The following is a 57,671-nucleotide window of genomic DNA, read 5'->3' on the forward strand; positions in this document are numbered from 1 at the left end:
GTTTTGCTTGTTTTCTTTTTGCAACACTAAGATAAGTGAAAATTCTGACATGGCAAAATCCTGGGCAACTTTTTGTTGCTCAGGAACTTATAAATAAAGTTAAATTATAGTGTTGCGGAATTAAGGTATATCTTATCAGAGATAAAGATATAATCAGCGAGAATGCTGGTAAAAGTGGTGCAGAGCAAATCTTATCTAATCTTACTGAACTTATCCGTAACAGCCTAAAGATGAGAGCACGGGTATTTACCCAAGAAGAATTGGATTTGAAATCTCATAGATTATCCTATCATCAAACGATTTGAAGAGATAGCTGGTATTGAGTTCGATTGGAATAGGTTTCACAATCGCAGAGAATTTAGCCTGCATAATTCATGCCGTCTTAAGACAGAACCTCGTTTCCATAAAAACGAAGTTGTTGGATAAGAATCTGTAGATTTGTCGAACCTATGCCGTCATTTTGATGTCCCAAGCATTGGCTCATGGGTGTCTCCTGTTTCTAAAATACATCCGAATTTTGCCTATGGACATGCATAGTCTCATGCCTTGTTCAGGCATGTTTAAGAAATCGTATTGTCTGGGGCGTAAGCAGTCAGCCTTTCAAGGTCAACAGTCAGTTCTTCGAGATGCCGATGATGTGGTGAGAAACTAACATGTATGGAAGTCTTCTTTTCCACAATATATACAGCACTGAGCATAATGCGTTTTATAAAGATGTCCATTGTGAAGTTCTCTATGGCAGTGCCATTGAAGAGCTTATGCTTCATCATGTGGGCAACGACGAAAGCCGCGGCATAAAGGAAAAGACGGAAATAGTTGGGCCGATATGAGTTGCATGACAAACGATCAGCTTTGAAATACTTGACGTCTTATCCATAGCTCCATCTCACCGCGTTTGCAATATCTTTTGTAGATGGTTTCAGGTGAATTGTTCTTGTTCTTCGTGACAACGAGCCGTATATTGGTCCCTTTGGCGCTAACCTCGATTTTGGCAATGACGCGCTGCTCATATTTCCAACTCTGTATCTTGTAGTTCAGCCTGAAATACCGGCGTATCACAACATTGTCTTTACTCTCAGAGCCATGTACCCTCTCCAGAGCTTTCTTGAAATCATTCTCAGCACGTCTTCTTGGCTAGTCTACCATATCCAAAAGCTTTGCGTTACCGATCAGTCCTGTAAGATAGCGTACATACCATTTGCTCCATGCCCAGTCCGTGAACTCATGGGAGCAGAAATGGCTGTCTCTACGAAGCTCAATGACAGTGTTTGGCCAGCACTCATGAAGGTATTCGACGACCCGGCGGAGAATACGCAACACATTAAATGTTGAAGGAAGAAGGCATGGCCTATTCCTCGGCATGCTTTCTTGAAGGTTAACTTATCCCGGCAGACCTATCTATTACAAATTAGACCCGACTTCGGATTTGGATTCGAATTGGGGTGATTGATCTCATTGATCTCGTTTATCGTATCCATGAGCATGCCGAGCGCTTTGTCTAAGTTACCATGAAATTGGGCATCCACCAAAACTTCCTGTACAGCCAACAATGGAAAGTTGGATAAGGCATCCAATTTACCATCTTTGTTTAAGCCCTCGACAACATTCGTCAGCAAGTATGCGTCCAGCCCTTCCTTGACATTGTAAAACAGACCGTACTTCTCAAGCAACAGCTTGAACTTCTCATCTGACACATAGGAGCGTGGAATCATCGTAATATAAGGATAAAGCCCCATGGATCGTGCCAAAAATTCCAAAGACTTTAAATTCATGTTCGTATCCCCTCTCAGCATCTTAAGCAAGTTGCTGTAATCTTTTCCACACGCACCCAGGAATGCTTTAGCATCCTCATATCCTCTTTCTTTCATGAGTCTCAACAGAGTCTTTGCAAAAATGATGTTCATGTATGCAAAATTGGGGATAAATTACGAATATGCATAATATCAGAACACCACCAATAGTATTACAACGCCACTCGTAAAAGAATAATTTGTAAAAAGTCTAAAAACACGTAAATCCTCCAACATCAGTCGGACTAGAGTACGATGATGGTGTTGTGAAGAGGCGACTTGAATAATCAAATCTTGCAAAAAAAAGAAGCCCCGTACCCGTGGAACGAGTACCAGGCTTCTTAATGTGCTTTAGTATAACAGTAACATCGTCTGTACATTACTCTCCTTCTATGAGCTTCTCTATCTGAAGTCTTGGAAAGAGCAACCTCCCATTGAGCTTCTTAGCGGGAATCTTGCCCGAGCAGACCCAGTTGTATATGGTTTTTTGCTCCACGCGGAAGAGCCTTGCCGTTTCCACAATGTCAAGATAGCCATCTTTCTCCCTCATGGTCTTGATCTCCCTGAGAAGCTCAGAGTGTCGGTTCAATTTGTCCTCCATTACTTTCAGCTTATCCATGATAGCATGGAATGATTCTGTCTGATTCTCCTGTATCATAACTTCCCCATATTATAATTAGAATCGCCGAATTGCGTAATGATACCTCTTTCCTTCATGATGGAGACGTACTTCTTGGCCGTCCGTTCCTTCACGTCCATATTCTCCATCACTAAAGAGACCAACCGCGTGTAGGGCATGGCACCCTCATGTTTGAAGATGCCCTTTGCCACATCCTTCAGCTCCGTTTCCTTCCACTTCTCTTTCTCATCCTTCGATTTCTCACCCAGATAGACGAACATATCCTTCTCTTTGTCCCATCCGAATTTCATCAAAGGCACATCGAGCGGACTCCCATCCCGGACCTTCATCGCCTTTACCATCGAGAAGTTACCGATCTCATCCTTTTCTATAGACAGGATGCCCGATGACTTCCGCTGCAGTTCTGAGCCAAGATGTCCCCGAAGTTTGAAACCGTTCGGCACGAAGTGCAGCACACAGACAATACAGGTATTGTAGATGTCCGCCAACTTATAGAGATCATCCACTATACTGATGCTCTCCTGCTCATCGTTAGCCGATCTTACAAGGTCGGCGACACCGTCTATCACCACAATCTGTATGCCCTTGTGACGATAATACAACATGTCAAGCGCATCCCTGATCAGCGTCAGTCGCTCATTCCTGGCCATGGCTGTCATGTATACCGGGTGAAAATAATCCGGCTTGGCATCAAAGCCGCTTCTTTTCAATATCGTGGAGACGTTCTTGTACAGCTGAGCCTCAGACTGTTCCGTATCGAACAGCAGCACAGCCTTCTGATTTTTGTTCCTTGCAATATCCAGTCCCAGCGTCATATCTTTGTCCAGCTCTTCCTCCGACAATGCTCCGGCGACGATAGAAGAGATGTAGTGGCTTTTTCCTACCCCCTCTCCGCCTGTGACACAAAGTAAATTACCGCAGCTTCCTATCGGCACGCCATTGACCCCCACCACCATCCTGGACAGTTCCGGCGGATTGTCGTAGTCCAGCTCACAGCACTTGAGCAGACTGGCCGTCTGTTCGTGTTTTTCCTTGATGATGGACAAGAAGAGATTGTTGATTTCCTCTGCTGTCCCTCCACCGGCAAAGAAGTCCGACACATCTTTGTGTTCCTTTGTGCCGTCCAGCGGAAGTTCCATCCTCAGAAGCCCTAGTTCCGCATTGGCCATCTGTATTTCCCGGGAGCACTTCACTCCCGTCTCATCCATGTCGTAGAGAAGCACGATGTGCTTGAACCGTCTTTTGAGTCTCTCGAGTATGGTCTTCGGCACATTTGCCGTCTCGCTGTTGAAGGTGATGGCATTGAAGCCGTGTGCTGACAGGCTCATGACATCCTTTTCTCCACCTGTGATGAACACAATATTGTCTCTTGTGGGCAGCTGCTCCATTCCGAAGATATAATCAGAGCCGGAGGAACTGGCGTACAGGAACCGGGGCTTGCTGAACGGCCGGTACACCTTTAAGTTACTGCCCACGTGGTAGGCGAACATCGGCTCGCTTTCAGAAGACATGAAAGAGTAAGGCTTCCCCTCATCATTGACATTGGAGTACCGGTGAGCGCTCGTGACATTGAAACGGCAAAGCGTTTCTTTGTCGATGCCGTATTTTGCCCAATAGCGCAGTTCCGTCTCGCTAAAACTCTTTTCCGTCACCTTAGCCTTCTTGGTAACATTCTTGCTTGTAGTAGAAATCTTTGCCGTTTCTGTGCCGGATGGTTGTGGCTTTCTGAAGGGCACCGCTTTCACTTCACTCTTGAAGTTTGGGTCAGCCATTGAAATGTGCAGTCCGAGGTCTCGGTCTATCTTGGAGAGGATGAGCCTGAAGTCCCGCTTCATGTCATAGTTGAACATGGTGGCAACGAACCAGAAGCAGTCGCCGGAGTACTGAGATTCACCAAAATCCTTATAACGGTAGTAGCCCGTCTTGGTATCCAGATATATGTGACAGGAAGGTTTGGTGTCATGATAAAAGGGACTCTTGAATTTCTTCTTCGGTATAACCTTGAAGGGCATGTAGTAGTTGAACACATCCAATCCCCTCTGGGTGCTCATCAGTATGCAGTCTCTGTAATTCATACACAATCATCCATTTATCGGTATTCGACTTGGTTCCCAGGGTTATTGGGAGTGATGCAATGCAAAGGAATCGTCTCCCGGAAGGCCTGCAATCGCTGCAGAGCGTCCATTTTTGAGAGTCCCTTGAAAGTGATGCGACCCATCATGATTTCTCTGACAAGATCTCTGTAAGGATAAACCACTTGATTGGCCGAGATGTATCGGAAGGGAATTGTCCTTCTCTGACGCAGACGGTTCAGCGTTGCCTTGGATACGCCCAACACATCAATCAAGTCATTAGTCGACAAGGTTGCATCATCAGCCTCATGCAGCAGCTCTCCTCTCTTCTTAAACTCTCTCAGCATTTCAGAGAACTGAGCTGACAGGTTAGAGATCGCATTCATGATCTCTTCATGTCTTTCTTCGTCCATTTCAGTTTTTTAATTAGTTAATTTATTAAAGTTATACATCGTTAGTCAATCGCCTTTAGTTGTAAGATTACCTTCGATTTCATTAAGAACCAAAGTCAGACAAACCACGGTGGTCTTCACTGAAACGTAGCGAAATCATAACATTAACCTAGCTCAGATCTGGGTGCAAAGTAAATATAAATTCTTGAATCATCAAAATTCTATAACTCTATCAATAGGTTTTTAACGCCATTATCATAAACTAAATTTATAAAAAATATAAAAATCGAAAGAATATGCGAATTGTATGCAACGATATGTTACTAAACAGCGCGATTTGCTTTCTATTATTTACCAAGAATGGTGTACGAAGTACTATGCCTTTTCCAGTATGGTAGCATTAACTTTATGATACTGTCCAATTAAATTGTAGGTCTCATAACGAGGAAGCTTCAATGTCAAAGTTTGGAAAGCTTCAATCTCACCCGGCGTATCATCAGCGAAATCGCCAGTTATACATCCACACTGACACTGATTCGTGAAGTCCCCGAGGAGACCATTGTCGTGATGCCAGGAACCAGTTTTATAAGGTACGCCCAAACCTATGCCCGGATAATGAACAGAAAGGAGCCGGAGAACATGAGAGCGTATTCCGTGCCCCAGAAGCTTAAACTGTGATAATGGCAACCTGCCCAAAAAGAGAGCGGGAATATGCTGTAATCACCCCAAAATTTATGAAAACCTTATAGTGCAGTTCATGTACTTGGAGGCTGGCTACACGATAGTTTTATCCTTACCGGCTTAAGGAAGAACTTTAGAAATTTAGCAGCGACGCTATATTCCAGGGTACAGGCCAGGCCGGTTAAAACCTCAGGATATATCCGTCTCCCTCCTTGAATGCATTGCATCTGTCAAGATACTGACACGTTTCTTCAAAATTGTCGCCCGTGATGTTGGCACTGAATTTCCTTACACGGGACATGGCACGCAGCAACACGCTGGGGTCATTTCTGCGGGTCAGCCTCCTCAAGGCATTGAGATAATCCTCCCGGAATACAGTGGGTATTATGATCTTTGACTGGTCAGCCGCTACAAGTTCAGCGTTCATCATGATTCGGGAGATGCGTCCGTTGCCGTCCGTGAATGGATGCACCTCACTTATCATGAAAAGCATGAACAAAGCTTTCGCAAAAGGATGCTCCAATGCCTGATAATACTCAAATCCCTTACGCAGCGTTCCTCTGACCAATCTGCAGTCTACAAAATGAGTATCTCCTGCATGGTTGTTCTGCATCTTGAACATTCCCGGATTCCTGTCCGGCCGTGCTGCCATCATCACGCGGTGTCGGTCTTGCAGAATATCTATCAGATCGTCGGCAGATGAGGGCGTACGGCGCATCTCCCTGCGGCTCGCAACAATCTGAAAGGTACCCAGCACATCATGGGAGTCAGCGTTACGGGCAGGCATAGGCTGTCCCGTCTCAACAATTCGTCGGGCTTCCTCAATCTCAAACTCCGTACCTTCAATATAGTTGGAAAAATAGCTTTCAAAAAAAGCAAAATTACGAAAGGCAGAGGTTTCCACGTTGGGCTCATCAATCCATGGGAAAGTCTCGTTGTGCAGGGCATCGAACAGAATGTCAAACAGTTTTATTCTGTTGGCATCGTACGGCTCTCCGTGAGCTCTTGCCAAAGCAGCCTCTGAGGTGAGGACCTTAGACGGTTTTGTGCTCAACAAAGCACTTATGATAGTATTGAGTGTTTCGAACTCAGCCTCCATTCCCAAACACCCGGCAACCTCACGTGCCTTGTCACGAAAAGAGTTCAGGCCATTCTCGCCGTTCACTTGCAGAATACGCTCCAGGTAGTCCTCAATACTGGTGCGGGGAAGGCATTTGGAAGAGCCTCCTCTCGTCCGTCCTTTCTGAAGGTTTTCCAGTGTCCTGCGTTCCGCACTTGATATATAGAGATTCTCTATAAAAGGCATGTCGTATTCCGTTCCCTCTGGTCCTTCCAACAAGTGCACCTTAATGCCCGGCAAAGAAACATTCTTCGTGTACGTGTAAGTCAGATAGATATTCCCTTCAGATGTCGGCTTAAGTTCAAAAGCTGACCTGTGGCTAATAACTGCCTGAGGATAGAGCTGGCCGAGAATGAAAAAGATGTTGCGCCTTATGATGTCCTCCGGTGTGTCCTCCATGTTAGTGGTGTAGACCTTGGGCGCAATCTTTCTCAGCAATCCAACCTTCATCATGGACCGCATTTCTGCTGACTTGCCTTTGTCCTGAGTAGCCATCACTATCTCAGAGATATTGTTTATCATCGGTTTCTTGGTCATGGACTTCTATTTTTCTGCAAAGTTAGGCAATTTCGTCGGATAACAAAAAGATTTTTGAAGTTTTGTCGGATAAGAGATGATTTTTCTGAAGTTTTGTCGAATAAGGAAAGTCATCACATAATTTTTTCTGTCAATAAGAGATGTAAGAATGCCCATGTGACAGAAGTTTTGTCGGATAAGAGCCGTTTTTTCTGAAGTTTTGTCGAATAAGACATAAAAAGATTGTGCTCCTACATTACCTCTGCTAATTTTTATTTAAGTTATGTATAGTTGTACGGCGATTGAGATTGCACATCATGCATCAGATATAACGAAGGAAATTGTATCAGTGAAGACAATCACTTACTGTCAGGAGGAAATACATGGCAGAAATATCATTTCTGTGACTAAGCCTTATGTTATCGTCAAGTCTGTAATTTTGGATCCTATTGTCAGATTCCTGGATAGTGCTGTGAAAAGCGTAAAATATCGGGGAAGTAAGATTAACCAAGATGCATTTGCTGTAGCCACTGATGATGCAGCATAATTGGATAGAACAAAATGGAAAATCAAATAAAGTATAGATTCCGTAGAATGGAACTCGAGCAGTTTGCCATGTTCGAGGAAAATTACAACAAAGACGTCAAAGAAGCTCAATTCCAAACGGAGGCACAATTTTCGTTTGATAAGGGTACTTCGGTGTTGTGCTTCCGTATCTCTGTCGACATGTCTGCTATGGATAAGCCGTTAGCCAAAATAGTACTAAAGAGCTTCTTTGAGATACATCCTGATTCACTAAAGCTCTTGCTCAAGGAAGACAAGATTGTTTTCCCTCCTGTTCCGTTAGTATAGTTTGCCTCTCTTTGCTATGGTGCTATCAGAGGTGTGCTGTTTGCGAAAACCCAAGATACGCCATTGGCAGGTTACGTCCTACCTCCAGTTTATTTCGGTAACATGATTGACAAAGGATTTGAAGTTGAATAGACGATCCTCTACAATGTCTTGACAATCGTCTTAGGTCCATTAGACTTTTTCAATAACGCTTGGCTGGCATACCCTTTGGTGCACGGTGCAAGTCATATATAAATATACGCTTGCACCGTGCACCAAAAGATGTAGCCAGAAGCGTTATTTTCCTAAGAAATGCTAAAAGATTTGGATAAGGTTCAGAAAAAGTGTATCTTTGAACCCGAAATCAGAGTATGATGGTAATCATTGCATAATCACGAAGTACTCATAGTTAAGCTTTACGCTGGCTACACGAAGAAAAGTCGAGATTTGCAAGCAACTGAATATCAGAGAGTTATACCGATTAAGTTCGGGGACCTCTCTCTCCGCCAGAAATGCGTAACTCGTTGTTTATCAGCAAGTTGCGCATTTTGCGTTAAAAAGGCCGGACGATTGACGGACGGCTTCTGTTAAGCATTGTTGGACGTGCATCTTTTATAGCTGGGAACGCAGCGACAAAAGATGTTAAAAAAATGTGCTCTAAAATTCAAGGAAGTAATGTTTCCAAGCTCGTAGGCTACACCTACCCCAAACTCCACAAAGGCAAAGAGTGGTATGTCGACTTCTATGCACTCGACCCTGCCACCGACACGATGCGGCGTAAGAAGTACAGCATCAGTACAGAATTTCGTGTTGCAGAACGCAACCGGCGCGCTACGGAGATTATCAATGTAGTGAGCAGCAAGCTCATGAAAGGATGGAATCCGTGGGTTCAGACCGACAATTCACGCGCTTATGTGCTCTTCGAGGATTGCCTGGAAAGGTATCTCGATTATGTCGACCGCATGGATCGCAAGAAGACACGGCAGAGTTATCACTCGCGGGTCAATGTGCTCAAAGAGTATATTGCCACCCGTACTACCCCATTCAAGTATGCTTATCAGTTTGATGAGTCCTTCTGCAACGACTTCATCGATTGGATCTTTCTCGACCGTGAGAGTTCTCCACGAACGCGTAACAATTATCGTGGCTGGCTCTACGGCTTCTCTGAGTTCATGGTTGCCCGCAAGTACATCGCTAACAATCCTGTTGAGAAGATCAAGGTGATGCCAGAGAACGGGGAGAAGTTCCGCAAGGACCTCACTCCGGAGATGCTCAAGACGATGACCAAGTATCTCACGGAGCATGACAAGTCCTTCCTCCTGGCTTGTCTCATGCAATATTACACGCTCATCCGTCCCGGCGAGCTTAGTAATCTGAAGATTGGAGACATCAGCCTGAAGAATCAGACTATCTTCGTTTCCAAGACTTTCAGCAAGAACCATCGTGATGCTGATGTGGGTCTGAACAAAATCATCATCAAACTGATGCTCGACCTCGATATCTTCAAGAGCACGAGCGACTGCTATATCTTCAGCCACGACTTTAAGCCGGGCAAAGAGCATGTAGGCAGCGACCAGTTCAACAAGCGTTGGAAGACGATGCGCAACGCACTGAAATGGAGCGACTGCTATCAGTTCTATTCTCTGAAGGATTCCGGCATCCGTGACCTTGCCAATTCCGAGGGCGTTGTCGTTGCCCGTGACCAGGCACGCCACAGGGACATCTCCACAACCAACCGTTATATCCAGAAGCATGATGTGCAGCCGGGAACGCTCAACTTTGAGGGTAACATGGTCTATGAAAAGCCCAAGGCGAAGGATGACGCTAAAGACAAATAGACAATAATAGAAATCAGCCACCCGTGGGATTAACCTCACAGGTGGCTGATTTATTATATGTGTATGGTATGAGAGTGCGATTTTTCCTTGTATCGTTGTAGCACTTATGGCTGTTGTGATAAATTTACTTGATTATCAATCATTTATGAAACGATACACCTTGTAGCATCCTCTCCTTGCGCTACAAAAACTACTCTACAGAGAACGTATAACAGATACTGGAGAGCGTCGGGGAGATCATATTACCGAGGTAGAACACCCCATAATCGCCCGGTGTCAGCCGTGCTGCAGGGATCGTGATGATGGAGCTGTGGTCTCCGAAGTTCTGATACCCGAACGACAGATAGCCAGCCTTGTCAGCCTTCTCCGAGTCTGCGGTGTTGATGAGTGCCGCCTTTGTCTGAAACCACTGCAGCCGGCGGTCTTTCTTCGACGAGGCGAATCTCACGACCTTGAACAGTGCCATGCCGTCCTCCCGTTTCTCTGCCCTGAGATTAATCAGCACCTTCACGTCCTTACCCTCATGCCTGCACTTCAAGGCAGATGAAGAACCGCTGAAGGTGAAGTCCATGCCCTCAGCTCCAGCTAACGTGTTGGCGGCATCGGCGAGACTGCCCACATTGGCAGCCGTTCCCATCACCTGGGCACCAGCCACTACGGCTCCCAAGGAAGAGCTCCCTGCTCCCGCAATCATCCCGATACCTCCCAAGGCCCCGGCGGCACTGGCAGCAGTACTCACGATGGAGGCAAGCTTGCCGAACTTGTTCTTGTGCTTCTCCATCTTGCCGTCTTCCATAGGCAGTGCCTTCAGGCTGTTGTCAGCAGCCACTAAATACATCAGGTCAGCAGCCGTTGTGTCAGGTTCAACGATTTCGGCAGCTTGTGCCTTGGCGATTGAGCATAATCCTCCGGCCATCAGCATGAGGACGAATGTGAAAACACGAATCTTGTTCAAATGTTTCATAACGTGAAAATGTTGTTGGTGAATAATATGAATTGTTTTATGTTCTTTGGGCTATACTTTCGCTTTTTATCGGTGCAAAAATAATCAATTTCCTTGAAACGACCAATACATTACTTAATAAATATGTGCTTATCCACATTTTGTTGTACCTTTGCATCTATGAAACATTCATATCTGCGTCTACATGCCTCCATTCTGCTGGCAGGAGCCACGGGCTTGTTTGGCAAGATCATCACCATCAGCGAACTGCCGCTGGTGTTCTATCGCGTATTGTTCTCTGCCCTGCTCCTCGCCTTTGTCATGGGTGTGCAGCACCGGCTCCACCGTCTTCCGTGGCGTCAGGTAGCCATGATGATGGGCTGCGGCGTACTGTTGGCCGTTCACTGGGTGTGCTACTACGGCAGCATCAAGATGGCCAACGTGTCCATCGGTGCAGTGTGCTTTGCTCTCGTGGGATTCTTCACTGCCATCATTGAACCCATCATCGGACGGCACCGCCCTTCGTGGCGTGAGCTGCTGCTCAGTCTGCTGACCGTCTGTGGCATCATGCTCATCTTCGGATTCGACGTCCGCTATCGTGCCGGCATCGCCGTGGGTTGTCTCTCATCCCTGCTCTATTCGTTCTTCTCCGTACTCAGCAAACGGGTACAGGCCACTACGGGACGCGCCAGCAGTACGATGCTGCTCTATGAGCTTACGGGTGGTGGCATCATACTTGCTATAGCCATCCTCGCCTATAGTGTGGCAGTACCCCAGGTTGTAGTCGTACCACAAAGTCACGACCTGATAGCCCTGCTCGTCTTTGCATCACTGTTCACCATCGGGCCGTTCCTGCTCCAGTTGCAGTCGCTCCGTTCCATCTCAGCCTTCACCGTCAACCTGAGTTATAACCTCGAGCCCATCTACACCATCACGCTCGCCATGCTGCTCTTTGGCGAGGCGGGTGAAGTCTCTTTAGCCTTCTGGGGCGGCATCGCACTCATCCTCTTGTCGGTAGCCGTACAGACGATTCTTGCCGTGCATTCAAGGAACAAAGGCAACAGATAACTTCGTCCCACGCCAGGCTTTTTCCCACCCTTCCCTACTTTTTCCTGCCATGCCGTGTCCTGCCATTCCGTTGCGCATGGAGTCGCAAGTCTTCGCCGTTGCGCCGTCATGCTTCACTCCATTTTCAGGCACCGCATGGCAAACGCTTGCTGCGGGACGGCTCTGCGATACCGTCCTTCCTTGATGCCGGTCCATGACTGGAGTGAAGACTGCACAAGTTCCGTTTCCTCTCCAGTCATCAACCGCATCCGCAAAAGTTCCGGCTTATTGCTTTGCCCCACCGTTGCGAGGCACCACGAAGAAGGCACTTGCAGGGTGCCTCACGCCCCCTACCCGATTAACGGGTCACAGCCGTTGCCCGATGCCTAAGTGTTTTCTTAGCCCATGCCCACACCACAAAACGGACGACGGCTATTCTGCTTTTCCGACCGTCCAGCCATTGCCGTCCGCACACTCCCGGCAAAGGCTGGCCGCTCAGCAGAACGTGCCGGCGAATTGACTTCCCTGCCAAGGCGCCACCGAAGCCCGACGTTGCCGGTCTCCACTTGCGCTTTTCTGGCAGTGAATACAATTCTGTGCCGTCACTGTAGCCGCCGTCCGCTTTGTTCCCACCCTTTCTGAACCGTTTCCGACCACTTCGGGAAACCTAAAGAAAGGGAAATTGACTCCTTGTCTATACACGTGCTACCGCCACAGCATTGGCAGCCCTCGACATCGACGGATATTCCATCTGGACATCATACATGTGGAGTATCCTGTAGAGGTTGCTCTTGCTGCGGTAACCGGTACGTTCCATAATCTCCTTGATGCAGTACCCGGCCTTATACATGTTGATGACCAGCTTATAGCGTTTCAGTTTGCGGTCGTTGTAGTTGGTGGAATAGAGTTCCGCCTCCAGGTCATCGTGCGTGTTGCGGTCGCGCTTGCTGAACACCTTGCAGATAAGGTCCAGCGTGTTGACCGTCTTCGACTCCGGGAACAGTTCGTCCTGCGTGTCCAGTCCGTCAGCGATGGAGACAATCCTTATGCCCGTCTTCCGGCAGAACTTCACAAAGAATATCATATCGTGGAAGTTGTAGAAGGCGTTGTCGAACGAAAGCAGCACCGCGCAGTCACCCTCCTGGAGCTCGTTGATGAACGCCTCCCATTGAGGCCGTTTCCTGCCCTTGCCGTTTTCCTTATAAAGCGTCTCACACCCGTGCACCCGCATCTGCTGGAGTGCATCCTCACCGTGCTCATTAATATGAGCATTACCGATATATCCGATATGTTTCATATTTCTCTGTGATTTATTTACAAAGATACTAAAAATATTCCATTTCTCGGCAAGTTAACCGTTATAATATCAAAAGATTACGAAATTAGTACCAAATTCGGCGTATTTGGTTCTATTTTCGAGTTTTACAGAACCAATAAGTTGCAAAACGGGTAAAAGACATACTATTTTGAGGAAGAATTGTTATCTTTGTTGTAGTATCTCACCAAAACCATCACAACAATGACAACAACCGGAAAAAACGGATTGCAACACCATCATTATCAGTCGGAACGGAGACTTGTCCGGCAAACCATACATACCATATTCACCATATTACCCATATTATCCATATTGACGTTTTCCGTCCTTTTGTCATCTTGTAATAAAGACGACAAATACCAGTTCACCACCAGTCGCAGTGCGGTCGAAACCTACCGTGCATTTCTCTGTAAAATCAAATCTGTCAGGACCAGCAATACCAAGGAATATGTCGCCTCATTGAAGGAATGGAAGGAAGTAAACGATACCGTTTACAAGTTCCTCGTTGCTGACTCTGCTTTTGTGAAGTACCATAATGAGGCGAACGACTATTTCCTTATCCGTGACTCCATCCGCAAAGAGATGCTCCGTCTCACCGAGACTTGGCGCTATGGCTACGACGATGTACTGTCCATCAAGGAGCAGACCAGCGCCTACAAAGATGACGGGGACCTGGCGGAAGCCGTCAGCCTTGCCACGCCTTTCTTTGCCTCCCTCGACAGTACCGCCATCAGTGTCTGCGACAAGGCCTCCATCCTGAAACGGTACCGCTACTTCCTGACCACCACCCTCAGCAAGGGCATCAACAACCGTGAGGACATGCTGCGCTTCATCCGTGACGAAGACTATATGTTCCGCACCTTCCTCCATCACCTCTATGAGATGGACGATGAGCCCCTGGCAGACATCAGCCGGAACACCGAGGCCATCTGCCGCAACATCTTCATCGCCGCCCGTGAAGGGCGCATCCCCTCCAAGGATGCCATCGTCTATATGTCCATGCGTACCGTACGTCGGCTGTTGCAGAACTCCGCCGAGTGTGTCGAGAACATCAACCGCCTGGAGATGAAAGGCAAGGCACAGGGCAATGCCTACCTCTGGATGATTATCCAGCCCTTTGTCAGCATCGACCCGTTCCTGCTGGCCACCATGACCCCACAGGAGCGCAGCCGGTTCGAGTATATCGTCACCCAACTGCCCAAGTCGCGGCGGTTTGCCGATACCTTCGACATCAACCTGAGCGCATTGAACTATCTGCTGCCACAGCAGTTGCTCAAAATATATGTCTTATCCATTTAATCCTAATTATTATGATTGTAAAAGAAGTAAACAAGTTTATGGCCCTGATGCCATTGATGCTGCCCAAACTCATTGACAGCAAGCAGTGTGTAGAACCCGACATCGCCGAGGACTCGGCGGTACTGTACTTCAATCTTGAAGAGCGTTTCCCCATTGGCATGGTGATGGACATGATCGACGACGACCTCGACCTTCAGCTGCTCTACCACGGCTCGAAAAAGTCAGAGCCGCGCATCCTCCACTGCTGCTTCTTCGCCAGTCCCAAGCTCGGCAAGAGTATGTTCAAGATCAACCTGCTCACCGGCACCGACGGTTTTGTGGACAGTGTTGCCGTCACCGTCTATGACACCGTGGATGTCTTTGCCGAAGAACTCGACAGCGATCTTCTCTCCCACACCCTGTCCTTCGACTTCACCGAGGCGATGACCAGCCAGGAACTGTTGTCTGTTTTTTGCAAGATGAGCTATGAGACCTGAGCTGCTTTATTCCATTGCCGATGTCATCAACGCCCATGGTGACACCTATCATGCCGTAGTTCCTTTTGCCAAGCACGACTATATGGTGCAGGAAGGCAGCCGCCTCGTTCGTTCCTCCTGTTACGTGCTTCGTGTCATGCTTTCCGGCAAGGCAAAGAATCATGTGCGCCGGACGGTGTGGAACGTCTATGAGGGCGACATGGACAAGATCATCCAGAAGATCAGTCGCCGTGACAAAGCCTTTGCTGAGCGGATGAAGACCTGCAATCCTTCCCCCAGGGATGTGGAGTGGATCATTCGCCGGGCAACGCTGAAATCGCTGACGCTGAAGATCTCCAACTCGTCTTACCATCTCTATGTAGATTGCATCAAAAACTAATCACTATCTTCATGTATTACCCATATTACCATTAAAAAATCATGACTGCAAAATTACTCTTCATATTACTCGTATCGCTGCTGCCGCTGGCCGTCTCCATCGCACTCGCCCGCAAGGGCCGCCTCACGGTGGTCCGCCGCTGTCTGTCACGTTCCGAGAAGCGCGCCAACTTTGCCGCAAGTCTGCTTGCCATTGTCATTCTCCTCTTCCATTTGGCTTACTCGTTGGCTTTCCCGGTGACGATCGGTCTGGCCTTCTCATCGCTCTATGCGTTCTTTGCCATAGCCGTCAAGCGCAACACCCTTCTGCTATTGTTCATCCGTTCTTCCATGCCCATCTATCTTGGTATTTTCGCCATCGCGGTTCCCATCGGCTTTATCCCCGGCATGTTCCCCATCGCCTACACGTTGTCTGCAGTCCTGATTACAGCTGCCTGCCTGCCGGACATACCCCAGCAGAACATTACGGAATCTAATACCACTAAAGATTGTATCAACGAATAAGCTATGAAGCAAAAGAAGAAATCGACTGTCAACTGGATGGCCATCGGCCACGAACTCATCAATTGTCTTCGAACCAAAGACCGTCACCGTCTGTCACGTTACGATGCTTTCGTATGGCTCATGGAGTCTATCGGCAAGGGCATTCCCGTGTGTAATGAACAGGGCGAACAGATCCATGTCCTCCCGTTCACTGCCTCTTACATGCGCCTGGCTGAAGAATGGAACTGGGAACGGCACACCGTACAGCAGTTTCTTGATGAGCTTGCCGCGCTCTCGGTGATCTCACGCCAGCGCAAGGGCAACACCTTCGTGTTCTCCTTGGCCAGGAAGTCCCACAAACATTTACTCCTTTAACCTCATGTCGCGATGCTTCAAATCCTTCCTCTTTTCCATTCAAGCCTCTCAGGAACTCGGGCTCTCCGTGTCAATAATTTTCTAAGCCGAGCGAGCTTGCTTGCCTTTCTTCACCGGTTTAGTGCAAACTACGGTTTAGGCACGATTTTCCAAATCGCTAAGCCTAATTAGCGTTAACTTACATTAACGCCCTGAGAGCCCCTCCAAGGGAGTTCCTGCGGGGAGCAAGCTCGGGCTGAATAGGTAATAACATTGTCAATAAAAACGAATATGGCAGGAAGAAAACAAGTCATGGACATGCGCTCTGAGACGGGTGGTGTCAGTCAAAAAGAGAGCGATGAGCAGCAACGCAACTGGACTGCCCAGCAGTGGAAAAAGAAAGCCGCGGACAGTCTCGCCAACTACGACCCTACCCGTGCAAAGCTCAACTTTGAGGTTGTCCGGGGAGGTGTCGTGCAGCCCATCGATACATCCAAGAGCATCGCTCAGAAGATGGCTGAGAACCTGGCAGCTCGCGGCATCAGGGATCCGAACAGTAACGCTGACGGTAAACGGAAGTACCGCACCCTTGCCAAGTTCATCTTTGGTGGCAACCGTGAGCGGATGCACGAGCTCGCCTTTGGCACTCAGAAAGTAGATTTGACGAAAGGGGCGGACAACAGTGGCATCACCCGTTGTCAAGAGATCGAGGACTGGGCACGTGACGTATATAACTTCATGGCTAAGCGTTATGGCGAGGATAACATCATCAGCTTCTATGTTCACCTCGACGAGAAGAATCCCCACATTCATTGTACCATGGTGCCGGTCGATATAGCCCGTAACCGTATCTCATGGAGAACAGTCTTTGGCAGTACCATTGAGGCTGAATCGGCAAATATGACCGCCTTGCACTCCGAACTTGTCGAACAGGTCAACAAGAAGTGGGGACTGGAGCGTGGCAGCAATATGGAGGAGACAAAAGCCCGGCACCGCTCCACTGAGGAATACAAACGTGAGCTGGTATCGGAGGTGTGCGACCTGGAGACCACCCGTCAGGGACTGCTCAGGCAGATCCGTCGGGCAGAGATAAAATTGAAGGGCATCTCGACGATGATCGCCAACCTCCGGGAGCGCAAGCAGGCCATTCAGGACGAGATTGACGAGATCGCCCGTCAGTTTGGCCAGGACGGTTGTGACCATGCTGCCTTGGCCAGTCGGATGGCGGCTTTGCGGAGTGAGCTCGAAGACGTCAAGAGCAAGCTGTCTCTCCGTCAGCAGATGTTGGAGGATGCCGAGCGCACCATCCTCGCTGCCCGTGCGCGTCTCGCTGCGTTGAAACAGGAACATGCCGAGATACGAGAGCATCTGGGTACAGACTTCAACTATAAGACCACGGAGCTGCAGAAGAACCTCTTGGCAACCTACAACGACATGGTGGCTTCGTCCTGGGAACCCGTCCGTCCGACGCTCTCTGAGCACCAGCAGCATCTTCTCGACGAGTCAGGCTTCACCCATCTCACCGACAATGCCGCCGGTGTCATCAACTGTGCCCTGCTCCTATCCCTTAACTGCATCCGCGAGGCCACTGCCTATGCCGAGTCCAACGGCGGCAGCACCGTCAACAATGCCGGCTGGGGACGTGACAAGGATGAGGATGACGAGCAGTGGTGGCGACGTTGTATCGCCCGCTCAGCCGCCATGATGCGGCCGGGTGGGAAGAAGCGGCAGAGAGGGCGGTAAGATGGGTAATATCAGTAATACGGTGATGAACTTTCCTGTATTACCTGCTCAGAACCTTACCGCCATTTTATCCAACAGACGCTTGTCGAGCGCGTGCTTGTTCAGGAAGATATAGGTGGTGTACATCGCCACGAAGCTCTTGCTAAGATACCAGATGCCATGGTAGTTGCCATAGTCGCCCCACGAGTTCTTCACCATATAGTATTCCTTGCCGTTCTTGTCCTTCGCCGTACCGAAGATCAGCATCACATGGTCGTAGGTCGCCTCCCACGTATCGAAATATTTCTGTCGCAAAGCCTGTGTCGGCGTCACCTCCGGTGCATCCACACCGAGACTGTCGAGTTTGCTCTTCTGCTGTGCCTTCGGCAGTTTGAGCCACCGCTCCGCGTCGCTCCCAGCCAACGAGTACGCTTTCTGCTTGTCCAGGGCAAGGCCGATGCCACTGCGGGAGAAGTTGTCACCACTCACGTCCCCACCCCATGCCACGCAGTAGCCGTGAGCAAGGGCGTTGTCGATGACCGACATCATCTGATCCAAGGGGATGTTGAAACTCGGACGTGGGCGCCATTTGTAAGGAGCCTCAATCACCATCCACTCATTGAAGGGATGATGGGTGAAGCTCGTCAGACTGACATAGTCGTCCCAGTTGAGACCGAGACTCGCTGCAAAGGTCTGAGGCGTGTACCGCTTGCCTTGATAGGTAAACTCCTTCTGATAGGTGCCGAGATAGGCGTCGAGGATACCCTTCATGCCCTGCCGCCACTGCGTCGTGATCGAAGTCTGCGTGCTGTTCGCATAGTTGTTGATATAAGACTCCAAGGCTGGGAAGAACTCGTTGAAGTTGGCGAGACTGTCCCCGACCATTGCTCCCGGTCTTGTCATCGCCTCCTCCGGCACGATGCCGAAGCGCTTGATGACACTCACCACGTCGTCGCACGATCCGCCTTCTGAGAACCGGCTGTTACCGTGCATACGGATATGATAGTCGGCACAGTCGAGATAGTCCTGGTACGCCACGTACATCTCCGCGAGGTCCACCGTCTTCCCCGTCTTCCGCAGAATCTCACTCTCCAGGAATCCGCAGGTGGCATAGTCCCAACACGTCCCGCTCCTGTTCTGATCCTTCACAGACGTTATCGGGTTGGCCTTGATGGTTGTGAATACCGGTGCCTTGCTCTGGGCAAAGGCCGTCATCGCTGTCGTTGCAAAAACGACTGACAATAGCATTTTCAATGGCGTCCTCATAACTGTAAATTTTATGTTGTTCAAATATGATTTTATTAAAATGTGCACTATTGGCCGTTGTGTGATACTCTATATATGTTTACCTTTGCATCCGGAAACCTGCCTGTAGGCGGTCAACTGTTCTGCACGAACTTCGTCCCTCGGATGCGCGCATCTCTGAGGTGTCCTTACGAAAGCTAACAGCCCGCCTGCTTGAATCAGCAAGTGTGAGTATGCTGCACGAATCTGGCTCTACGACGTGCCTGCACGAACGAATGCCCCTGTACGATCACTCATCCTCCACTTGCTGAAGGTTTCCATTTCGTTATTTTTTTTCCAGAGGCTCAGCGGCTATCTGTAAGTCATCTTCTTCCGGCAACTTATATTTTATGGAGCGGTCTTCGATGAATATGTGATTGAGTGTATAGGCAAGTGACTCAAGCGTCTTATCTCGAACTTTTGGTTTCAGCTCGCACTCCCACACCGTGATACAGTGCCATCCCATCTTTGCCAGTTCCCGCTGCTCTTCCTTGTCCCGTTCTTTGTTCCGCTTGATTTTCTTCTCCCAAAATTCAGTATTCGTCTTCGGCATCCGGAAGTACTTGCAACCGTCATGCCCATGCCAAAAGCAGCCGTTAACAAACACACACGTACGGTATTTGCGCAACACAATATCTGGATGGCCAGGCAACCTTGGATTGTTCAACCTAAATCGGAATCCTTGCTTCCACAGATACTTGCGCACAAGTATCTCTGGCTTCGTGTTCGTGGAACGAATAGAAGCCATATTTTTGTGTCGTTGCTGTGGTGTGAGCTTATCCATAATGCAAAATTACTAAAAAATTGGTTTGCTTATATTCTATTGAATATTTTTCTTCAACTTTTATGGTTGCAATCGAATAAAAAGTTGTAAATTTGCAAACCAAATATCAAAAGACTCAATATGACTGTCAGTGATAAAAAACAGATGTTACCAAGTTTACTTAAGTCGTTGAGGGAAGAAAAAAAGTTTCCTCAACGAGAAGTCGCATCTGCTTTGGGCATTGACACCACCACTTATTGTAAAATAGAAAAAGGGAAATATCCAGCAAACAAAGAGCAAGTAGAAAAACTAGCAGAATTGTTTCATGCTGACAGAAATGAATTAGTCAAAGTATGGCTTGCAGATAAGATCGTAAACATAGCCAATAAAGATGAGGAAGTTGCTGCCGAAGCAATAAAACTTGCAGACAGCAAATTCAATGATTTGAGTAAGGAACCGTAAAATGAGAAAGAAATATACTTTTATCGATTTATTCGCAGGTTGTGGGGGACTCTCAGAAGGCTTCTACAGACAAGGGTTCCATGCTTTGGCTCATGTAGAAATTAACCACTTCGCTTGCGAATCTTTACGTGAGCGGATGAAATATTATGGTTACAAAGACATAGACAAAGCCGTAATAGAGACAGATATCACAAGAGAAGATATAGTGGATGAGATTAGGAAAAGGTGTAATACCGATAATGTTGACTTAATTATCGGAGGACCACCATGTCAAAGCTTTTCGTCCGCCGGACGTGCTAGAGATGAGCACGGTATGAAAAATGACCCACGAAATTATCTGTTCGAAAGCTATGTCAAAATACTTAACGCAATACGTCCAAAATTCTTCGTATTTGAGAATGTAACTGGACTTTTAACAGCTCGCTTGAAAGGTAAAAGACATATCTTTACGGTATTAGGTGAACTCGGGAAAGAATATAAAGTCTACAATGGAAATCCATCAGACATGGTGTTTAACACCGTTAACTATGGAGTGCCACAAATTCGCAAGCGTGTTATAATCTTAGGTGTAAGAAAAGACATTGACTTAGAGCCTGCGGATTTGTATAAAGGTATTGTCAAGACGAATTGGGACAGTGACATGTCAGAATCCGAAAGGAAAGGATTGCAACCTCCTGTAACAGTTCGTGACGCGATTGGAGATTTGCCTCCAGTTCCTAATGGAGGAGGATCCAATATGATGGAGTTTAAACCTAAAGCAATGAATTCTTTCGTCCAAAAGATCCGTTCCAAGGACGATGAGACATTGTTATATCACGTTACAAGAAAGAACAATGACAAGGACAAAGAGCGGTATAAAGTGATGGCACAAAACCATTGGACTTTTTTGGAAATGTTAGAAAAGCGCCCTGACCTAAGACATGAGAAGGCAAGGGTCTTTCCAAATAGTTATACGGTTCAGTGGTGGGACCAACCGTCAAAGACAATAATAGCACATCTCTATAAGGATGGAAACTTGTTCATACACCCCGACTGGAAGCAAGACAGGTCTATAACTGTTAGAGAAGCTGCAAGACTGATGTCTTTCCCTGATGATTTTGTCATATGTGGGTCAAGGACTGAACAGTTTAAGCAAATTGGAAATGCAGTACCTCCGCTTTTTGCAGAGGCAATAGCAAAATGCATGAAAAAAGAATTAAACAAAGTAGATAAACTATGATATTCAAGCCAGTATCAAGCCTGACAAAGGAAGAAAAGGCTTTTTTTATCGAGAAAGTCGGCGTATATACCCGGCTACTTGAACTCCATGCCAATAGTAAGGGGGATAGCTTTACTATGGATGGAACTATAGATAAAAGTGTTCTGACCGAATTGATGAATATCGGAGTTATATCTACCGAAGAAGAAGTTCATGCTTTAAGAAAAGTTCTTGGAGAAGACAAGTACGATGGTTTCATCTCTGCTGTAGTATATTTCCTAAATCATAAGGAAGAGACAGAGCCAATTGTCTTCAGATTACGCAATAAATCAAGAAAAGTTCTTCAAGAAACATCTGAACAACGTCCAGCCATAAATGTGGCTGATTTCTTTTGTGGTGCAGGCGGATTAAGCTTAGGCTTTAGTAAAGCAGGATATAGAATCGTTTTCGCAAACGACTTTCAGAAAATATGTACAGAAACATACATCTATAATCATCCAGAAATACCTTCGAGTAAGGTGTTCACAGGTGACATTAAAGACATAATTGTAGATATCAAAGATTATGTCAAAGACGATGTCGATATGGTTATTGGTGGTCCGCCATGCCAGTCCTTTAGTTCTGCGAATCAAAGGCGCGTGATAGATGACCCAAGAAACATACTTTACAAATATTACATAGAGGCAGTCAGACAGTTATGTCCCAAGTTCGTACTTATGGAAAACGTAAAGGGCATGCTGAAAGTTGCTAATCAAGTTGTGGAGGATTATCATAGCATCCGCGCGTTTAAGGATGGAAAAGAATATACTTATAATGTGTCATATAGGTTATTTAATTCTGTAAACTTTGGGGTCGCTCAAAACAGGGAACGTTTAATCTATCTTGCAGTACGCGATGATATTGAGAAGAGAAATGGCATAACACCAGAATCCTTATTTGAAGAAATTGAAGACTCGTGTAAAGGGAACACAGTTTTCAATTTGCAATCTGCACTTGAGTTTATTAAGCCCTTAGAAGCTCCAAGAGTAAAAGGGCAAACTGAAGTTAATGATGAGAGAACTGGAATGAAAATCGATCTCAATCATTATGATAGTTGTGGGAATGAGTATCTAAAATCAATCAACGATGGCAAGCAGATGGAATTCGTATTCAATCACAAAGCCAGGTATTGCAGTGATGTAAATTATGAAATATTCAAAAGACTCGGACAAGGAGAAGACTCGACAAATCCCAAGATTGCCGATATAATGCCATATTCAAGGCGTAATGGTATTTTTAAGGACAAATATTATAAATTGATTGCGGATAGACCATGCCGTACAATAACAGCTCATCTGAAAATGGATTGTTTGTCCCACATACATCCGTATCAGATAAGAAGTATTACGCCTCGTGAGGCCGCTCGAATACAGTCCTTCCCAGACGATTATCTTTTCTTGGGTGCGTATCTGAAAACATATATGGAAATAGGTAATGCCGTACCAGTTTTAATGGCAGAACAAATTTCAAGAGTTATTAAGAAACACTTTGATTAGAAATGAGAGTACTCGAATATATACATCGTCCAAACAAAACGGAGGTAGGAGTAGGTACAAATACGAACGACTCCTATCTAAAGCTGGCTCCTGCTATTGAGACTTCTCCCATATTTACAATGAATACTGAGGAGTTTTTTTATAACGCGGAATATCACAGAAATTGTCTTTTTAAAGCTGTCAAATATACAAGTGGCGGCAAAGAATACCGTCTGACGAAGCTGGGAGCCGTCAAATCTTCCATAAAAATTGAATGTGGAGATGAAATGATATTTAGGCGAATTGAAACTGGAGAAGAAACTATTAAACAGTTAGACATCATTCATTACAATAAAACGATGGCATATTCGTCTTCAAAAGGTAAATACACACTAGTTTATCCAGAAAGGCTGCCAAACTGGAATGTAGAAGGTACTTCTTTTTATGCTATCTTTAAAGGTACGCAATGTGAAATTGTTATCTCTTTTCTTGAAAATAGGCACAAGAGGAGTGATTCACCTGACGAGACAGCACTATATAGTATTACAATAGGTGAAAATATTTTCAATGGAAGTACCTTATATATTAACTTGGAAGGCTCCATGCCTATATTGGAAGAGAAAAGCAAGTGGCAGCTCAATGAATTTAAAATCGATACAAAATGAAATACTATATTTACAAGATGTCAGGTTCTTCACTAGCCTTGACTTATACTAAGGCGGGAGCAGATTGTCTATGTAATATCAAAAAGGAAGACGGGGAAAGTTTCCCTAGTTATGATATCGATGATATAATCATCATATATCTAACTAAGCCCACTGATTCCTGCACAATTGTATTAGAATCCGAAGGCAGCAATTCATTTAGAAAAATCTTGGAGGTCTTTCCGGGAGCCATGCTTAAAGATATGCCAAAGGATATACAAGAAACGATAATATCGGATGAAAAGAGTACATGGGAGATTTCTGAGGATCAGTATAAAAAGGTCATATCTCTCATGATAAGTTCCATAGGGCTCCTTCCTAAAGTACGACAAGAACAAGTAGATCGTAATTCTATACAAAAAATCTACTACGGTGCCCCCGGCACTGGCAAGTCTCACGCTATCAACACGCTTACATCGACAAAGTCTGTCATCCGTACCACATTCCACCCCGATAGTGATTACTCTACCTTTGTGGGTGCCTATAAGCCGACTACGGAGGAGCAGACGAGATATAATGATTCCGGCGTGCCAGTCACCTACCATGACGGAGACCATAAGGGTGAGCCTATCAAGGATAAGGTTATTGTCTATGACTTCGTGGAGCAAGCTTTTCTCAAAGCTTATGAGGAGGCATGGAAGAAGTTCTTTGCCAATCCGGAAGCACCCGAGGATGAGTACCTTGTCATTGAGGAAATCAACCGAGGTAACTGTGCACAGATATTTGGCGACTTATTCCAGTTGCTTGACCGTAACCAATATGGGTATTCTGAATACCCGATTACTGCGGATAATGACATCAGCAAACACTTGAAGTATGTCTTCGCAAAGGCACAGCTTCATTTGGACGACCACGACTTTATCAACCGTATGTATAATCGTGGCGATGGTGATGTTGCGCAAAAGGTCTTGAATGGCGACATCCTGCTTTTGCCCAAGAACCTCTACATTTGGGCAACGATGAACACAAGCGACCAAAGTCTGTTCCCGATAGACTCAGCGTTCAAACGCCGATGGGACTGGAAGTACCAGCCTATTACGAAAGGCATGGATGCTGCTGGTCATGACCTGAACTGGCGGCTGGAGATTGATGCAGACCATCAATATGACTGGTGGTCGGTAATCAGCAACATCAATTCAAAGATTATCGGCAAGCTCACCAAGTCGGAGGATAAGAAACTCGGATATTTCTTCTGCAAGGCAAGCAATGAGGGTGTCATCGACAAAGACATATTCGTTGAAAAGGTGTTGTTCTATCTTTGGAATGAGATTTTGAAAGACTTCGAGCCAAGCCAGGACTTTCTGAAGGACGAGACCTTGAAGGGGGAAAATGACGGCTACCTCAGCTACGACCTCTTCTATGACACGACGAAAGGCAAGACCAAGATTATAGGTGACAGAGTGAACCATCTGCTTGCCAACCTTAAAGTAATGCCATGGGAAGACAAGGCCGAGAAGAATGACCATACGGAGCAAACTGTAGAAGAAACTGACAGCTCACAGGAGAATATTTCAGAGTAAGGCCGATGAAGCTCATCATAGAGGAACATCCATACGAGAAGAAATACGTACATGACATTCTGAGCGAGATTGACGCTTTGGGGAATGCCGATGGCTACGTAAGCATCAACTACGTGGGCTATTTCTATAGCCACGCAGTTCGGGATTGCGTGTTCATTCTTCCCAAGGTGTTACTGGAAGATGTCGGCAACGAAGAACGTGTTTTCGGCAAGTACAAGCCGGAGGAAATCATCGACCTGGAGAAAGAAGGCAATCCCATGACGGATGAAGAAAAGAACTTCATCTATGAGTTTGCCGTGTGGATATACAGGGCTATTACCGTGTACCACAATGACAAGAACACCGATTCCTCCATCGTCTATCACCAGACGATTTTGGAGGTTAACAAAGGGCAGCGGCATCTGAGCAACACATTTCTTGACATTATCTTGTCGCTCATTGACTTCAACCGGGAGAACCAAAACTTCTTCTTCTATATCCTGAGGAACATACACTCGGGACTGAACAAAATCAACTGGACGCGCACCATTGCCCATTCAATGGCTATCGTCCAAAAGAATGTGCCCATCTATATCAATCCCGTCAACAAGAAGCGGCAGATTAACTTCGACGAAGAGCTGCTCATCATCTTCTTCTCCATTCTGAACTACATCAATGGTCATTATGGATTTGACACATCCATCAATTGTAACTTTCCACTCATTACAGGAGCAAAGTTCAAGGCCTATCTTAACGGACTCGGAGTCATCCGTCTCCGGCAGATTAAATACAAGTATTTCTCGGACAAGTCATTGTTTCTCTGGGAACTTTGCTTTGCGTTCTTCGACAGAGCGAAGAAGGTCGTTGTGGAGACCGGACAGAAAGACTACCTGTTGGTCAAGAACTTCAACATCGTCTTTGAAGCAATGATTGACGAACTGATCGGAGAGCCGCGTGACACGATACCGAGCGGACTGAAAGACCAGGACGACGGCAAGCGCATCGACCACCTTTATTCGTATAAGGGTCTGATGAACTATGACGAGGACAAGCCCGTCTATTATATCGGCGACTCGAAGTATTACAAGCGCAACAATCCTGTCGGCAAGAATTCTGTGTACAAGCAGTTTACTTACGCCCGCAATGTCATACAGTGGAACCTGAACTTGTTCATGAGTGATGCCGATGACGAAGAGATAGCCAACGACAAGAAGAACTTTGGCCATATAGCCAAGCTGCGTGATGACGAGACAGAAGGATACAACATCATCCCCAATTTCTTCATCAGTGCTACAATGGACAAGGACTTGAACTATTCAAGGGATGGCATAGACAGGACAGAGAAGAGGCGTGACCGTTTCACGTCGAGCCAGTTTCAGAATAGACTCTTCGACCGTGACACCTTGTTGGTATGCCATTACGACGTTAACTTCCTCTACGTTCTTGCCCTCTACGCAAAGGATGACTCCTCGGAGAAAAGGGCGTGGAAAGAAAAAGTACGCAAGCTGTTCCGAGAGGAGATACAGAATGTGCTGAAGGAAAAATACACCTTCTACGCAATGGAGGCTCATCCACATATCGACGGTCATAAGTATCTGTCCGAGCACTTCCAGAATCTTCTCGGAAAGGTCTATAAGCCATTCGATGCGCACAGCACAATCTTGTCTTTGGCTTTGGATTCAGACGAGCAGTTCAAGCAGGAAAACTCCATGTTGGTAGAACAACTGAAAGAGTACTTCTATGTAGAAGAATGTCCTCTTGGCAGTGACCCTGTTGCCGCCATAGAGACGGCAAAAATGAAGAATCCAACTGCTAAGGTGATGACAGCCGATGCTGACCAAGAGAATATCCTTATCATCAAGGCGAAGGATAAACCGGAAGCACGGCGATTTATGGTTGGATTTGACAAAGGAGATTACGAGTTGCTGAATCCGCCTACCCTTGACTTGTTCAAGATTAAATATGTAATGCCCATCTTCAACGAGGGTGTCAGAGACTACTACGAAGTCGGAGGCAGCAGCTTTGGAATCAAGAACAAGCAGCCAGCCGTCGTCTTCCACTTCATCGCAAAGCATACCATCGGCAGGTTCCATCCGTTATCCAACAATAGACTGGAAGAGTACACGGTAATGTCGCTGAGTGAGATTATGGATAGCATTTAAGAATACAGACATGGAAACATCTAATCTCATACTAATAAAAGGCGAGCCAAAGACTCAACAGATTGTCTCCATAAACGAAGACCGAAATGGCGTTTATTGGGTAAGGTTCAATAATGGCAAGACTTACCATCTTGCCAATCATGATGTGAATATACTGAAATCGCCAAAAATAATAAGTACTGTCGATTGCAGGATTACAAACAAGATGGGCGCTTGTTTTAATCCTAAGCAAATATGGGAATATACTCATTATTTCCATCGCTACTATCGTATAGAGTTTGAGTCGGGTGAGCTAAAGGAATACGATGAAACCTATTTGAATATCTCAAAGTCAGTGTTGGCCGACGACACAGCAAGGAACCTATTCAATTACTTTAAGGATATTTCTGGTGTTCAGTGCATAATGACAGAGAACGGTCCTGTTTCTTTGCATGATAAGTATGAGAAAATAGACTTCGTTGACGAAAACACTACTTTGGGATGTTATCTAAAGCCCAAGTTGATGAAGGACAAACAGAAAGGATATAACCATCTGTTATTCCCTTTCTACAGTAACCTGAGTCAGATGGCTGCTGTTGAAAATGCCTTTAAGTCTCAGATAAGCGTTGTTCAGGGGCCTCCTGGAACAGGCAAGACCCAGACAATCCTGAATATTGTAGCAAATATTGTAGCTCGCAAACAGACGGTGCTCATAGTAAGCAATAATAATTCTGCTGTTGAGAATGTCAAGGAGAAACTTGACAAGGAAGGCCTTGGCTTTATAGTCGCTGAACTTGGTAAATCTGATAACCGCAATGATTTCATCAAGTCCGGCCAAACTCCCTATCCTACTATGTCTGATTGGCGGGATGACAATGCTAAAGAAACGCTTAACATTATTGATAGCGTTTCTAAGAAATTGCAGGAAATCTTTGAGAAACAAAACCTGCTTGCCAAAGACAAACAGGAGCTTGCGGCAATTGAGATTGAAAGTGAGCATTTCTATCGTGAGAATGACTATGATAGCACTAAGCTCGAAGACATGGTAGCTATTCCCAGTAATGAGCTCATCAAGCTATGGGTGTTGCTGGATATTAAGAAAGAGGAGGAAAACATTAGTCAATCGTTATGGCAGAGGCTTAAGATGTTCTTCAAGAATCTGTTTATGAAAAACAGATTGAAGAAAGTCTTTGGAAAACAGGCTAATAGTATGTCCGATGAAGATGTTTTAATGGACATTAAAGCTCTTTTCTATAAAGTCAGGAAAGAGGAATTAAAGTCTGAGATTGATGAATTAACGGAATTCTTGAAAGATAATCACGCAGGAGAACTTCTAAAGAAACAGGCATCATTATCCATGCGAGCCTTGAAAGCAGCCTTGTATATTAATTATGAAGGCGGAAAGAAGGAACGTGCTAAATTCGATAGTCAGGACTTATGGAAAAAATCTGATGCGGTATCACAGGAATATCCCATAGTACTGTCAACAACATTTTCGGCAAAATCAAGTTTGCCAGGACACACATTCGACTACCTCATCATGGACGAAGCTTCGCAGGTTCCAGTTGAGTCAGCCGTCCTTGCCTTATCCAAAGCCAAGAAAGCGGTTATTGTCGGTGACTTAAAGCAGCTCCCAAATATTATAAGCAAGGATGACCTTCCAAGGTTACAAGAAATTGCTAAGACGTATCATATAGATAAGGAATATGACTGCTCGACCAATAGTTTCCTTTCATCTATTGTTGATGTTTTCCCAAATGCGCCTCAGACTCTATTGCGTGAACATTATCGTTGTGCACCACAGATAATTGATTTTTGTAATCAAAAGTTCTATGGTGGCGAGTTGGTAATAATGACAACCGCTAACGATGACAAATTGCCGATGAGGGTCATAAAGACAGTTCGTGGTAATCATTCGCGCAGTGTAACCAATGCTGAAAAAGTTTTTGTGAGTAATCAGCGAGAAGTCGATGAGTTCAAAGAGTTGCTAAAAGCAAATCCTAACGTTCCATTAAAAGATGTAGGTATCATCACCCCTTACAAGGGGCAGGCGATGCTGTTCCACAAAGAGGTAAATGACAACAGCTTGGAAGCTGATACCATACACAAGTATCAAGGGCGAGAGAAGAATATCATTGTAATGAGCACTGTTGCCGATACCTACAATGATTTTGTTGATAATGCCAATCTGATTAATGTTGCAGTATCAAGAGCAAAGAAGGAATTTGTATTGATTACGAACGGCAATGATAATCCTGATGGTAATATTAAAGACCTTATTGCCTATATAGATTACAATCATGGCAAGGTGGAGAGTGGCAAATTACATTCCATCTTTGACCTGCTATATGCATGTTACGCAGAACAGAGAAAAGAATATCTTGAAGGCAAAAGAAATGTTTCAGAGTATGATTCAGAGAACATAGCGTATAATGTAATTTCTACTATTCTAAAGAAGAATGATGACTTGTCTTGTCTCGAAGTTATACCCCATTATCATTTGAGTTCCTTGATTAGCGACACATCACTGCTAACAGAGGCTGAGTATAAATTTGCTCGTGCCTCATGGAGTCATGTTGACTTCTTGATTGAGAACAGAGTAAGCAAGAAGCCAATTCTCGTCATAGAGGTAGATGGCTTTGCATACCACCACGAAGGTACTAAACAAGAAGAAAGAGATCAGCTGAAGAACTCTATCCTACACAAATATCAAATTCCCGTGCTACGATTGTCAACGGCAGGTAGTGGCGAAGTCGAGAAAATTGAGAACGAAATAAGAAGCGAGTTGGTAGATTTAAAGCATCCAATCCCTAATTCTTGATATAGACAATTTATTAGAGTTAAGTTGTTATGGTAAAGTATATCAATCATCTAAAGGATTCAAAAAATTATTACTTCCAAATAATTGAAGAATATAAGGATGTATTCAAAAGAGATTGTAATATTTTTTATTTCCTTTTTGTGACAAGCGTTGTTAATAGGTCCCTTTCTATTAATAGGGGGGTCCAATTGTTGACAGAAGACAATAATTATTTATGTGCAATTCCTTTAATGAGGATGCAAATAGATAATTGTATTCGTTTTTTTTGGACTTGAATTGGTTAATAGCCCAAATGACTATATAGAAAATTGGACAAAAGGAGAAAAAATATCAAGATTAAAGGATAAGAATGGTAGTAAACTTAGCGATAAATTGTTAGTAGAGGAACTTGATAAAAGATACGAACATGTTAAAGGTATATATGATCAAGCTTGTAATTTCGTCCATCTTTCAAGTGTAAATTTGTTTAATACTGTTAATCTGAAACCAAATACAAGGACTATTATTGGAGCTATAACTGGTTTTGACAAAATACCGGATGATGTGAAAAAAAATATCGACAGATCAATGCTTTATATCAATAATGTACTGATAGATTTAATAGAACAAGTTTCTGAAAAAATGAAGTAACACCATTACCGTTCTAAACTTTTCATGTCCACATTCTACAAAGAAAAGACTTTTTGAAAGGCAGCGAATAGTTGCTCGTTACATAAGAATGGCCTTTTGTTAGTTAGAAGATTAAAGGCTTCAAGAATGAACTGTTAAATACCACCGCCTTATTCGTTAATTTTGCCTTGGTAGAAATCGAATTGATTTTTTACCAAGGCAAAGATGGCATGTTTCAATTTGTACTTTTCCTCAGCACCACCATCGCGAACCTGTTGGCCTCTTTGGGCTTGAACTCCCTGATGCCACCGAGACTGACAGCTTTCATCTGCGACTTACCGATACCATTGTTGATGAACTGCTTGGCAATGTAACGGGCACGGGCAATGCTTAGAGTGCGATTACGGGCTGCAGTGCCCGTGGCTTCATCGGCAGCTCCCGTGATGTGGATGGTCAGGTGATGCTCTTGGGCATACTTGGCTATTACGGCAAGGTTGGCCAACTGTGACTTCGTGATCAACTGGGCTGTGTTCAGCTTGAAATAGAAATAGATGGGTACGTCGACGGACAACTGGAGGGAGTCACCTGTTGCGCTATTATCGGAAGAGGCTGTCGTGGCCATCCGGCTGCGGAGAGCATTGAGACCGGCATAGTCGTTCTTATTGGCTGACAATGCGCCACAGTCCTCCTGCCAGCTGACTTGCTGTTGTAGCGAGTCGTCAGGCAGCGTGCCGACACCATCATTGGCTTGCATTCCTGTCGCCATCATGGTCAGCAAGAATAGTAGGATGCTTTTCTTCTTCATCTTTTGTCGTTTATGGGCGGAGAACCGCAAGGTGCCGTTATCGCCTGAAGCCTTTGGCAGCCCGCTGTTCCCCACCGTTGATTGTTTTGCTTGTCTCGTTTATCTTCTCATTCTCGATACCTTGAAGCCGGCCTCGCGGAACTTCTCCTGCCACTCCTGACAGAGTTCGCTGTTCGAGGCATGTTCTTTGAAGGCCTGTGCCACGTTGCGCAGCTGCTGCTTTTGCTCTGGCGTTAACCAGCCGGGAGAGTCTTGCGGCTTCTCCAAGGGTGAGACACCCGATTTCTGATGCAATTCCATATTTTCTTAAATCTTGGTCGGTGATACCCGACGCGTTGAGTCGCTCTATGTATTTACTGTCAATTCTTATGTCCTGAAGTTTGCCGAAGCTGCCATGCCCGAAGGTCGTCATCAGCACCACGTTGCCACCCCGACTTTGGATATAATCGCGAAGGTCACGGAGCTCTGCCCCGGAGGTGATGAAGTCGTCCAAGATGATATAGTCCGTACCTTTCCTGACCTCACCCTCAAACCGCATGCGTTTGCTGATGCGGCTGAGATCGGTGGCGTTGGTGTGGGAGACGTCCGTCACGGCGATGATGTCGTGGTCGACGGTCATGCCGATGGCAGAGAACTTGGCAGCGTATGCCGCCGGTATCATGTTGATGTCCCCACCCTGCATCTTGTGGTTGTAGACAATGTGAGCATGGGGATAGCGTCGCGCGATGTCGGCTATCTTACTGTCTTTCACAAAGGCATCGACCAACCGCAAGGCAGCCTCGTAGTCACCATGTTTGGCAGCATGAAAGTCAGGATGCTTGCGCGCCATGCCGGAACTGGTGTGATTGACAACGGCCGGAAAAGCATCTCCCCATCGGTGGCCTTCGGGCATCGAGTCTTTCTGGCGAAGCATGTATAGGACCGTGTCCCTGTCTATCAATAGCGGAGACCTGCCTAAATACATCCATGCCTCATGCTCCTGTCCGAAGGTGAACAGCACTTCGGCTTCAAGACTTGGCTCAAAGAGTCTAACGGTGAAATCGGGCTTGCTCGGCACTCTTGGCAGAGACAGCCTCCAACACCTGACTCTCCGCTTTCACCGGCTGTTCCTGTCGACTCTCGGCTGCCTCCTGTGAGACCGTTGCCGACTTGGCATCGCTGCGGAACAAGGGCGTGAACGTCTTGTTCTGCTCGCGGATGTCCGTAAAGTCAGCGTTCCAGCCGTCACGCCTGAGCCGTTCGCCGACGGCTTCCATGCGCTGTGTGATGAACGATGCCGACCGCTTGACATCATTGAGCGTGGTCTTGATGAACTCCGGGTCCTCGTTGAGACTGCCGAGCCATGACTTCAGATAAGCGGCACTGTCGCTCTTCACATGCTTGGCCATGCCATAGCGTGAGGACACCAGGGCGGCAGTGAGCTCTGCCACGAGCTCCTCTCGGCTGTAACTCGCCCGGTCCTGAGTAGGCTTGATGCGGTTTAGACGGTCCGGGGAGCCACTGGCATGGCTCATCTCGTGAAGGAGGTTGCTGTAGAAGGACTCGCCGTCGATGAACTGTGCCTTCTCCGGGATGATAATCTCATCGCGTGCCACACTGTAGTAGGCATCGTTGCCCGCTGTAGGCTTGATGGGACAGACGTAGAGGTCCTTGGCTATCATCGCGTCAATCTCCGGCAGACTCGCCATGCCCTTGTCGCTCAGCTCCAGTGTTCCCTGGGCTTCCTTGCGGTAGGTCTCGTAGAGTTCAGGACGTGCCTCCTTCAGGTTGGTCTGGTCAACGTTGAACACATTATAGACATGCTGTTTGGGGAAAACTGAGAACTCATTGCGCTCCTTGGCATCGAGCTGTTTATAGTCGTCGTATTTGATGCGCTCGTTGGTCTGCTTGTGCACACAGGTGAAGGTAGTGATCATCACCGGTGTGCTCTTCTCTCCCTTGTTGATACGGACGAAAGGCAGCTTGTTGCCATCCTTGTCCGTGAGCAGGTGCTGCCGCTTACCGTCCTTGTCCTTGGCATAGTTCATGTCCGTGATGCGGTCGAAGGTTGCATAACGGGATGTCTGCCAGTTGTTCTTTTCCTGCATGAACATCAGGATGATGCTGTTCATGCCGTTGTAGTTGCGGCCATTGAGGTTTCGGGGCAGTTGGGCGGCGCCGGGCGAGATCCAAGGCTGCTTCCAGTCCTGCTGGAGATTTTTGATCTTGTCAATCATGATGTCGGCAAAGACATTCAGGGCTCTGTCCTCGGCACTCAGGCCGTCGGGGTTGGGCGTGTAGTTCTTTCTCATAGTAGTGATGGTTGGTTTCAAGAATTGTTGATATGCTCTGTCATCTCACGGACGATGCACGAGAGACTCGGCGCCTCCTTGTAGAAGGAGATGCGCAGGTCACCGCTGATGTCCACATGGGCACGCGGACGCAGCCAGTCGGGCTTGATGCTCTCAACGGTGGCGTTCTTCTCCGGGAACCGCATGAAGGTGACCCACGTACTGACGAAGTTGTCACCGACCTTCTCTGATGAGTAGGCAGAGAACAGGAGATAAGGACGGCCGTTCTTCGAGGTGCGCTCATCAAAGATGTTCTCCTTCTTCAGATAGCCGCGGAAAGAGAGTGTGCCGGAGATGGCATCCAACGCGGGCACGTTCTCTGCGGTTACCAATCGGGCGGTGAGATAGAAACTCAGTCCGTCGTCCTTGCGGCGGATGTCCATGGTTCCGCTCGCCGTGACACGCTGCCCTTCGGTGTAGACGCTCAGGTCACTTTGCCGGGCCTGTGGCACTGACACAAAAACACGGATGTCCCTGGTGCCACTGCCGTCGGCAAGGCTGACGGACATGACGAAGGACACGTAAGGCTGGTTGTTCCTGTCGGTACGGATGGAGGCACTGCGTCGGACAGTGCCCGTGATGTTTACTTCTGCTTTGATCATAGTTGTATGAAATAGATGATGTTACTTTCTTTGCAGATGCTGCTCCTGCGACTGACGCTCGGAGGCTATCTGCTCATAGTTCTCTGAAGCCTGCTGGCTGAAGGTTACGGCATTGACAAGACAGCCGATTTTCTGCCGCTTGGCAGCATCGTCGCCGTCTCCATTGAGGATGGCGGTCAGGCGTTGCTGCTCCTCGGCTGTCAGCTCATGGCGGTACTCCTTCTTGCCGTCGTGGGTGACGAGGACAGCCTTTCCGCCCTCGGTGACGGTCAGTGATGCCGACTTCAGGTTGGGCGTCATGCTGCTGAGGTCGATGCGGCGTTGAGTGACAGCCTCGTTGATAGCGGCCATCTTCTCGTCGCGGCTCTTGCCTTCCATCTTCATCGTCAGCATGAGCATGGTCATGAGCATCTGCATCAGACTGCCCAGGAGTCCACGCCCACCGTCCGTGCCTATGGCTGCATCTTCGGAGGTCATCAGCTTGCTGAGCCATCCTTCCGGCGTGGCCTGTTTCTGCTCCGGAGTGCCGCTACCTTTGGACTGATAGTCGGAAAGGAGGTTGCGGCCGTTGTGCTGCGCCTCTATCTTCAGGTTGCCTTTTTGACTAATGTCCGCGAGGTAGGCAGCCGGGTTGACCCATTGCATCTTGCCGTCCCTGGAGACGTTGATGACACCGAAGTGGAGATGCTCGCCCGTGACCCTCGTTCCCGTGGCTCCCGAAACGCCAATCTTCTGTCCGGCATTAACTGTGTCTCCCTTCTTTACGGCAATCTCACTGAGGTGCATATACTGTACCCTCACCCGCGAGCCGTCTTCACGGGCATACTCCACGGTGACGGTCTTGCCCCCAGCGGTGTTCGTGCGGTGGTCAGCACCCACGACGGTTCCTTTGTTCTCGGTCGCCAGGACCGCTTCCCTGTTGGTCTTGATGTCCATGCCGTGGTGCACCTGCATGGTACCTTTGTTCAGCGGATCTTCCCGGTTGCCATAAGGAGAGGTGACGAGCATGAAGCTATCGCGCTTCACGGGTATGCTGTAACTGCCGGTGGCTACGGCTGACGAGTTCTTGGCTGCGGTTGCCTGACAGCGTGGCTGGCTCATCACCATCTTGTCGTACTTCTGCAGTCCGGCACCCTCGATGACGCTCACCAACGTGGATACATAGCGTTTGTCGGAGGCATAGCCGCCCCGCTGGATGGCAGCAGCCCAGCCACGGTAGTCGTCGGCGGCAAGGCCGGCGGTATGCTTGCGGTATCGCTGCGCCATGAGGACTTTGGAATGATCCTCATAGCTCTGACCTACACTGTCGTATTTCTTGAACTTCTCGTTGGGCCGGTCGTCATCCGCCAGGACATAGTTGCCGTTGTAGGTACCTTTCACACCGAAATGGTTGTTGGCTGTATTGGCCAAGGTGCTCCTGCCGTCCGCCGACTCAATGATACCCTGTGCCAGCGTCACCGAGGCGGGTATGCCATAGCGCCGCATCTGCTCCATGGCATACTCCGCATACTGCTCGATATACTGTTGTCTGGATGGTGTCATAGCATCGGCAGGTTATCGGTGCATACTTGTTCGCTGGTCCTCCTGACGGGCTACGACTTCCTTGACCTCCTGCTGCGAGGATTCCTTGGCTTCATCCTGGTTCTGCTGCCTCGGCACAGTGAGCTGGTCACAGATGGCCACACGTTCGCCGGCACGGATGAGCTTGGGCAGATAGGTGTCGAGGGCGTGGTGAGGGAAAACGGCAGTCTCCAAAGGACGGCCGTCCTTATCCTTCACCTTGTTGTTGCTGGTCAGCGTGATACCCAATATCCTTGAAGCCTTCTCGGCATCGCCACGGTAGGTCTCATAGAAGTCTCCGGCACGGAACAGAAGGATTGCATCGGGGTGCTTGGCCTTCAGCTTGTCGTACTGCTTCATGATGGGAGGCAGCTTGCTCTGCACTTCCTTTTCCTTCACAGTCTCTTTCACAGTCTCTTTTCCATTCTCTTTCAAAGTCTGTTGTCCGATCTGCTTCTCCTCCTTCTGCTTGCCGCTGAGCACATCGGCATAGAGCGTGGCGGCAAGGTGCTGCTTGTAGTCGCGCTTGTCATCGGCGAGCCACAGCCGCTGCCATTGCGACTGGCTGATCTCCCGCGGACGCTGCTTCTCACCGTCGATGTTGGCCATGAGGAGTACCTTGTTGTCGTTGGTCTTGAAGGCATTCACCCGGTCAATGCGGTCAAGGGTCTCCTGAGAGGCACCACTCCTGAAGATGTTCACCTCGCGGTCGGGATGCTCAGCCACCACGGAGTAGTATTTCTGGGCGAACTGTGAGCGGAACTTCTCTATGGTAGCCTCGTCGTGGTCGTTCTTCATCATGTCGAAATACATACCAATGTCGGCCTTGTCGGGATGGACGGCAAAGGTGCGGCCTTCCTCCGGACGTGCGGCAAGCGTCCACTTTCCGTCATCGTCTTTCAGCATGGCAATACGTGAGAAGTTCTCTGGCACTTTGTCGATGGGAAACTGTGAAGTCCACGCCTGCATGGTCTTCTCGGAAGGCTTCTCCACGGGCAAAATCTTTACGCCGCTCTCTGCCTTCTTCATCATCCCCACCGTGCGGTTGACATCCGCGAGGATGGCCTTGCCCAATTCCGGGTTTTCCTTCAGTTGTGCGATGACCGACGGCAGATGCTCCATGGTCTCGGGATGGAGTTTGGCAGGGAGTCCCATCTCCAGCATTTTGTGGGATGCCACCAGGTCCCTTACCAACAGTTCACGCTGCTGCATAGAAGCCTCGGGCTGGCGTCCGCCTTCCACAGCTACCCCCTTACGCCCGAGACGTTGAGGAACGCCCGTGGCATGGGCAATCTGCCGGACCACTTCCTGGGCATAGTCGGGATAAGAGGCAAAGTCCTTCTGCGGTGGGATGTGCACCGTGTCGGTGCGGCTGTCGTAGTGAGCGAGACCAGTACCGTCCTTGCGGATCGGCACAAGACAGTCTTTCATCTTCTGCAGGAACTGGTTGAACTCCATCCGTAGGGCCTTGTCGTCCACGGGTTTGTCCGTGCGCTCGCTGGCAGCGGCAAACTGCTCCACTTGTTTTTTGTAGTCCTCCTTGTGCACATGCGCCATCGTCGTCTGGTCGATGTTGAAGATGGTATAGACATCCTCACGCGGGTTGGCCTTGTACTGCTTGCGGGCGTTCTCGTCGAGGGCAAAATAAGCCTTGCGGCTGATCTTGTCGTCGGGATTGTCGTTGTTGACATACTGGTTGGGATTCGTCCACACCACCGCCACGCCTTTCTGACCCTTGCGGACAGCCTCGCCGCGGTCGTGGGTCTCACGGAACATCGTATAGACGTTGGTCTTGAACCCGCCTAGGTCACTGTGCATCGCCATCATCAGGGCATTGCCCGGCGGCAGGCGCAAGGACTTGTTGTAAAAACTCGGAGCCGGTTTGCGTGAGGCATTGAGCAGCACGCCACCGTTCTCCTTTGCATTCTCAAGGGCTGCGACAAGAATCTCCGTCTGTCGCTCTGCGCCCGTCTTCTTCTGATTTACTTCTTCTGCCATTGTATCATATCATGAATGGGTGAAAAAATATAGGGAAATAACTCGCTGTCTTCGTTATCGGATGCCACGTGTCTGACTGCGCTCCTGGCTTTGCTCATAGCTGTCGGCAGCACGCTCGATGGTCTGTCTGTTGCCCATGGCCGTCTCATCCACCTTCGCCAGTATGCGGTTGGCAAGGGTGTTGAGTGGCAGAGCCCCGGATTGATAAGCCTCTACGACCTTCACGGGCAGGGTGACGATACGCGGCACTCTGTCGATGTCCACCAAGAGCACGTTGCCCTCTATCTGTGGATTGCAGAGCCGCTTGTCCAACGGCTCATCGTCATAGCGCTTAAAGCGTGTGGCATTGCTCTGGTTCTTCCGCTGCTCCGCCAGTGCCTCCTGACCGGCCGTGTTGAACAGACTGGCTCCGCCATAGAGCATGAGCGGAAACTTCATCAGGGGATTGGAGGCGAAGGTCCCGGCAAGGAGCGAGGCAAGCGGCACCATCGTCTGCTGGTTCAGACCGATGGATTTAGTCTTGCCCGTCAGTACACCTAAGAGCATGTCGGGGAGCATGGCCAAGGTGAAGCCGAGATGGTTGAAGGTGTCGCCCATACCGTCAAGGCCAATATTGCCAAGGAGCGCATTCCAGCCGGTGTAGTCTCCGGTCGATAGTTGTTGTGATGACGGTTGTTGTGATGGTTGTTGTTGTGATGGCTGTTGGCTGTCATCCGTCGGTTGTGGCGCATTCTCCTGTAGCGGAACAGTTTCCTCAGCCTCGGCTATGTTCTTGTAGCTCACGGCATCGCGTCCCGACCGTCGGCTGCCCTGCTCGTTGCGGATGGCTTTGGCAAAAGCCTCATACTCCATAGCCCGGTAGGTGGCAGCGGCGGCGGACATGGTAGAAGTGCGCCCGATGGCCTTGACCGTGCGCTCACCGGCATCGAGGGCTTTCGTCACCTTGCTACGGTATGTCTTGGCATTGTCCGTGGCCCATTTCAGCGCGATAGCCAGCTGTTTGTCAGTGGCATACGCTATTTCGTTGAAGCCCATTTGTGAGAACATCCATTGTGGAATGGCGGCTTTTCTGCGGTTGGCTGCTGCCACCTCCTGCCGTCCTAACTTACGCTGCTTCTCCAGATAATCCTTCTGTTGTCCGGAGCCCACACGGTCGACGGCCTCGACGCCAACGTCTATAGCAGCCTGCCCCAGCAGTCCGCCGACACCCATCGTCGTGGCGGCATTGACGATCCACGAGCCGATGCTTGCCGCCGCCTGTTCCACGAACGACGGGTTGTATTTCTTTTCCGCCTCCTTGTTGATATGGTTCTGCATGGCACTCTCGCGACTGCGGTTAGGGATATAGAACAGGGTGCCCTCCATGGCTTTGCGCGTGATGTACTCAGCCGTAGACTTGGGAATCTGTTCCTTGATGAGATGGTCTACCATCTTCTTCTCCATGACCGCATCGACGGTGATATGCTGCCGTTTCAGCTCCGCCTTCACCATGCTGATATAGTCTTCTACAGTCTTCGTGTTCCACTTGCCGGTGTAGTTCACCTGCGAGCGGTAGCAGTCCATCGCCGCCATACCGCCGTCGGGACCCGCCGCACCGGCCATGAGCATGCGGTAGGAAGCATTGTGGCGTGCGGACTCCTCCGCCTTCAGGCGGTTGAGCTCGTCACGGACCTTATTCATGATGGGTACTACCCGGGTAGTGAAGATATCGGGTTGTCGGGATGTTGCCATATTATGTGAATGTTTGTCTTAACTGTTTGATGACCTGCTCCCTGGTCTGCGCAAGGGCAGCATGGAGCACTTCCATCTGACGGGGATAATATTCTTCAAGCCATTCGTCCTTGCCGATGCTGTCGTGGATGAAGCGGATGGCGAGTTCACGGTTGATCTCCACGGCTCGCTCTCCCCGCTTCTTGCCGTTGAACCAGGCTTTCGTCCACCAGTTGATACCGTCCTTGTCGGGATAGACGCTGACGAGGCGCTGGATGTCGAAACTCTGGATGTCGATGTCGAAGCCGTCGAAAGGATCGATGAAGCCCTGACTGTCTATGGCGTCGTCAACAGCTTTTTTTTTTCAATCTCGGTCATGGATGAGAGAAACACACCGTGTATGAGCGCAAGGTAATTGAGGAAGTCGTGAATGAGCAGCGTCTGCACCCTTCCGATAATCCCTAAGCTCCGTTCGCCGAGTCCCAAGGGATTGAGCATACTCGGTGTGTGCTCGTAGTAGGCACCGGCAGCAGCCCCTTCCGCCAAGACACTGCGCAGGGCGGCCTCCGTGGAGCCCGGCACGCGGTAACGGTTGGATAGAAGGTCTGCCATATAGCGTCCGAAGAACCGGGTGTACATCTGGTCGATCTCCGGCTGCTGGGCATCGTAGGGCGTGGAGACGGGGAAGTCGAGGGTCGCCATCTCCGGGTTGTTGCCCGTCATGGCTTTCTGCTCCTGCATCATGAGGTTGTCCCTTACCATCGTAAGAAACTCTAGCGGATTGACTTCCTCACCGTTGAAGCGAACCTCCACATGGAGCAGACCGTCGCAGACGGCTATGTTGTCACCGGCCTTGACATTTCGTCCGAAACCGCCCACTACCTCACGGATATGGGAATAGGTGACATCGAACGAACTGTTGTCTCCGGCGGCATAGTTGCGGTAGTTGACGGTGATCTGGAATCCCTTGCGGTTGTTGGTGGAGATGCCGGAGACGATGCCGGTAGCCAAAGCTTTCAGCCAGGTGTGGGGCGAGACCTTGAAGTCGACACCGTGATGGAAGAACTTCTCCCCTGTCACGGGATGCTGCTGGTCGCCGTAGCCAAGGGTGATGACCAAGGGGCAGGGCTCCGGCAACTCAAAGGGCATGGCGTAGCCACTCGGTGAATAGAGGTTCATGGACGGATTGTATGCTGTCTTTTCCATATTTTGTTTGTTTAATCGTTATCGTCTGAGACCAGTCTGCTGCTCCCTTGCCAGTTCGTTTTCCGCTGTCTGAGCAACTGACGGTGTCTGCTTTTGAGAGTTGTTGCCGACCATCATCATCGCCATGAGGGCACCGCCGATCTTGCCAAGGAGTCCTGTGCGGCCGAAGATGAGATACGATGCGGCAATAAGGGCTCCGATGCTCAGGCCCGACACCTTGCCGTGGACGAGGTTGTCGAGGAAGTTGCCGAACATGTTCGTGCCGTTGCCGCCGAAGAGGTTTCCGAGGAAGTGGCTGATGCCACGTAGTGTCTCACCCAGGGTGCCGAGCACTCCCTTGGCCTCCTCAGCGGTTTCCTTCACCCCGGTGAGAACATTGGAAGCGGTGTCCTTGACATCTTCTACGGTGTTCTTGCCTGTGAAGCCGTTGACGACATCGTGGGAGAAGTCGCCCGTGCCGTCGACACCCTTGCGCAGCGTCTTGCCCACGGCGGTGCCATAGGACTCGTCGGAGTTTGTGAGTTTCTGCCAACCGGCAAAGGCGGCTACACCCCCGACAATGGTTGTCTTGGGGTTGCGGGCAGCGGCGGAGGCTACCTTGGCAGTAGCACTGGCGACGTTGACCGTGGCTGCCTTGCCGCCTTGCCAGAGTGTGGAAGTGGCCTTCAGTCCGCTGCGCCACAACTTGGGAGCGGCCTTAGTGAGTAATGATAACCATCCCATAGTGCTTCATTTTTTGGGTTTCACATGTTTTGCGTTCACGCGCCAGGTGTCAAGGCACTCCTCGATGAGTCCGGCCCTGCCCTCCCTGTGCGGCAGTGAGTTGTATTCGATATTGTGCCATACCAGTCCCATCGTGGTACTCCGCACCAGTTTGGTGAGCATCGCCAGCTGATGGTTCATCGCCTTGAGCTGCGGACGGATGGAGAACACGAGGGAGATGCGCTGCTGCTCGGTCATTTTCTTGTCAAGGCATACCTCGCGGATGGTGTTGATGATGCCCATGCTCTTGGTGAGGATGCTGATGTAGATGTCGTTGCGCTTCTTGTGAAGAGCCACGGCAATGGCGTTGGCAGGCGCCTCGCTGATCTGTTTCGACAGACTGCCCATGTGCTCGCAGAGTCGGTTGACTTCAAAGTAGAAACCATAGGCCTGGGCAGCATAGGAGATGGTCGTTCGGAAAGTGCTCAGGTAGTCGTCAAACTGCTTCTGCAGGTCCTTTGTGGCAGCGACCTCCTCGTTCAGCCAGATATGTCCGGCCGACTCGGCTCCCATCAGCTTGATCTGTGCGTTGTACTGCGACTCCGCCTTCTTCGTGTACTCGATGATCATCCCCGTCAGAATGGGATCAATCTGGGCATGACCGGGCAGTGGAAGGAGAACAGCGAGTAACAGGAGTAATACGATGTGTTTCATCTTACCGGGTGTTACTTGGAATACAGACTTACTTCTTTGGCATAGCGCTTCCAGTGGGACAGCGACTGCAGGGCGACGTCGCGGCGGTCGCGCTCTATCATCCCGGCTGTGGCACGGTTCCAGACATCTGCCATTCGGTAATGGCGGATGCTGAGATAGAGCTGACGGAGCTTGTGGGAGAAGGACGACAGTCGGTCTTCGAGTTCCCACAGCGTCTTGGAACGCTCGGCACCCGTGAGCATATTGCTCTCGCCACCCTTGGCCACGGCATCCTTCAGCAGGGTGAAGACGGAAACCATCTCCGTGGTCGTCTCGATATAGAGATTGTTCATGCTCACTGTTGCGGCAATGCCCTGAGGGTTGTTGTTGATGGCACGGCGCAGCTTGTCGAGAGTGATGAGGATGCGGAGCCCGTCGTCATAGATATGTGTGGCGGCTTTCAGAGCGGAGGCATAGCCGTTGGCGGTCTTCAGATAGCTGTTGTACTTCTTCTCCCAACCTTTCATCGTCGTGAACTCCGCCGCCATGGTGCTTTGCAGGATGGCAGTGCCACGCTGCGCATCGGCTTCCTTGCCGACCGTCTCGTTGATAAGACTGTTTCCGGCAGCCAGAATGGTATGCTCACCGGGGTTGGCGGTTACTGCTTGCGCATGACTCCTGACGGTGAAGTTCAGGAGCATCAGCAGGATGAGGATGCTGGTATAGCCTATCCTCTGTCTCCCGGCTTGTTTTTTCTCGTCGCTTTCATTGAGTTCCACCTCACCGTCGCCGTCAAGGTCAATGCCGGAGGCCACCTTCTTCTCGCCATCAGGTCCGAGGATTTCCGTTTTGATACGTTCCATCTCTTTTTGGAAGAGCATGTCGTTCCAGTCCTTGGAACCATCGGGCGGAACCTCACGCACGACGGTCAGCTTGGGCAGTGCCTTACCGTCACGTCGCTGGGGATCGAAGAAGCGGACGGCATAGGTCTTGACAGCCTGATAAGGCGACTCCCCCCTATCAGTAAGCGCATGGGGATCGTGTGTGCCGAAGGCGGGACGGGTATTGAACTCATTGATGTCGTCCCATTTTACGTCTGAGACAAAGCCCTTTGGAAAATGCTCGTCAAGGAACCAGTTCAGAGCGTCGGTTTCTTCCTCTGTCAATCCCTCATAGTCGCCGTTCTCCAAGGCTGGTATCGCCCAGTCGGGAATGTCGTAGGTGCCTATCTCCTTCAGACGGCCTTGCTCCTGACCGATACAGAGCTTGTCTGTCAGCTTTTTGTAGTATTCCTCATGCAGCCGCATAGCCTTGCGTGTCTGTTCCTCTATCTCAAAGTCAGGACACAGCCCTGATGTCTTCATGGAATAGAGCTCGTCGGCTTCATTCTCATATAGTCCATAGGCATCCTGCAAGTCTTTGGGCAGCCGGTACTCGTCGCCGGAGAGCAGATTATCGGGATTCCGCAGGGAGGCCATATAGTCCTTCATGTCCTCGCCGACCTTGGGCAGACCTTCGCGAACGTGACGCAGCTCGGTATGGAAGTTCTCGGCAAACTGCCTTCCTGCCATGTCGTTGTCGAAGCACAGGTGATGGCAGGCCTCGGGCGCTTCCCTGATGACCCCACGGAACTGCATGACCGTGGGATTGCCACCGGTGGAGAGATAGACGGCACGGCGCAGCTCCTCATTCTTCCAGGCGTGGAGCTGGTAGTAAGCCATGGCATCGTAGGCACTCTCGAACCACAGCACATGGCGGGCATCCTTCAGTTCGGTGCCCTTGGGACTGGCTATCCACAGTCCTTCCGAGGCGTTGCTGCCAAGGGCCTTGCCCTTATAACCGCTGGACCCGTCGAGACGCGGACGGCCACGCTCTTCGAGTCCGACGATGTCCTTCCCACCGGGAACCGTCAGCGGAAAGGCAAGGTTGGTACGGTGGATATTCTTCTCATTTTCAACTTGTTTCGTTGAAAGCATGAAGTAAGACGAGAAGGCTCTTTGAACATAAGGCTTGATCATGCGACTGTTGAAGAACTGTCCGAATTTGCGTATGTTCTCGGCTCTGAGTTTTTGGAAGTATGTGAACTGATAGTCCTTGACGCTGAAAGGCTTGGCCTGGCGACGGGGCTCGATGATGTTGTGCATGGATCTGTCGATGGGTTGGTTGAGAAGTCGGTTGCAAACGAGGTTGACGAGGTGGTGGGTGTTCATCCCGGGCCGGAACTCCTGGAAGAGGTCGGGGTGATGGATGATAAACGACACCACACTGTAGACCTTCTGCTCAGGCGGATGGAAGCAGCCCTTGCCGTTGGCCGTGACAATGAACTTGTCACCAGAGACACGTCTGCCGTCGCTGCCGACCCTCACATACGACGGCCAGCGCAGTCCGTCACGACGGTTGAGGTGGTAACCGGCGTCACGGAGCACGTCCTGAATGTCGATGCGCTCGCGGAAGTCGTTGTATGTCAGTGGCATATTTATCTGTTGCTAATGGTTTATCGGCTGAATCCTCCCATGTCACGGGCATTGATACCCGCGTGGAGTCCGGCATCAAAGGCACGCTCGGCAATGTCCTGCGGGGAGTCGACTCCGGGCTTGACATAGATGCGGCCGGTGCCGTGAACCTCCTGATGGAACACGGGGGCGGAATGGGGATGCTTGATGTGCTCTACATTGTGGGCGATGTCGGCACCGAGATAAGTGGCATCGCTGAGGGCGGCGAGACCGGCACCGACGAAGGCTCCAAGGTTGAAGCCCTGACGCATCTCCGGACGGGTCTTCATATCGACCTCGTGGAAGACCTTCGACATCATGCGCTGACGCTGGTAGTCGTCCACGGCCATGTATTTGTCATACTGTTTCTTGCTGATGTCATGACTGATGACCTCACCGTTGATGACGGCGCACATCCGATAAGTGAATTTCTGCTCCTTATTACGCTGTTCCTGCTCCATGTCTTTGTTCTGGGCGTTGTCGAGTGTAGGAGTCTTCTCTACCCAAATGTCGCCGACTTCCACATCTCTGCCGTGCTTGCCCTCACGGTACCAGCCCTTGCGGTCGTTCATCGCCTCCAGGTCACGGCCGTTGGCATAGCCCAGCTCGGGGTCAAGAGTCGGTGCATGGTGCTGCTGCGCCAATGGGTCAGTCGTGAGCTGAATCTTATCGTCGGCAACCATACGGGCCTTCAGCTGTGCTTCGACCTCCGGCTTTAACCTGAGGGAGACCGTCTCCCGACTGTTGAGCGTGTCCATCGTGATCTTGTCCTGAAAATCACCACTGATAACTCGGTTCAAGATGCCTAAGCGCTCCTTCATGGGCGTTGACTTGAGTGAGTTGTCGGTCAGCTTCTTCACCTCACTGTCGGTAAGGTCATAAACAAAATCCTGCTGGGTAGCACGAGACTGAATGGTCAGTGTCTTCTTGTCAGCATCGACGAGGATTCCATGGGAGGAGAGTACCTGCTGCCACTTCTCATTGCTGAAATAGACATTGGACGTGATCAGTTCCTTGTAGGGTTTGGCAGGCTCCTGCGGACGGGGACGGCTGACAGTCTGCGGAAGGATGTTCTGCATCTCCTGCAAGGGATCGGCATGGCCTCCTTTGTAGTAGTAGCCGTAGCCGCCACTTTTCAGCTCTCCCGGACGCAGACGGCCGTCGGTATGGTCGGCCACCATCGGCACGACGGCTACACCCGCCATGCGACGGAGGTGCATGCCGGGCTGCCTGGTGGGAGCCCAGCCAAGGAACGACCTGCCGTAAGCTGTCGGAATGAAATCGGAATGAAAGGCATCAGGATGCTCACGGTAGCCGTGGAGCCCCATGGCCACACGGCTGTTGACGCTTCGGGCGGAGATATAGGACGAGGGCACGTCGAAGTCCTTGCCGACAATCTGGTTGAAAGTCCTGTAGGCTTTCTTGTTGGCGTAGTTGCTGCCACCGTCGCCGAGGGCACGGAACTGCTGCTCGCTGATGTCGTAGGTTATCATTGGCGAGTCGTGGCCTTGCACGAGCAGCTTATAGCGGTCCTGCTCGACAGCGAGCTGGGCTCTCATGCCGTTCTTGCGAAGCAGCTCTCGGAGCTCGTAGGACAGGTCGCCGCGGTAAGACATGGCTTCTGATCGGATGCTCATAGGGTTGTTGGGTAAAAGGGTTACTAATTGCTGATGCATTCCTCAAACAGAGCCTCGCGGAAGTCCAGGAAACTCTTGGCGGCTTCCTCACTCTGAGGGAAGATGTCATTGTCATGGCAGAACTGCTCATAGTCTTCTGTCATCTCTTTTGACTGGAGGGTGACAAAATCAACGGCATTGATGTTGCCAGCCTCATACTGCTCGCGTAATGTGTCGTAATCCGGGTAGTTCATAAAAGTATCAGTTTGAATGGTGAATAATTTAGCAGGAACGCGTGAGCTGCCGCGCCTCTTCGTTAGACGGGAGGTAGCTGCGCTGTAAGGAGTAGCCGTCGCTGTCACGCTGCTCGTCGATGCCTACTCCATAGCGTTGGGCCTGACGGAGCAACGCATCGCAGATGTCCTGGGTGAACTCGTTTTCGGGAACATAGGACAGGACGCCGCCTCTGTTGACCCAGCAGCCGTCGTTGCCAAAGGAGTATTCCGGCATCTGACGGCGTACCATCTTTTCCCATCGGCTGGCATCACCGGCTACGACGACAACGCCGTTCTCGGAGAAAAGGTCGAGGCCGATGGTGATACGCTCGTCGCGGTCGAGGAAGGTCGTCGTGACGAGTCCGCCGTGTTGGAAGCTGAGGATGTCCTCAGGCGTGAGGTCGAACTCATTGTTGATGTTCATGAGGTTGCGGCCGATGATCTGAGTCGGGGAATAGACCACGCCGTTGGTGTCGCGGTCGAGCTGCACGAAGGCTTTTATCTTTTGGGTACTCTCCTCCCCGTCAGACGACAGGAGCGTCTCCTCGATGTCGGAGACGATGACCTTCCCTGCGAGCAGCAGACTGCGCTCCTTGTCGGTGAAAGACGACAGATCGGCCTCCTTCAGTTTGGGCGAGAACAGAACGTCGATGCCGTCCTCTGTCTCCGTCAGACAGAACTTGGCGTAGCAATGAGTGAGTCCGAACGGCTGCCGGATGCTGATGGGCAGCAACGGCGATTTCAGCCCTGACTCAAGACGCTCGTGGACATAATCCGGGAGGTCGTAAATCATCTCCTCGGTCAGTCCGAACTCACTGAGAATGTCGAGAGGATATTCCTCTCTATGGAATGGTTTGTATGGCATAAGTATGCTTTTTGGTGAACATTACGATAGCAAAATTAAGCAGTATTACGGCTTGTACCTAAGTTCAAGCAAAAAATCAGCATTATTGCATAATATGTTGATATATTGGTTCTAAACAGAATACTAAATCGAACCAATCCAGCTAATAACTGTGCAATAGTACGGGTTGTCAGCGTGTAATTCTTTTCAAGCCTCTCTTGTGTGCTATCTTTGTGGCATGATCATAAGAACCACGCTCAAAATTGTTTTTCTGATGACTTGTCTTGTCCCCTGCCGGGCACAGACAGCATCGGGTTATTTCCATACCATTGGCGAAGGCGAACGGCATGGAAAGGTTGTTACTGCCCATGTAGAAATGCCCATGTCGTGTGATACATTGGCAGCAGAAAGTTCGGAGCCGCCTGACACTCCATCAGAGAAAGCAAAAACGGAGATGCCGAAGCCAGCAGCTCCCGTAAAGAAAGCTCCGAGGATGCGCAGCTACAGAAATTGGAAAGAAAGGGAGCTGACGATGTTCAACCTTTTGGAGGTCATCAGGGAAGTGGGCTTGTCAAATGGGCTGATCGTCCTTGCCCAGGCTCTGTTGGAAACCGGTCATTTCTCCTCTAACGTCTGCAAGGAGTACAACAATCTCTTTGGATTGTACGACAGTAAGAACAGGGAATATTTCCGGTTCAACAGATGGGAGGACAGCGTGGTGGCGTATCAGCGGATGATACAATACAGGTACAAGGGTGGCAACTACTTCCAGTTCCTCAAAAGGATTGGCTATGCCGAAGACCCACGGTATATCGTCAAACTGGCAAGGATGGTCAAGAGCATTTATAAGGATGTAGTTACAAGGTGATAAAATGCGCAAAAGTACTTCAAATATCAGTCGTAAAATTTTGAGAATCAACAGATTTTTCGTATCTTTGCAATATAAGCCAGGGATGTGCACACTCGTTTTGGCTGGTTGGCTGATGGCAGTCGACGGCCATGCGCAGACGGGTAAAACCTCTCCCTTCAATACGATTGGAGAGGGCTTCAAAAAACATCCGGAAAAGGCAATAGAACTTGGCGAATCAGAGAATGATGAGCCAGGTGACACCATCGATGATGCTGACGTCATGCTGCCGCCCGCTGACAGTCTGAGAGCTTATCTGCCGATGGTGGCTCTTCCGCTCAAGCGTATCAGCGTCAGCTCGCCCTTCGGGTTACGCATGGATCCGATGGACAAGCGCAGGAGAAGGATGCACAGCGGATTGGACTTGAAGGCGCATTACGAACCGGTGTTCTCGATGTTGCCGGGAACCGTCGCCACCGCGTCCTACTCCATCAAGGGCGGTTGTTATGTGACGATCAACCACGGTTTCTTCGTCTGCTCCTACCTCCATCTCTCCAAGATACTGGTCGTTGCAGGGCAGCGTGTCAGCGCAGGGCAGCCGATAGCCGTCAGCGGAAACAGTGGGCGCAACACTACAGGTCCGCATCTTCACGTCTCATGCCGCTGGGGAGGTAACAAAGGGAAATACTTTGACCCGGCGCTCATTCTTGAATACATCACCACACAACTAACAAACAAGTAACATCATGGGAGTCATACTTATCCTCGTCCTCATCCTGCTTATCTGGCGGGGAGGCAAGAACAAGCAGAAAAAACGCCGCCGTCGGACCTATATCGGTAAGTCCGACTGGGAGAAGATGTGCGATGACGGTGGGAAATTTTATGGGTGGTAGATATTTCTACCTTGGTATTCTTGTGGATTATTACTTTTTTCGTAATTTTGTGGCGAAACGTACGGCATTTCATTTAGTATCATTGCAGAAGCGTGTGACGTTTCCAATAGTACGACATGTAATATAAGAGAACAAAGAAGATGGAGTTTCCGGAGATTTATTCAGCATCGGGTCTGATGGAATTGATTCAGCAGATCGGTTTTCTGCCGTTGCTCGACAGTGGCATCGTCGGTTTTTCGGCCGAAGAAATTGTCGATGAGGATTGTGGGTATGTTGCTCTATCCGAAGGTGGATGGGAATGGCCACTATGGAAATGGAAGGGAGAGATTGTGACGGAGATGCCATGTATGTATGGAAAGTTCTTCAATAAGAAAGCGGGATTCATCAGCAAAGAGTGGTGGCCGGATTTCTGCAATTACAGAAGAAGTAAATATCCATATCCCACAGACGGTTCGATAGAAGAAGCCATTCTCAGTATGCTTCATTCCAAGGGCAGTATAATTACAAGAGAACTTCGCGATGCATGCGGCTTCAATGGGAAAGGTATGCGAAGCAAGTTTGACAACTATCTGACAAGGTTGGAGATGGCAACGTACATTGTGATTGAGGATTTCGTCTATCCGCATGACAAACACAACCGCGAATATGGCTGGGGGTGGTCATTGCTAAATACGCCCGAGGAACTTTATGGTGCTGATGCTTGCAGATGTGACTGTTCCCCTGAAGCATCCTTTCAAAAGATATTTGATCACCTGAAGACGATGTTACCTGAGGCTACCGATAGGCAGCTGCTGAGAATTATTGGTTGACTCTATGTAGATCATTAGTTAAACTTTCTTTATTGATATATAGTTTTTCATATAGGCGTATGGACTTGGGCATTGCCAAATACCACTTTGAGGTAGGTGCTGGAAAGGTCAACTTTGAGTGGGTATAAAAAGTATGTCAATCAAATAAATCGGAATTTATGTTGAATCAAGGCATCAACATACTAAAAAGAAGTAATATGGAATATAAGGTTTTGAACAATGGACTGAAAATGCCGATGGTCGGGTTAGGTGTCTATAATATCTCCGAGAGGGAAACCCAGAGAGTGGTCGAAGATGCCGTATTGGTAGGCTATAGGAGTATCGACACTGCTGCTATGTACTGCAACGAGAAGGGCGTTGGTGATGCAGTTCGGGCATGCGGTGTTCTCCGTGAAGAACTGTTCATCACGACCAAGATATGCGATTCCTGCTATACGAGGGAGGAAACACTGCGCACAGTTGACCATTCCATGAAGCAGTTGGGACTTGACTATGTGGATTTGATGCTGATTCACTGGCCTGTCGGAAATCCAACCGTCATGTGGCATACGCTCGAAGAACTCTATGAGCAAGGTCTGTTCAAGGCTATCGGTGTATCTAACTTCTATCCCAATACGTTCCCCAAGATTGTAAATGATGCTAAGGTGATGCCTGTTGTGAACCAATGCGAGACCCATGTGCTCTATCAGCAAAGGAAGATGCTGGAATACCTGAAGCCGTACAACACGGCATTGGAAGCATGGAGTCCGCTGGCAGAGGGGAAGCACGGTATCTTCAGGAACAAGTCTTTGCTACGGATTGGCGAGAAGTACGGCAAGACATCCGCTCAGATAGCCTTGAAGTTCTTGATTCAGAACGGCATTGTCATTATCCCCAAGACGACGCACAAGGAAAGGATGATGGAGAACATCAATCTCTTTGACTTCACCCTGACAGATGATGACCTCCAAGAGATCCGCTTGCTTGACACTGGCAGGAATGTCACGGGATGGCCCTCGGATGCGCTGAGGTACGAAGTTTAGACAGAATAAACTTAAACATATCATATCATTAGGGAAGAAAAGAAATTAAAAGCGATGTTCTTCAACGACGGTTCTATTTGAATATTTATGTCAAAGGCTGGACCTCACCTTCCTTTTGCTCATCTTTTGAGTCCGAGAAAACAGGAACAACCAGAAGTAACTCCCTCGTTGGACTTATATCGGTAAGTCCGACTGGGAGAAGATGTGCGATGACGGTGGAAAGTTTTATGGGTGGTAGACCTCTATTTTGTCTTTACGACGATGAACACCATGTCTGCTCCTTCTATTGAAGGTCTCACTTGAATTTCCTTCTTATCGATGCAAATGTTTCCCACAAATTGTGTACCTTTGTATTAATAAATACGAATAACTATGAAAAGGTTTTTGGTTACGACGACACCATTGCTTGACGGCATCAAAATCCAAGAATATCTTGGTGTAGTGAATGCCAACATCGTTATTGGTGCCAATGTCATTTCGGACTTCGCCGCATCTCTCACTGATTTCTTTGGTGGAACATCTGACTCCTACCAAAAGAGGATGAATGAAATGTATGAAAGCGCCATCAAAGAACTGAAGCGTAAGACAATGCTTATGGGAGGGAATGCTATTGTCAGTTTTAATGTGGATTTTGACGAACTCTCAGGAAAGGGAAAATCCATGTTTATGCTTAGTGCTACTGGTACAGCTTGTGTAGCAAATCTGAATGAAGACATAAAATTGTCCGACAATGGTAGTATAATAAGTGCTGATAATGTAAAGAGAGTTGTGGAAAAGAATAAGATTTTAAAGAAGCTCTCTTCACATGAAGCATTAACTGCTTCCGATTGTAATCAAATGCTTGCTAACCCTTCATGTGATTACTTGGAATACATCTTCCAATATTATTACCCAATATTCAGAAAAGACGGGAACTTAAACTATAGTGAAGAGACTAAACAGCTTGTTTCATTATTGCAGGAACAAGAAGTTGTTCCAATTGTGTATAAGTATTATCCTCAGAACAAAGCTATTGCAAAACTTATAATTGGATGCAGCTTGTTTGATCCTAAATCTGTCCTTGATCTTCTTTCCAAAGACAAGGACCTTGCAATTGATGTCTTAGCGGCTGATAAGCCATACTATAATATGGAAGATGTGGCAATCATGGAGCAGATTATAAAAGGTTTCGAGGAACTTCCTGACATCGCTACGCATACCAAAGGAAAGCTTGGACTCTTTGGGAAGGAAACCGACATTATTATATGTCCCTATGGTCATAAATATTTACCAGAGAATAATTGCTGTCCTACGTGTGGAACTGATGTTCGAGGACTTACTATTGATGACAGAGAAATAGTAGAGAATTTCAAAACCAAGGTTCAAGTTATCAAGAAAGAACTAAGCGGAAACTAAGGGTTCACTTGTTGGTTTTGGGCAATATCTTTTGCTTCGCAGCATTAAAAGCTGCGAAGCAGAAGGTGTTGATTATAGAATTATCAAAAAATGGGGTCAAACTTCTCATGGCTGGATTGCATAAAATGTTAGTACCGCTTGTTTTGTCCACCCATAGGAATAGGCCACGCCTTTAAGCTATTGGTAGTAGAGGTAGGATAAATTTTATTACCATTTTCAACTCTAATCCTATTTTGCTTCTTATTGTTCTCTTCTTTTCTATATTCTCTTGTATCTATGGTTCTACTTTTTCCGAGTGCCTGCTTTATCTTTTCTGTTTCTTTAGCTAATATATATGCTTCTTTCTTTTCTCTCAGTCTTTGTCGAAGTTCAGCTTTTTTCTTTTTTTTCGCTTGCCACTCTATTCGGCGATCGAAGTTTCTTGCTGCCTTAGAGATTTTTTTTGATTGCTCGTCACCATTATTAGCGAATGAGTAATCCACCAATTTCAAATTATTTCTGTCTATCTCGCCAATGGAGTCCTCTTTAGAATAGGATTTGCGAATTTCATTCAACGCTTGCTTTGACTTATCAGAGAGAAAATCAGCTAATTTCATAGAATTATGTTAGTAAAGAAAGAATGTTGATAATGACTAATAACTTGGCATTAATGCCTTGTTACATCATGTTGGACTCAATAGCTCTTTACGCCACCCCTATCAGCTCAATGTCGAAGATGAGCGTGGAACCGCCGGGGATGCCGGGTTGCGAGAATTTGCCATAGCCCATCTCTGCCGGGATATAGAGCTCCCACTCATCGCCGACGTGCATCTGCTGCAGGGCAATGATCCATCCGTCTATCAGGTCGCTCAGTCGCATGGCAATCGGCGTGCTGCCCCGACTGCTGTCGAACTTCCTGCCGTCGATGGTCCAGCCGGTGTAGTGAACGGTGACGATGCTTCGTCTTTGAGGCTGTGCCCCGTTAGGCTTACCCTCCTTCAATACTTTATAATAGATGCCTTTGGGGAGCGCTTTAACGCCCTCCTCCTTGGCTTTATCCTCCAACCACTTGCGGTTGGCAATAATGTATTCGCGCTTAGACATTATGCTTGCTATTTTGTGGTTTTACTATCTTATCTTTACATTTACAAAGGTACCACTTTTTTCAGTTTGACTGGCAATATTATATCCTAAAATCCGCAAGAAGAGCCTGTAATGCCAGTTTTGACCCAAAATCTATTTCTTTGTGAGAATTGTAGACAAAAACGGCTCCTATCCTTTCGATTAGCATCTTTTGGCGTACAACAACCCCTTACCCCATAAAGCGTTTAGGAGCTCACCGCTATAAAATTCAACATGTCTGCTTTCATTATCCGAAATCAGATTTGAAGACGGTCGCATACGCATTCTGCTCAGTGTAGATATTAAGTACAAACTGCCTTGCCGTCTTAATCCACTTTGCGGGCACAGTGATGAACTTGAAGGTGAAGTCTTTCAGTCTGCTCGTGGGTTTAAGACCAAATGGCTTCAAGTCCTTTGCCTGCACAAGGAATTGATAGAATTTGTATTTTTGCCATGCCGTGTTAATGAATTGCTAATTTGTTTTTACACCACTAAGTTAAGTGATTTTTTTGACATAGACAAATCCTGAGCAACTTTTTGTTGCTCAGGACGTTATAAGATATTAGAGACTATAGTGGTGCGGATATTAGGTACAAGACATTATTCTTCACTGCCGCTCCACAGACTGCCGCTTCCAAAGGAGGAAGATTCATCTGATGTGATGAAACTGTTGCCCTTGCTATTTGCGGCTCCCGTGGCCGGCTCTTCGCTGATGCCTATTGTAATTGAACCTGAACCGGCCATGATGCCCTCTGGCTCAACAGCCTTTACCTTGATACTGGGTGACAGATATATTTTCTTCTTCATAATGCGATTATTATTTACGGTGTTGTTTAATGATGATAACTTATTCTTTAGAAATGGAATATATGCTTACTTCTTCACAATCTTCTTCCCGTTGACCACGTAGATACCGGTAGCAAGGCTGTTCTTGACATCTTCGTAATTGTCGGCTATCTTCCGGCCTTGCAAATCGTAAACGGCACCGCTGCTGATGCTGCTCCCTGCGTTGACGGAACTGATACCGGTGGAAACGCCATCAACGACAAAGCGATAGCTCTTGGCTGCGGATGCCGATGGCAGGACAAGGTATGCACGGTAAGCGGGAATAGTAGCATTGGCATTCTCCGTTTTTATCGGATGCCAATAGTTGTCGGATTGCAGGATGTAAGCACCGGCATTAGCGGCCTCTTCATTCGTCAAGCCTGTTACAGTACCCACGAAGACTGTAGAGGATGTCGACGCCGGTTGTGCTCTCACACTGATATTCTCACCGCCCAGATTCACGGACCTATCCGTCACCTTTATCATATAGGGCTGATAAGCAGAGAGCATATTACCCGAGCCTGTGGTGAAGTTCACCGTAGTATGGGCATCATCTACATTGCTGAAATCACTGTAAGTGGTGTTCACAGGAACGGGCAGGTCATAGGGCAGGCAAACCGTATAATATCCCTCACTGAACGTGCGGCTGTTGGTCAACTTCTTGGCAAGGAACTCCAAGCCAACCGGCAGTGCAGTGCCGTCAGTGATCCGGAAGTCGTCGCACGTCCATCCGTCGGCGCCATGGTAGATATAGTTGGCTGATCCTTTCTTGCTCTCCTTGCAGGGCGTTGGTATCGTGTCCTCGCCTAAGGTCTGGCCCCAGGCTGATCCGAGCTTGCCGAGCACATAGCCGCTCTTGAGCTGGGCAACGGTAACAAGCTCCCCACTTGCTGAAAAATCACTGTTAATGTAATAGCAATTATTGACAGTGCCGTCGCTTCTATCATCGTCATTAAATGAATAAATGATAGGATCATACATCCAGTCACTTTTATCAGTACCAAGGAAAAGACAATTACTTATTATGTTGTCTTTATTAGATGCTGAAAGGTAATCGAAGGATCCAGCGATGCCGCCGGAAACTTCTTCTGCATAGACATCGGCATCCGACCAGCAGTCGGTTATCTTGCCACCTTTCGTAACATTACCCACGATACCGCCTCCTAAACCTGCACACTTTAGTTTACCACTGAAAGAACAGTTACTTACGAGGCCACCAACCATCATATTGGCTATACCACCTAAACCATTATAGTCATTGCTGGATATGCTGTCTGTGATGATGCCCTCAACATGCAGGTTGGTTATCTTGCTATTGCTGTTGATGACACCAAACAGACCGGGATATTCCTGATATTCGTGTTTTCCGATGTTGATCGTATGATGAGCGCCATCGAATGTACCATTGTAGTTTTCAATAGCCTTCCACGATCCTGTCCCTTCGCCGTAAACAGAGACCAAGTCGATATCCTTCGTGAGTTTGGCACTGACATCGCCTCTGACGTTGTTGACGAAATTGCGGAACTTGACGAGGTCCTCAGCCGTACTCAGCAGAAAAGGATTCTCCGTTGTGCCGTCACCATTCAGGTTGATACCCACATTGAGCACACAGTTCACCTTCATGTCGGCAAGCACCTTCGTATCGGCGGTCACGGCAACTTCTTCATTGTCGCCGTCCGTCGTATTGTAACTGACATTATAGATATACTCTGCGTCGTAGCCGTCGCCCGCGAGTTCCTGTATTGTGGGCAGGTTAAACTTATTATATCGGTTCACGAAGAGCGTGTCGAATGCGACGTTGTTCTTCAGGAACTGCACGAGATAGACCTGTGCCGAGTCGGCAGCCGTGAGGCATGGCACGGTGTCGGTACCGAGGATCTGTCCCCACACATTCGTGCTGCCGCCATTCTGCAGGGCATGAGCCACGTAGCCGCTCTTGAGCTGCTCCGCCGTCACCTGAGTGGCTTTCGAATCTGTGCCGTTGAGGTAGTAACAGTTGGATATGGTGCCAAGAAAGTAACCGGCAATACTGTTATTATTGTAATATGGAGTCTCTTTATCTAAGGTTAGATGAAACAGATTTCCATAAAAAAGGCAATTAACGATACTACCGCTTTTCCAATCACCAGTGCCACAGATACCACCACAATAATATTGGCTCGCCTGGCCCGCCTTTATTTTTGCATCAGACCAGCAGTTGCTGATTTTACCATATGAATAACCGGCAATACCACCGATTCCTTCTGCGTCTTTATTAAAATTTCCACTGAATGAGCACTTGTCAATTTTGCCAGCATTATAAGCTGCAACTCCTCCAGAAAACTCACCAGAATAGATATAACCTTCTACATGCAAATTGAGTATTTCTCCACCATTGTATCCGAATAGCCCTTGATAAGGTTGACTCTTTTTATTTACCGATGCATAAATATATAAGCCAGAAATACTCTTGCCATTACCATTGAATGTACCGGTAAATTTCGAATAGTCTGTTAGATTCCTTGCTGCTTCTCCTTTTCTTATCACTCCTATTGGCTCCCACGACCCAATACTCTTTCCGCACACGGTTGACAAGTCGATGTCATCGGTGAGTTCACCGCTGATGTCTGTGTTGCCTAAGTTCACGTAGTCACGGAATGCGGCAAGGTTCTCGGCAGTGCCGATGAGATAAGGCTCGTCGGTGGTGCCGGAGCCCTCGAGGTCAAGAGTAGCCGTGTAGCTGCATGCCACCTGCATGTCGGCAGTAACCTGCGTGTCCTTGGTCACTTCCATCTTGGTGTCGTTGATTGTCGTCTTATACGCGGGGGTATAGACGAGATACTTACTGTAGCTGCCACCCGCAATCTTCTCGGCTGTCGGCAAGTTGAGTGTGTCGTAGCGGTTCACATAGATTGAGTCGAAGGCTGTGCTGCCCTGCAGGTACTTCACGAGGTAAACCTGTGCCGAGTCGTTGCCTGTCAGCATCGGTGTGTCATCAGTGTTGAGCGTCTGGCCCCATACGGCATCGGTGCGGCCAGCCTGCAAGGCACGGGCAATGGCACCGCTCTGGAG

Annotated in this window: 53 protein-coding genes and 3 pseudogenes (1 of these 56 running past the window's edge); 23 read left to right on the forward strand and 33 right to left on the reverse strand. The window is 48.5% G+C overall.

Annotated elements, in window-relative coordinates; all coding sequences use genetic code 11:
* Window positions 1-560: 560 nt before the first annotated feature.
* The 6 genes and pseudogenes from FYJ73_RS16325 to FYJ73_RS08840 form a co-directional block, all read right to left on the reverse strand.
* Window positions 561-1,362, reverse strand: a pseudogene (locus FYJ73_RS16325) (transposase); the annotation flags it as partial.
* Between the two features lie 32 nt (window positions 1,363-1,394).
* A complete protein-coding gene (locus FYJ73_RS08820; protein ID WP_154534344.1) occupies window positions 1,395-1,868 on the reverse strand; it encodes a hypothetical protein in 474 nt (157 codons plus the stop codon).
* A gap of 301 nt (window positions 1,869-2,169) precedes the next feature.
* Window positions 2,170-2,448, reverse strand: a complete 279-nt coding sequence (locus FYJ73_RS08825; protein WP_154534345.1) for a helix-turn-helix domain-containing protein — start codon at window positions 2,446-2,448, stop codon at window positions 2,170-2,172.
* Window positions 2,445-4,505 carry an AAA family ATPase gene (locus tag FYJ73_RS08830; protein ID WP_154534346.1) on the reverse strand — a complete coding sequence of 687 codons (2,061 nt, stop codon included), beginning with the start codon at window positions 4,503-4,505 and terminating at the stop codon, window positions 2,445-2,447. Before FYJ73_RS08830 ends, FYJ73_RS08825 begins: the two co-directional genes overlap by 4 nt.
* Before the next feature lie 14 nt (window positions 4,506-4,519).
* Window positions 4,520-4,915 carry a helix-turn-helix transcriptional regulator gene (locus FYJ73_RS08835; protein ID WP_154534347.1) on the reverse strand — a complete coding sequence of 132 codons (396 nt, stop codon included), beginning with the start codon at window positions 4,913-4,915 and terminating at the stop codon, window positions 4,520-4,522.
* Window positions 4,916-5,756: 841 nt separating this feature from the next.
* A complete protein-coding gene (locus FYJ73_RS08840; protein WP_235899299.1) occupies window positions 5,757-7,232 on the reverse strand; it encodes a Fic family protein in 1,476 nt (491 codons plus the stop codon).
* 573 nt (window positions 7,233-7,805) lie between these two features.
* On the opposite strand from FYJ73_RS08840, the gene FYJ73_RS08845 reads away from it, so the two are divergent.
* Together FYJ73_RS08845 and FYJ73_RS08850 are read left to right on the forward strand one after the other, a co-directional pair.
* Window positions 7,806-8,063 carry a hypothetical protein gene (locus FYJ73_RS08845; protein WP_154534348.1) on the forward strand — a complete coding sequence of 86 codons (258 nt, stop codon included), beginning with the start codon at window positions 7,806-7,808 and terminating at the stop codon, window positions 8,061-8,063.
* 629 nt (window positions 8,064-8,692) lie between these two features.
* Window positions 8,693-9,880, forward strand: coding sequence for a tyrosine-type recombinase/integrase (locus FYJ73_RS08850; protein WP_154534349.1), 1,188 nt, complete (start codon window positions 8,693-8,695; stop codon window positions 9,878-9,880).
* A 190-nt stretch (window positions 9,881-10,070) separates the two neighbouring features.
* Here the strand turns inward: FYJ73_RS08850 and FYJ73_RS08855 are convergent, their stop codons facing one another.
* Window positions 10,071-10,844 (reverse strand): hypothetical protein, encoded by a 774-nt coding sequence (locus FYJ73_RS08855; RefSeq protein WP_154534350.1) that lies wholly within the window; start codon window positions 10,842-10,844, stop codon window positions 10,071-10,073.
* A gap of 159 nt (window positions 10,845-11,003) precedes the next feature.
* Between FYJ73_RS08855 and FYJ73_RS08860 the strand changes: the two genes are divergently transcribed.
* Entirely contained in the window at window positions 11,004-11,891 is an 888-nt protein-coding gene (locus tag FYJ73_RS08860) for a DMT family transporter (RefSeq protein ID WP_154534351.1), read from the forward strand.
* Here FYJ73_RS08860 and FYJ73_RS08865 read toward each other — a convergent pair.
* The 3 genes from FYJ73_RS08865 to FYJ73_RS08875 all read right to left on the reverse strand — a co-directional run bounded on the left by FYJ73_RS08865 (window position 11,868) and on the right by FYJ73_RS08875 (window position 13,167).
* Complete coding sequence (locus FYJ73_RS08865; protein ID WP_154534352.1) at window positions 11,868-12,086, reverse strand: hypothetical protein; 219 nt, start codon at window positions 12,084-12,086, stop codon at window positions 11,868-11,870. The genes FYJ73_RS08860 and FYJ73_RS08865 overlap by 24 nt on opposite strands.
* Window positions 12,087-12,228: 142 nt before the next feature.
* Complete coding sequence (locus FYJ73_RS08870) at window positions 12,229-12,462, reverse strand: hypothetical protein (RefSeq protein WP_154534353.1); 234 nt, start codon at window positions 12,460-12,462, stop codon at window positions 12,229-12,231.
* A gap of 102 nt (window positions 12,463-12,564) precedes the next feature.
* A complete protein-coding gene (locus FYJ73_RS08875) occupies window positions 12,565-13,167 on the reverse strand; it encodes a recombinase family protein (protein WP_028910260.1) in 603 nt (200 codons plus the stop codon).
* 351 nt (window positions 13,168-13,518) lie between these two features.
* Here FYJ73_RS08875 and FYJ73_RS08880 point away from each other — a divergent pair, with 351 nt between their 5' ends.
* The 6 genes from FYJ73_RS08880 (at window position 13,519) to mobV (ending at window position 17,921) form a co-directional block, all read left to right on the forward strand.
* A complete protein-coding gene (locus FYJ73_RS08880) occupies window positions 13,519-14,487 on the forward strand; it encodes a hypothetical protein (RefSeq protein WP_154534354.1) in 969 nt (322 codons plus the stop codon).
* A gap of 11 nt (window positions 14,488-14,498) precedes the next feature.
* The gene (locus tag FYJ73_RS08885; RefSeq protein WP_154534355.1) at window positions 14,499-14,963 is read left to right on the forward strand and encodes a hypothetical protein; all 465 of its coding nucleotides are present in this window, start codon (window positions 14,499-14,501) and stop codon (window positions 14,961-14,963) included.
* A complete protein-coding gene (locus FYJ73_RS08890; protein ID WP_028910257.1) occupies window positions 14,953-15,342 on the forward strand; it encodes a hypothetical protein in 390 nt (129 codons plus the stop codon). The genes FYJ73_RS08885 and FYJ73_RS08890 overlap by 11 nt, the downstream gene beginning before the upstream one ends.
* A gap of 41 nt (window positions 15,343-15,383) precedes the next feature.
* Window positions 15,384-15,845, forward strand: a complete 462-nt coding sequence (locus FYJ73_RS08895; protein ID WP_154534356.1) for a hypothetical protein — start codon at window positions 15,384-15,386, stop codon at window positions 15,843-15,845.
* Window positions 15,846-15,848: 3 nt separating this feature from the next.
* Complete coding sequence (locus FYJ73_RS08900; protein WP_154534357.1) at window positions 15,849-16,199, forward strand: hypothetical protein; 351 nt, start codon at window positions 15,849-15,851, stop codon at window positions 16,197-16,199.
* Window positions 16,200-16,469: 270 nt separating this feature from the next.
* On the forward strand, window positions 16,470-17,921 hold the full coding sequence (mobV, locus tag FYJ73_RS08905; protein WP_154534358.1) for a MobV family relaxase: 1,452 nt from the start codon (window positions 16,470-16,472) through the stop codon (window positions 17,919-17,921).
* A gap of 48 nt (window positions 17,922-17,969) precedes the next feature.
* On the opposite strand, the gene FYJ73_RS08910 is transcribed toward mobV, so the two are convergent.
* Together FYJ73_RS08910 and FYJ73_RS08915 are read right to left on the reverse strand one after the other, a co-directional pair.
* Window positions 17,970-19,166, reverse strand: coding sequence for a C1 family peptidase (locus tag FYJ73_RS08910; RefSeq protein ID WP_206081747.1), 1,197 nt, complete (start codon window positions 19,164-19,166; stop codon window positions 17,970-17,972).
* Window positions 19,167-19,470: 304 nt separating this feature from the next.
* The gene (locus FYJ73_RS08915) at window positions 19,471-19,968 is read right to left on the reverse strand and encodes a very short patch repair endonuclease (RefSeq protein WP_154534359.1); all 498 of its coding nucleotides are present in this window, start codon (window positions 19,966-19,968) and stop codon (window positions 19,471-19,473) included.
* Between the two features lie 120 nt (window positions 19,969-20,088).
* Between FYJ73_RS08915 and FYJ73_RS08920 the strand changes: the two genes are divergently transcribed.
* The 8 genes from FYJ73_RS08920 to FYJ73_RS08955 all read left to right on the forward strand — a co-directional run bounded on the left by FYJ73_RS08920 (window position 20,089) and on the right by FYJ73_RS08955 (window position 30,916).
* Window positions 20,089-20,409, forward strand: coding sequence for a helix-turn-helix domain-containing protein (locus tag FYJ73_RS08920; RefSeq protein WP_235899300.1), 321 nt, complete (start codon window positions 20,089-20,091; stop codon window positions 20,407-20,409).
* Window position 20,410: 1 nt separating this feature from the next.
* Complete coding sequence (locus FYJ73_RS08925) at window positions 20,411-21,628, forward strand: DNA cytosine methyltransferase (RefSeq protein ID WP_154534360.1); 1,218 nt, start codon at window positions 20,411-20,413, stop codon at window positions 21,626-21,628.
* Window positions 21,625-23,142: a DNA cytosine methyltransferase gene (locus FYJ73_RS08930; protein ID WP_154534361.1), complete on the forward strand. Its 1,518-nt coding sequence runs from the start codon at window positions 21,625-21,627 to the stop codon at window positions 23,140-23,142. Before FYJ73_RS08925 ends, FYJ73_RS08930 begins: the two co-directional genes overlap by 4 nt.
* Window positions 23,143-23,144: 2 nt before the next feature.
* Window positions 23,145-23,786, forward strand: a complete 642-nt coding sequence (locus FYJ73_RS08935) for a hypothetical protein (protein WP_154534362.1) — start codon at window positions 23,145-23,147, stop codon at window positions 23,784-23,786.
* A 332-nt stretch (window positions 23,787-24,118) separates the two neighbouring features.
* A complete protein-coding gene (locus tag FYJ73_RS08940) occupies window positions 24,119-25,345 on the forward strand; it encodes an AAA family ATPase (protein ID WP_206081748.1) in 1,227 nt (408 codons plus the stop codon).
* A 5-nt stretch (window positions 25,346-25,350) separates the two neighbouring features.
* Window positions 25,351-27,486, forward strand: a complete 2,136-nt coding sequence (locus tag FYJ73_RS08945; protein ID WP_154534364.1) for a restriction endonuclease — start codon at window positions 25,351-25,353, stop codon at window positions 27,484-27,486.
* A gap of 10 nt (window positions 27,487-27,496) precedes the next feature.
* Window positions 27,497-30,286 (forward strand): AAA domain-containing protein, encoded by a 2,790-nt coding sequence (locus FYJ73_RS08950; RefSeq protein ID WP_154534365.1) that lies wholly within the window; start codon window positions 27,497-27,499, stop codon window positions 30,284-30,286.
* A gap of 276 nt (window positions 30,287-30,562) precedes the next feature.
* Entirely contained in the window at window positions 30,563-30,916 is a 354-nt protein-coding gene (locus FYJ73_RS08955) for a hypothetical protein (RefSeq protein WP_154534366.1), read from the forward strand.
* A 214-nt stretch (window positions 30,917-31,130) separates the two neighbouring features.
* On the opposite strand, the gene FYJ73_RS08960 is transcribed toward FYJ73_RS08955, so the two are convergent.
* The 16 genes and pseudogenes from FYJ73_RS08960 to FYJ73_RS09030 all read right to left on the reverse strand — a co-directional run bounded on the left by FYJ73_RS08960 (window position 31,131) and on the right by FYJ73_RS09030 (window position 47,749).
* Window positions 31,131-31,700, reverse strand: a complete 570-nt coding sequence (locus tag FYJ73_RS08960) for an OmpA family protein (RefSeq protein ID WP_154534367.1) — start codon at window positions 31,698-31,700, stop codon at window positions 31,131-31,133.
* 37 nt (window positions 31,701-31,737) lie between these two features.
* Window positions 31,738-32,757, reverse strand: coding sequence for a hypothetical protein (locus FYJ73_RS08965; RefSeq protein WP_154534368.1), 1,020 nt, complete (start codon window positions 32,755-32,757; stop codon window positions 31,738-31,740).
* Window positions 32,729-33,991, reverse strand: a complete 1,263-nt coding sequence (locus FYJ73_RS08970; RefSeq protein WP_154534369.1) for a zincin-like metallopeptidase domain-containing protein — start codon at window positions 33,989-33,991, stop codon at window positions 32,729-32,731. Before FYJ73_RS08970 ends, FYJ73_RS08965 begins: the two co-directional genes overlap by 29 nt.
* Before the next feature lie 17 nt (window positions 33,992-34,008).
* Window positions 34,009-34,632, reverse strand: coding sequence for a hypothetical protein (locus tag FYJ73_RS08975; protein ID WP_154534370.1), 624 nt, complete (start codon window positions 34,630-34,632; stop codon window positions 34,009-34,011).
* A gap of 21 nt (window positions 34,633-34,653) precedes the next feature.
* Entirely contained in the window at window positions 34,654-36,174 is a 1,521-nt protein-coding gene (locus FYJ73_RS16210; protein WP_154534371.1) for a glucosaminidase domain-containing protein, read from the reverse strand.
* Between the two features lie 12 nt (window positions 36,175-36,186).
* On the reverse strand, window positions 36,187-38,190 hold the full coding sequence (locus FYJ73_RS08985) for a MutS N-terminal domain-containing protein (RefSeq protein WP_154534372.1): 2,004 nt from the start codon (window positions 38,188-38,190) through the stop codon (window positions 36,187-36,189).
* A gap of 54 nt (window positions 38,191-38,244) precedes the next feature.
* Window positions 38,245-39,921 carry a hypothetical protein gene (locus FYJ73_RS08990; protein ID WP_154534373.1) on the reverse strand — a complete coding sequence of 559 codons (1,677 nt, stop codon included), beginning with the start codon at window positions 39,919-39,921 and terminating at the stop codon, window positions 38,245-38,247.
* A 1-nt stretch (window position 39,922) separates the two neighbouring features.
* Window positions 39,923-40,222: a hypothetical protein gene (locus FYJ73_RS08995; RefSeq protein ID WP_081657707.1), complete on the reverse strand. Its 300-nt coding sequence runs from the start codon at window positions 40,220-40,222 to the stop codon at window positions 39,923-39,925.
* A gap of 14 nt (window positions 40,223-40,236) precedes the next feature.
* Complete coding sequence (locus FYJ73_RS09000) at window positions 40,237-41,106, reverse strand: M23 family metallopeptidase (RefSeq protein ID WP_154534374.1); 870 nt, start codon at window positions 41,104-41,106, stop codon at window positions 40,237-40,239.
* A gap of 18 nt (window positions 41,107-41,124) precedes the next feature.
* A complete protein-coding gene (locus tag FYJ73_RS09005) occupies window positions 41,125-41,829 on the reverse strand; it encodes an antitoxin (RefSeq protein ID WP_154534375.1) in 705 nt (234 codons plus the stop codon).
* A gap of 6 nt (window positions 41,830-41,835) precedes the next feature.
* Entirely contained in the window at window positions 41,836-42,522 is a 687-nt protein-coding gene (locus FYJ73_RS09010; protein ID WP_028910094.1) for a hypothetical protein, read from the reverse strand.
* Between the two features lie 11 nt (window positions 42,523-42,533).
* Window positions 42,534-43,202, reverse strand: coding sequence for a hypothetical protein (locus FYJ73_RS15935; protein WP_235899301.1), 669 nt, complete (start codon window positions 43,200-43,202; stop codon window positions 42,534-42,536).
* An 837-nt stretch (window positions 43,203-44,039) separates the two neighbouring features.
* Window positions 44,040-44,975: pseudogene (locus FYJ73_RS16230) on the reverse strand (toprim domain-containing protein); the annotation flags it as partial.
* A gap of 20 nt (window positions 44,976-44,995) precedes the next feature.
* Window positions 44,996-46,630: a hypothetical protein gene (locus FYJ73_RS09020; protein WP_154534377.1), complete on the reverse strand. Its 1,635-nt coding sequence runs from the start codon at window positions 46,628-46,630 to the stop codon at window positions 44,996-44,998.
* Between the two features lie 23 nt (window positions 46,631-46,653).
* Window positions 46,654-46,863 (reverse strand): hypothetical protein, encoded by a 210-nt coding sequence (locus tag FYJ73_RS09025; RefSeq protein WP_028910096.1) that lies wholly within the window; start codon window positions 46,861-46,863, stop codon window positions 46,654-46,656.
* Window positions 46,864-46,891: 28 nt separating this feature from the next.
* The gene (locus FYJ73_RS09030) at window positions 46,892-47,749 is read right to left on the reverse strand and encodes a DUF4099 domain-containing protein (RefSeq protein ID WP_154534378.1); all 858 of its coding nucleotides are present in this window, start codon (window positions 47,747-47,749) and stop codon (window positions 46,892-46,894) included.
* Window positions 47,750-47,966: 217 nt separating this feature from the next.
* Here FYJ73_RS09030 and FYJ73_RS09035 point away from each other — a divergent pair, with 217 nt between their 5' ends.
* The 6 genes from FYJ73_RS09035 (at window position 47,967) to FYJ73_RS09060 (ending at window position 52,694) form a co-directional block, all read left to right on the forward strand.
* Complete coding sequence (locus FYJ73_RS09035) at window positions 47,967-48,596, forward strand: glucosaminidase domain-containing protein (RefSeq protein ID WP_154534379.1); 630 nt, start codon at window positions 47,967-47,969, stop codon at window positions 48,594-48,596.
* Between the two features lie 85 nt (window positions 48,597-48,681).
* Window positions 48,682-49,317, forward strand: a complete 636-nt coding sequence (locus tag FYJ73_RS09040; RefSeq protein WP_206081749.1) for a M23 family metallopeptidase — start codon at window positions 48,682-48,684, stop codon at window positions 49,315-49,317.
* 4 nt (window positions 49,318-49,321) lie between these two features.
* Complete coding sequence (locus tag FYJ73_RS09045; RefSeq protein ID WP_154534381.1) at window positions 49,322-49,468, forward strand: hypothetical protein; 147 nt, start codon at window positions 49,322-49,324, stop codon at window positions 49,466-49,468.
* Window positions 49,469-49,608: 140 nt separating this feature from the next.
* Window positions 49,609-50,277, forward strand: coding sequence for an AlkZ-related protein (locus FYJ73_RS09050; protein ID WP_154534382.1), 669 nt, complete (start codon window positions 49,609-49,611; stop codon window positions 50,275-50,277).
* A 197-nt stretch (window positions 50,278-50,474) separates the two neighbouring features.
* The gene (locus FYJ73_RS09055) at window positions 50,475-51,299 is read left to right on the forward strand and encodes an aldo/keto reductase (protein ID WP_154534383.1); all 825 of its coding nucleotides are present in this window, start codon (window positions 50,475-50,477) and stop codon (window positions 51,297-51,299) included.
* Window positions 51,300-51,671: 372 nt separating this feature from the next.
* Entirely contained in the window at window positions 51,672-52,694 is a 1,023-nt protein-coding gene (locus tag FYJ73_RS09060) for a YbjQ family protein (RefSeq protein WP_154534384.1), read from the forward strand.
* 128 nt (window positions 52,695-52,822) lie between these two features.
* Here the strand turns inward: FYJ73_RS09060 and FYJ73_RS09065 are convergent, their stop codons facing one another.
* From FYJ73_RS09065 to FYJ73_RS09085, 5 genes and pseudogenes are all read right to left on the reverse strand, one after another.
* Window positions 52,823-53,290: a hypothetical protein gene (locus tag FYJ73_RS09065; RefSeq protein WP_154534385.1), complete on the reverse strand. Its 468-nt coding sequence runs from the start codon at window positions 53,288-53,290 to the stop codon at window positions 52,823-52,825.
* 88 nt (window positions 53,291-53,378) lie between these two features.
* Complete coding sequence (locus FYJ73_RS09070) at window positions 53,379-53,777, reverse strand: BamJ family beta-barrel-assembly machinery protein (protein ID WP_154534386.1); 399 nt, start codon at window positions 53,775-53,777, stop codon at window positions 53,379-53,381.
* A 265-nt stretch (window positions 53,778-54,042) separates the two neighbouring features.
* A pseudogene (locus FYJ73_RS09075) lies at window positions 54,043-54,207 on the reverse strand (IS1380 family transposase); the annotation flags it as partial.
* Between the two features lie 188 nt (window positions 54,208-54,395).
* Window positions 54,396-54,602 (reverse strand): toxin PIN, encoded by a 207-nt coding sequence (locus tag FYJ73_RS09080; protein WP_154534387.1) that lies wholly within the window; start codon window positions 54,600-54,602, stop codon window positions 54,396-54,398.
* 66 nt (window positions 54,603-54,668) lie between these two features.
* A protein-coding gene (locus tag FYJ73_RS09085; protein ID WP_154534390.1) for a hypothetical protein crosses the window boundary here: on the reverse strand, window positions 54,669-57,671 show its end. 3,114 nt of this gene lie beyond the right edge of the window; the window shows 3,003 of its 6,117 coding nt (coding positions 3,115-6,117); its start codon lies beyond the right edge, outside the window; the stop codon is at window positions 54,669-54,671.

The organism is Hallella mizrahii, assembly GCF_009695775.1.
Lineage (GTDB): Bacteria > Bacteroidota > Bacteroidia > Bacteroidales > Bacteroidaceae > Prevotella > Prevotella mizrahii.

What these genes read in the sequence shown, in the direction of transcription:
- FYJ73_RS08820 (WP_154534344.1), bottom strand. Translation starts at nt 1,868, where the DNA reads ATGAAAGAAAGAGGATATGAGGATGCTAAAGCATTCCTGGGTGCGTGT.
- FYJ73_RS08825 (WP_154534345.1), bottom strand. Translation starts at nt 2,448, where the DNA reads ATGATACAGGAGAATCAGACAGAATCATTCCATGCTATCATGGATAAG.
- FYJ73_RS08830 (WP_154534346.1), bottom strand. Translation starts at nt 4,505, where the DNA reads ATGAATTACAGAGACTGCATACTGATGAGCACCCAGAGGGGATTGGAT.
- FYJ73_RS08835 (WP_154534347.1), bottom strand. Translation starts at nt 4,915, where the DNA reads ATGGACGAAGAAAGACATGAAGAGATCATGAATGCGATCTCTAACCTG.
- FYJ73_RS08840 (WP_235899299.1), bottom strand. Translation starts at nt 7,232, where the DNA reads ATGACCAAGAAACCGATGATAAACAATATCTCTGAGATAGTGATGGCT.
- FYJ73_RS08845 (WP_154534348.1), top strand. Translation starts at nt 7,806, where the DNA reads ATGGAACTCGAGCAGTTTGCCATGTTCGAGGAAAATTACAACAAAGAC.
- FYJ73_RS08850 (WP_154534349.1), top strand. Translation starts at nt 8,693, where the DNA reads ATGTGCTCTAAAATTCAAGGAAGTAATGTTTCCAAGCTCGTAGGCTAC.
- FYJ73_RS08855 (WP_154534350.1), bottom strand. Translation starts at nt 10,844, where the DNA reads ATGAAACATTTGAACAAGATTCGTGTTTTCACATTCGTCCTCATGCTG.
- FYJ73_RS08860 (WP_154534351.1), top strand. Translation starts at nt 11,004, where the DNA reads ATGAAACATTCATATCTGCGTCTACATGCCTCCATTCTGCTGGCAGGA.
- FYJ73_RS08865 (WP_154534352.1), bottom strand. Translation starts at nt 12,086, where the DNA reads ATGGACCGGCATCAAGGAAGGACGGTATCGCAGAGCCGTCCCGCAGCA.
- FYJ73_RS08875 (WP_028910260.1), bottom strand. Translation starts at nt 13,167, where the DNA reads ATGAAACATATCGGATATATCGGTAATGCTCATATTAATGAGCACGGT.
- FYJ73_RS08885 (WP_154534355.1), top strand. Translation starts at nt 14,499, where the DNA reads ATGATTGTAAAAGAAGTAAACAAGTTTATGGCCCTGATGCCATTGATG.
- FYJ73_RS08890 (WP_028910257.1), top strand. Translation starts at nt 14,953, where the DNA reads ATGAGACCTGAGCTGCTTTATTCCATTGCCGATGTCATCAACGCCCAT.
- FYJ73_RS08895 (WP_154534356.1), top strand. Translation starts at nt 15,384, where the DNA reads ATGACTGCAAAATTACTCTTCATATTACTCGTATCGCTGCTGCCGCTG.
- FYJ73_RS08900 (WP_154534357.1), top strand. Translation starts at nt 15,849, where the DNA reads ATGAAGCAAAAGAAGAAATCGACTGTCAACTGGATGGCCATCGGCCAC.
- mobV (WP_154534358.1), top strand. Translation starts at nt 16,470, where the DNA reads ATGGCAGGAAGAAAACAAGTCATGGACATGCGCTCTGAGACGGGTGGT.
- FYJ73_RS08910 (WP_206081747.1), bottom strand. Translation starts at nt 19,166, where the DNA reads ATGAGGACGCCATTGAAAATGCTATTGTCAGTCGTTTTTGCAACGACA.
- FYJ73_RS08915 (WP_154534359.1), bottom strand. Translation starts at nt 19,968, where the DNA reads ATGGATAAGCTCACACCACAGCAACGACACAAAAATATGGCTTCTATT.
- FYJ73_RS08920 (WP_235899300.1), top strand. Translation starts at nt 20,089, where the DNA reads ATGACTGTCAGTGATAAAAAACAGATGTTACCAAGTTTACTTAAGTCG.
- FYJ73_RS08925 (WP_154534360.1), top strand. Translation starts at nt 20,411, where the DNA reads ATGAGAAAGAAATATACTTTTATCGATTTATTCGCAGGTTGTGGGGGA.
- FYJ73_RS08930 (WP_154534361.1), top strand. Translation starts at nt 21,625, where the DNA reads ATGATATTCAAGCCAGTATCAAGCCTGACAAAGGAAGAAAAGGCTTTT.
- FYJ73_RS08935 (WP_154534362.1), top strand. Translation starts at nt 23,145, where the DNA reads ATGAGAGTACTCGAATATATACATCGTCCAAACAAAACGGAGGTAGGA.
- FYJ73_RS08940 (WP_206081748.1), top strand. Translation starts at nt 24,119, where the DNA reads ATGATAAGTTCCATAGGGCTCCTTCCTAAAGTACGACAAGAACAAGTA.
- FYJ73_RS08945 (WP_154534364.1), top strand. Translation starts at nt 25,351, where the DNA reads ATGAAGCTCATCATAGAGGAACATCCATACGAGAAGAAATACGTACAT.
- FYJ73_RS08950 (WP_154534365.1), top strand. Translation starts at nt 27,497, where the DNA reads ATGGAAACATCTAATCTCATACTAATAAAAGGCGAGCCAAAGACTCAA.
- FYJ73_RS08960 (WP_154534367.1), bottom strand. Translation starts at nt 31,700, where the DNA reads ATGAAGAAGAAAAGCATCCTACTATTCTTGCTGACCATGATGGCGACA.
- FYJ73_RS08970 (WP_154534369.1), bottom strand. Translation starts at nt 33,991, where the DNA reads ATGAGAAAGAACTACACGCCCAACCCCGACGGCCTGAGTGCCGAGGAC.
- FYJ73_RS08975 (WP_154534370.1), bottom strand. Translation starts at nt 34,632, where the DNA reads ATGATCAAAGCAGAAGTAAACATCACGGGCACTGTCCGACGCAGTGCC.
- FYJ73_RS16210 (WP_154534371.1), bottom strand. Translation starts at nt 36,174, where the DNA reads ATGACACCATCCAGACAACAGTATATCGAGCAGTATGCGGAGTATGCC.
- FYJ73_RS08985 (WP_154534372.1), bottom strand. Translation starts at nt 38,190, where the DNA reads ATGGCAGAAGAAGTAAATCAGAAGAAGACGGGCGCAGAGCGACAGACG.
- FYJ73_RS08990 (WP_154534373.1), bottom strand. Translation starts at nt 39,921, where the DNA reads ATGGCAACATCCCGACAACCCGATATCTTCACTACCCGGGTAGTACCC.
- FYJ73_RS09000 (WP_154534374.1), bottom strand. Translation starts at nt 41,106, where the DNA reads ATGGAAAAGACAGCATACAATCCGTCCATGAACCTCTATTCACCGAGT.
- FYJ73_RS09005 (WP_154534375.1), bottom strand. Translation starts at nt 41,829, where the DNA reads ATGGGATGGTTATCATTACTCACTAAGGCCGCTCCCAAGTTGTGGCGC.
- FYJ73_RS09010 (WP_028910094.1), bottom strand. Translation starts at nt 42,522, where the DNA reads ATGAAACACATCGTATTACTCCTGTTACTCGCTGTTCTCCTTCCACTG.
- FYJ73_RS15935 (WP_235899301.1), bottom strand. Translation starts at nt 43,202, where the DNA reads ATGCTCCTGAACTTCACCGTCAGGAGTCATGCGCAAGCAGTAACCGCC.
- FYJ73_RS09020 (WP_154534377.1), bottom strand. Translation starts at nt 46,630, where the DNA reads ATGAGCATCCGATCAGAAGCCATGTCTTACCGCGGCGACCTGTCCTAC.
- FYJ73_RS09025 (WP_028910096.1), bottom strand. Translation starts at nt 46,863, where the DNA reads ATGAACTACCCGGATTACGACACATTACGCGAGCAGTATGAGGCTGGC.
- FYJ73_RS09030 (WP_154534378.1), bottom strand. Translation starts at nt 47,749, where the DNA reads ATGCCATACAAACCATTCCATAGAGAGGAATATCCTCTCGACATTCTC.
- FYJ73_RS09035 (WP_154534379.1), top strand. Translation starts at nt 47,967, where the DNA reads ATGATCATAAGAACCACGCTCAAAATTGTTTTTCTGATGACTTGTCTT.
- FYJ73_RS09040 (WP_206081749.1), top strand. Translation starts at nt 48,682, where the DNA reads ATGTGCACACTCGTTTTGGCTGGTTGGCTGATGGCAGTCGACGGCCAT.
- FYJ73_RS09045 (WP_154534381.1), top strand. Translation starts at nt 49,322, where the DNA reads ATGGGAGTCATACTTATCCTCGTCCTCATCCTGCTTATCTGGCGGGGA.
- FYJ73_RS09050 (WP_154534382.1), top strand. Translation starts at nt 49,609, where the DNA reads ATGGAGTTTCCGGAGATTTATTCAGCATCGGGTCTGATGGAATTGATT.
- FYJ73_RS09055 (WP_154534383.1), top strand. Translation starts at nt 50,475, where the DNA reads ATGGAATATAAGGTTTTGAACAATGGACTGAAAATGCCGATGGTCGGG.
- FYJ73_RS09060 (WP_154534384.1), top strand. Translation starts at nt 51,672, where the DNA reads ATGAAAAGGTTTTTGGTTACGACGACACCATTGCTTGACGGCATCAAA.
- FYJ73_RS09065 (WP_154534385.1), bottom strand. Translation starts at nt 53,290, where the DNA reads ATGAAATTAGCTGATTTTCTCTCTGATAAGTCAAAGCAAGCGTTGAAT.
- FYJ73_RS09070 (WP_154534386.1), bottom strand. Translation starts at nt 53,777, where the DNA reads ATGTCTAAGCGCGAATACATTATTGCCAACCGCAAGTGGTTGGAGGAT.
- FYJ73_RS09080 (WP_154534387.1), bottom strand. Translation starts at nt 54,602, where the DNA reads ATGAAGAAGAAAATATATCTGTCACCCAGTATCAAGGTAAAGGCTGTT.